The organism is Chelativorans composti, from assembly GCF_039541695.1.
Classification (GTDB): domain Bacteria; phylum Pseudomonadota; class Alphaproteobacteria; order Rhizobiales; family Rhizobiaceae; genus Chelativorans; species Chelativorans composti.
The window spans coordinates 56191-98222 of record NZ_BAABGS010000071.1 but is presented as its reverse complement, the minus strand read 5'-3'; the positions used below and the strand labels follow the sequence as shown (position 1 = coordinate 98222).

The window sequence follows — 42032 nt, the reverse complement described above, 5'->3', positions numbered from 1 at the left end:
CTCACGCCCGGATGCTACTTTGAAAAGGACGTTGCTGCTCTGCTTGCATTGGCTGCTGCCGGCGCAAGATCAAGGCGTCGGCTTCATAACCGGAAGGGTGAGGAGAAGCACGAATCCATTCGTCTAGGCAAACCGCAGGTGAATGCCGGCAGGCGAACGGGAACGCAACGCCGCGGCAGGTCGGCTAGGGCTGCAGCTGTCATTGTCGCCAGCGGGCAGGTAGGGCGAATCCAGACCAATGACGGTGTTCTTCGCGGGCGCGGCGGGTCTTCTTGGCAGGGCTGACAAGGCTGCATGGGTCGGGGCCCGAGGCTCAGCGCGACCGCGCGTTCAGTTTGTCCACGGGCAGGCGGGTGCGGCCAGGATGAGCAAGCATTATAAACAGGGAGCTCATGGGTAGTCGCATGCTAGCAAAGTTCTTGAAGAGTACCGCACTCGCTGTGACTTTCCTTGCCGCGGGCGCATCCGCAGCGTTTTCAGCGTCGTTACAGTGCGACACGGCAATTGCCGAAACGCCGACCGCAGCCGTAGGCACCCAGACGGTGACAGCGCTGAAAAAGGCAACGATGGACTCAAGTTGGATTGGGACGGGTGGTGGATGCGAGATCTTCGACGTGGGCGATTCGACCGGTACGCTTGGGGATCGCCAGACAGCGGCCATTACGGTCTCAAGACCGCAGAACAATCGTACGAGATGGGTGTGCGAGGCAAAGTCTGATCCAGGTCGGGTCGAGCCCTACAAGCTTCGGGCGATCGCCATCTTCTGCCGCGTGAACGATTAGCAACGCGCAGGATAAGCGTTGTCCGGCTCCGGTTTTCCGCTGAACCCGCGGCCGCCGAAATCGGTCAGGTGGTTCAGAGCCCGGTAGGTTCTGGCCACCATCGAGAAGGATGGTAGCAACCCGGTATCCCGCTTCCGCGGATTTGGGGAGCGGCCTCCCCCGAGTGTTCGGCTTGCGAGAGGTTAACTTGCTCCGGCGCCGGAAACGGTGGCCCCGGTAATTGGCTTCTTCACCATGTCCATGTGCATGCCTGCAGAAGGATTCTGCAGGGACCGAACGCCTCAAGGGACGGTCTGGTGGGCATTGGCGGGAGCTCGCACTGGAAGCGGCGGCTTGTGATGTTCCGATGCCCGCGTTTGCCTACAGCTGCGATTCGATCGGCAGCAGCGTGATTGCGAAGGCAAGAAATCGGCGCGTCCAGCTCGCTTCCGGTTCGCGATCACGGATGGCGATGGCTGGTCCGGTGGGATCGTCGATCCATGAGATGCGATTACCGTCGAGGACGAGGCGGAAACTTTCGTCCGGACTCGTCTGGCGGGCAAAGACCACTTCCATCTCGTGGGCAAGGGGCGGGCTCTTGAACAGCACACCCATTTCGGTGTTGAGCGAGATGGACCGCGGATCGAAATTGAAGGAGCCGATGAAGCCATAGGTTTCGTCGACGATGAAGGCTTTGGTGTGCAGGCTCGCCGCCCTGCTGGAGCCGAACAGCGAGGGCCTTTCCCTGCGGTGGATCTGGGGGCGGAGCTCGTAGAGTCCCACGCCTCCCGCGAGCAGTCGCGCCCGGTAGCGAGCATAGGCTCCATGGACCGCCACCACGTCGGTCGCCGCGAGGGAATTGGTGGAAACCTGGACATCCACGCCGGCTTCCCTGAGACGCAGCAACTGCTCCACGCCTTCATTCCCCGGAATGAAATAGGGTGAGATGATGTGCAGGCTGCGCGTGGCGCAGAACATCACGGGAAAGATGGTCTGCTTGAGCCATGCGGCGGTGTGCCCGCCGGCAACCTTGCCGGGCGGATCGGAAACCACCATCACGTCATCACTCCAGTGAAACGTGAGCCTGCCGGGTAGAAGTTCGGCGCTGGCGCCGATCTTCCTGATCGCCTCGAGATAGGTGAGATGGTCGTGATGGGCGAGGTATTTCGCAATCTTCCGCCGCTCGCGCGCCAGCCGATGGCGGCGCGGCAGCAGGCTGTGGATCGGCAGGGCCGCATCGCTGTTCCAGAAGCTGTCGAAGATGGCCTCGGTCTGCCGGACGGCCGGTCCCACCAGCAGCAGGTCCATGTCCCGGAAGTTGGCCTCCGGCGAGGCGTCGAAATAGGCATCGCCGATGTTGCGCCCGCCAACGATGGCAAGCCGCCCATCGGCAATCCATGCCTTGTTGTGCATGCGGCGGTTCGCCGAGACGGCGCGCAGCATGAGTTCGAGGGCGCGGCTCACGGCATTCGTGCGCGAGCGTGCCGGATTGAAGAGCCGGAGGGCGATGTTGGGATGTTGGCTCAGCGCGCGATAGATCGGTTCCCGGCCCAGCGTGTTCATGTCATCGAGCAGGATGCGGACCCGCACGCCCCGGTCGGCCGCCGCCAGCACTTCCTGAAAAAGCAGTTTGCCGGTGAGATCGTCCTTCCAGTAATAATACATGAGGTCAAGGCTGCGCCCTGCGTTTCGGGCAGAAAGGGCGCGGCAGGCGAAGGCGTCGACATTGTCCGAGATGAGCGCCATGCCCGTCAGGCCGGGCTGCCGGGATGTGATGGCCGCGATGGAGCGGTCGAGAGCCGTTTCGCCGTCCTTGACCGGGATTGCCATTGAGACCGGGCCGCGGGCATTTTCGACGAAACGCCGATAGGAGCGCAGGACGAGGGCAACAGCGATCATCAGGGGAAGTAGGGGAGCCAGGATGATGACCGCGATATGCATGACTGGATCTGCCATCCGCCTGAGATCGTTGAAACCGATTGCAGCAAAACCGCCACGTGTGTGCTAATATTGGTATGGAACGCCAAATTGGCTACATGTATTAAGGCGTGACCGGCGAGAATTCTTGCGGGACATGCTTCGAGAGAAGGTCGCTCCATTGCAACTGAACGTGAAGCCACGCAAGAAACTGGTTCCCCTCGTCCGCTCCACGTTGCGGCAGGAGCGCAAGGCGTTTGTCGACGAGAACCATCATAACGAGCCCGGCGATCTGGTGGTCGCTTCCTACAACGTGCACAAGTGCGTGGGCGTTGACCGGCGATTTGACCCCGCCCGAACGGCCGAAGTCATCGCCGAGCTGCAGGCGGACGTCATTGCTCTCCAGGAGGTCGACCAGCGCTTCGGCCAGCGTTCGGGTCTCCTGGATCTGAATTGGATCGAGAAGAACACGGGGCTCGCGCCGGTTGGCGTGGTCGGCATCCGCGACAGCCACGGCTGGCACGGAAACATCGTTCTGGCCCGCAATGCGAAGGTGGAACTCCTGGCCCAGTTCGACCTGCCGGGTGCGGAGCCGCGGGGCGCCCTGTTGGTCGACCTGTCGCTTCCCGTCGGCGCCATCCGCATCATCGCGGCCCATCTAGGTTTGCTCCGGCGTTCCAGGCAGAAGCAGGTGCGCACGCTTTTGTCCGCGGCCGAAGCGAAGGATGGCCGGCCGTCGCTGCTGGTTGGGGATCTCAACGAGTGGCGTCTCGGCGGCCGCTCGTCCCTGCGGGCTCTTGCGCCCAAGTTCGGTCCCCTGGAAGCGGACCTGGCCAGTTTTCCGGCCCGTTTCCCGATCTGGCCGCTCGACCGCATTCTGGCGAGCCCCTCGAACATCGTCTCCCGGATTGAGGTACACGACAGTCCGCTGGCGCGTATCGCATCCGACCATCTGCCTATCAAAGCGCATGTGCGCGTGAGGCGTCGGAACAGCGAGCCCGAGGAGGCCTCGCCCGACCAGGTCGAGTCCGGTGAGTAAGCGGTTGTATCGCAGCCTACCCTGAACCAGACCACTGCAGTCTGCCTGCGGCGGGGTTTATACCCCTGCCCTTTCGGGCGCGGCAAACAATGGCGGGTGTCGTGTCTGCACCCGGAGATCTGTCACGAAGGGATAACGTCGAGTTTAGCTGTCAGGCAGGAACCGTTTATCTGCTCCGAACTTCCTTCCCCGGTGGGCTAAACCGCTTCACTCAAGGGAGAATTCGGATGCGTACGTTAATTGCAGCAACGCTCCTCGTTGTCGCAGCTCCTGTCGCTTTCGCGCAGACGATGCACGGCGGAGTCGTCATGGTTTCGGCGACCGAGAAGGGCAAGATCCTGACCGACAGCCATGGCATGACGCTTTACACCTATGATCACGACAGCAGGGCATGTCCGACTGCTACAATGAGTGTGCTGTCAGCTGGCCACCCCTGAAGGCGGAAACGAGCGCCATGCCGAAGGGCAAATTTAGCGTCATCAAGCGCAAGGACGGTACATCGCAGTGGGCCTACAACGGAAAGCCGCTTTACCTCTGGGCCGGCGACAAGAAGCCGGGTGAAACCAGCGGCGATGGTGTCGGCGGCGTGTGGCACATCGCGGTTGAGTGAAAATCGGGCCATCAGCCCGGTTGGCCCCGGAACACGGAGTACCCTCCCTCCAGCGGGTCGTTGCCCGCAACACGTGTTCCGGGGTTCCCGATGCAAAGCAGCCTAGTCAGCATTAGCGCCCGGAATGGGGGCCCGGAAGTGGGCTCCGGGATACGTCTGGAGCGGGCACAGTGGATGGTTCCGGCAGAAAAGTGGATTGGGACGGAGCGATTTGACGATTGCGGCGTTGGAAGTTCCGGCGGGGCGAATGTCCTTGTGGAAGGAGGAGGTGCAGCATGCGTATTGCAATCGCCGCTATTGTCATGGCCATGACCGTTCCATTTGCCCAGGCGCAGGACCACGCCGGTGGGGCGATCAAGGTTTCCGCGACGGACAAGGGCAATGTGCTCACCGACGCCAATGGCATGACTCTCTACACTTTCGACCGGGATGAGCCAGGAAAGTCGAACTGCTATGACACCTGCGCGACCAACTGGCCGCCTCTCAAGGCCGATGCCGGCGCACAGCCGGACGGCGACTTCACCGTGGTCGAGCGTACTGACGGTTCCGCCCAGTGGGCCTACAAGGGCATGCCGCTCTATCTCTGGGTAAAGGATGCAAACCCCGGCGACATGACCGGCGACGGCGTCAATGACGTCTGGCATGTCGCGGTGGAGTGACGCCTGAACGTCCGGTGGTCCTGGACGGCGCACAGGTTATACCCGGCACGCTGCCTGAAGCATCACGGTTCGGTGCCGGGTAGGTCTGCCTGCGGTTTCGCCCGCGTTGCCTTAAGTCCTGTCGGGCAGGCGTGCCGCGTGTGCGGGTGGCAGAACTGCGCAAAAGATGGGGAAAATTTCTTTCCTGCCGCACGGATAACACTTTTGTAACGGTCAGTGCCTCCGTGGCACTAGCCACGAACCGAATTTTGCCGCTAGTACCTCGGGATTTTTCCAACCCGAGGGGCTTCACATGGGATACTTCCCGAACTGGCGTCTGACCGACAACGAGATGGTCCTGCCGGATGAACGACTGCCCATGAAGGCAGCCGTTCCCATGGGCATCCAGCACCTGTTGGCCATGTCCGGCTCAACGATCGTCGCGCCGCTGATCATGGGCTTCGACCCGAACGTGGCGGTCTTCTTTTCCGGCATTGCAACGCTGCTCTTCTTCGTCATCACGGCCGGCCGCGTTCCGAGCTATCTGGGTTCGTCCTTCGCCTTCATCGCTGCGGTCATCGCAGTGACCGGCTATGCAGGCACTGGACCAAATCCCAACATCGCGCTCGCGCTGGGCGGAATTGTCGCCGCTGGTGCGGTTTATGCCCTGATCGGCATCGTCGTCATGATGATTGGCACCGGCTGGGTGGAACGTCTCATGCCGCCGGCGGTGACCGGCGCGATCGGCGTTTCCATCGGCCTCAACCTCGCCCCCGTGGCGGTCAATGGCCTCAAGGGAACGGCCTCGCACGTCACCATCGCGCTGCTGACGGTGCTGTTCATGGCGGTGATCTCGGCCTATGGTCCGCGCGCGACGCGCCGCGTGGCGGTGCTGCTGGCCATCCTCATTGGCTATGCGCTGGTCCTGGTGCTGGGTAACGGCATGGGTCTTGTTCCGGCCATCGACTTCTCCTCTGTGGCGGCGGCTCCGTGGTTCGGCCTGCCCAATTTCGTCGCGCCCGAGTTCAGCTGGCCGGCCATCACCATGATCGCGCCGATCGCCATCGTGCTCGTGGCGGAGAACCTGGGACACATCAAGGCCCTCGGCGCCATTACCGGCCAGAGCTTCGACCGCTATATCGGTCGCGGCTTCCTGGGCGACGGACTTGCCACCATGCTGGCGGGCGCTGGCGGCGGCACGGGTGTGACCACCTATGCCGAGAACATCGGCGTCATGGCCATGACCAAGGTCTACTCGACGCTGGTCTTCGTCATCGCCGCGGTGATCGCCGTCCTGCTCGGCCTCTCGCCCAAGTTCGGTGCGCTGCTGCAGACCATTCCGCCGTCGGTACTGGCCGGCCTGTCGCTCGCAGTGTTCGGCCTCATCGCCTCGGCCATGGCGCGCATCTGGGTCGTCAACAATGTTGACTTCTCCGACCCGCGCAACCTTTTCACGGTGGGCGTGGCGCTGATCTTCGGCGCTGGCGACTTCACGATCAACATCGGCAACTTCGCCCTTGGCGGCATCGCCACCTCGACCTTCGCCGCGCTGATCCTCTACCAGCTGCTCGGCATCGGCCGCGGTAAGGAGAAGGCTGCCTGAGTCTGCAGGCCCCCTCCCCTCATAGTGAAACTGTCGAGCCATGAGGGTTGATCAGAATGAGCGAAACGGCCCGGTGCCCGAGGGGGAGCCGGGCCGTTTGCGTGTTCGGTAGGCCGCTGGCGCCCCCCGTGTCTCCAATTCTTCTTGGCAACCGGAGGGAATGCGGGCGCTCTGGCAAGCAAATCTGCGCTTTGCGCTTCGCTTACCCTGGTCAGACCGGTTCCTGGCTCACATTCACCCGCAAGCCGCAATAGGCTGCCATGGACTGCAACGCCCCGCTCAACACTTCTCAGGGAACAGGTCATTGTATCCCGGATTCTGCTGGATCGCGCGGGCCCTCTTCTCGATCTCGTCGTAATGATTTCGGATGTAGCGGATGTACGGCCCGAGCTTGCCTTCCAGGACCGCTTCATCCCAGGCGTAGAGCGTGATCAGGAGCATGATGTCGTAAAGGCACATGTTGTGCACATTGTGCTGAAGCCAGCGGGCGGCGTACTGCGGATCCGTCAGAGGGTTGCGAAGCGTGGTTGAAATGTTCCATTCCTCGACGATGGAAACGGGCCGACGCTTGACCTCAAGGTCACGCGCGACGAGGACAGCCTGAAAAAGTTCCTGCTGAAGCACGGTGCGGGCAAGGATCCGCTCGGTCTCTGACTTCGCATCGGGGAAACCATTGATGGCCGAAAAGATTCGGGGGGGCTTGCCCGGCACCCCCAGTGTTACGACAAACCCTGGCAAGTGAGCCGGGATATAGCGGAGGTGATCCGCTGGAAGCGCCATGTCGTGCCTGGCCGTGATGAACATCAGGTCATCCAGTGTCGCGCGGGCCGAACCACCCTCTCCGTTGTGGTGAAAAATATAGAAGAACGTGGTCTCCGGGCATTCGGACACCTTCGCCCGGAACGACAGGTTCGGTTGCATCCATGTCTCGTTCCGGACCAGCTCGAAAAAGCGCGCAACGCGGCGTTCTGTTAGGGGATCGCTGGCGCCATAGGCGCACACGTCATATCTTCTGGCGAAGCGGGCAACGGGAAAACTGTCGTCAGTGGACCCCCGTGCCAGGGCATCGCGGAAAAGCGCCTGGAATTCAAGTGCAGGATCCCGTTGGCTTATCGTGAGAAGAAGTGCGACCGCGAGAGCGGCCGCGCCCAGCATGACGATCATGCCGATTGCAAGGCAAGCTTGCCTGCCGCGGGTGAGCGGGATGCTCATTGGAGCGCCCTCGGCTCTAGACCAGAAATTGCGAGCCGGTGTCGTCAAGAAAATTTGACCTGCCCGCATACGGGTCGTGGCAGGAGCCGCAGTTGAAACCAACGCCGGTCAGGCTGACTTCCGTCACATGGGATCCGATGTGCTTGGCAGCGTTTGTGATGCGGTCGAAGAGATCCATGTTGGCGGGATCCTTCGTTCCGTCGCGATTGACCTTCTCTGCCGTGTTTACACCGTACGAATTGCTCAGGTCAAAACTACTGCTGGTTTCATCCATGATCATTTGTCCCTAAAAGAAAATCTCGCAATTGAACGACAGTTTTCAACATGCGGCGGAGACAATATTACTGTTGATAAATCTTTCTAAATGGTAGAATAGAAATAATAGCCGGTTGGTGTTGAATATTCCGGAAACAGGTATGTTTTATTAATTTGACGGATTGACGTTTCGCCAATTCATTCAACGCGAGCCTCTTGCACGGTAGGCCTACAGTCGTCTTTGGCAAATGGGGCGATACAGGCCTGGCGCCCCTCCCCTACGGCAGCCCGAGCTCGGCCACTTCCTGAGCACTCAGTTCCGCTTTCGTGTTCGTGTGGTAGCGAATGAAGTTGGGCCTGTCCTTGGTGTTTTCCCTGATGTTCTCGAACAGCAAGTGGAGGGCATTTGGTCTTGTCATAAGTTCCTGAATTTCCTCAACGGAAAAGCTGATGAATTCAGCGTCGTCAAAAATGTTTACGTTTCGGTGACACTGTACTTCAATGTATTGTGAGTTATCTTCGCCGTAGAAGGAGATAGCGCGTTCGGCAGAAATCTTCTGCTCGGGGGTGAGCTTGATGTCCGTGGCGCGCTCGACGATGGGATCGAGGCGGCAGAACGGGTCTGGTTTCGGCGTGACGTCGGGCAGGACATCCTGGTCGAGCAGCTGCACGATGAGCCGGTCGAGGAACGGGAACATCGACACGTCATAATAGCAGGCAGCGAACGGTTCGTCGGCCACGAAAAGGCCCGTCGCTTCAGCGATTGACCGGAAGAAGGGATGCGCCTCCGTTTCTCGCAATGCCTCCATTCGCGTGTGCTGCACGATAAATGTATCGAATGGCGTAACGGTGCAGAAGGGTTTCAGATCATTTTTCAGCACCACATAACTGCTGCCAAAATCCTGGCGTGCTCCTCCATTGGGGTGCTGCATCCAGTCCAGGGCAAAGTACGTGGGGTTTGTCCATCGAGCGGGGTGGATCCCCGCCAGATCCGGAAACAGGTCGGGAGAGTGGAAATGATCGGTTTCGACGATCACGCGCGTGCGGAGGTAAATCTGACAATCCAACTCTTCCTCGGGGCTGCCGGCATCATCGATCTCCGCATCATATCTGTCATGGGCGGTAAGAATTCGTCCGCGTGACTGGACGAATTGATAGACGTCCAGCCGGTCGAGGGAGAAGTTCCAGGTCACGCGACTTTCCCGCAAGAAGGCAATTATTGCCTCGCGCGCCCGATTTGCATCGTCGCGGCTCAGGCCATATCGGCGGGTCAGCTTGTTGAGGGCAAGCCGGCGGTCGCCGGGGAGCTCCTCGATGAGGTGACGCCGTATCGCTTTTAAAGGGGTATCAACTTCTTGGTGGGGCAATGCCGCGATCGCGTCGAGTTCTTCCTGGGTGGCGTACTCCAGGGTCGGTTCCGGGCAATCTGCCTGTTCCGGTTGAACGCCGAGGCGCTCTGCCATCTCGTTCATGCCCAGCCGGCGAAGCAACCGGTATTCCTCCAGCAGGTAGTATTGTGTTGCCTCATAGGGAAACGTTCCGCCGCAAACGGCGGTTGAGGTGGACGCATCGTTGGTGAACGAGGTGAGGACATCCGTTTCGCGCGAGTTCCACGTCAGCAAATCCGACTCCGACACGTCGAAGGTGGAAGTGGATGCGGGTGTAGGCGGAGGCGGTGGCGGTGGGATAACCTCAGAACTGTCACTCGCTTCGCCTGGCGAGGAGGCTTCAGCGCTGTTGGGGGAAGTCTGATCCGAGAGAACTTGGCTAGGGTCGTAGAAAATGGAACGTATCGGTGATAGGCACATCGCAGCTTTGGCTCGGCGTGGAACAGGATCGCGTCGGTATCTGCCTCCAATCTACTGACTGAGGATGTTCAATTGCAGTGCGGGCGAAAACAATGATGGATAGCGTTGAACAACGGGGGAGAGCCTGCCTGCGCAACAGTCGCCGTTAGCCGGGCACAGCCAGATGGTTTGTCGGCACCGCCGCCTTTGGGCCGTGCGGCAATGGCACAAATACTCCCGCTCGCGCTTTCGTGAACGGCAAACCGAAACAGATTTGCGCGATAATAATTAGCCGGCGACGTCGATTCGCCGAAAGGCCGGCGTCGTGCAATGGATGTTTAACGTTCCGGAGTTTTTTGATGAAGTTGTTCTATTCTCCTGGTGCCTGCTCTCTCGGCATTCACCTGCTGCTCGAGGAGATTGGCAAGCCCTATTCGCTGTCTCTCGTTGATCTGAAGTCGGGCGCGCAATATGCGCCGGACTATGTCAAGCTGAACCCGAAGTCCAAGGTCCCTGCCCTGCTGCGGGATGATGACACCCTGCTGACGGAATATCCGGCCATCGCCATGTGGCTGGCCAAGTCCAATCCCGACAAGAAGCTGCTGCCGGCGGACCTCGAGGGCGAGGTGCGCACGCTTGAGCTGGTCGATTATGTGGTCGCCACGCTCCACATGCAGGGCTTTTCGCGGCTGTTCCGGCCGGACAAGTTTTCGTCCATCGAGTCGGAGCAGGAAGCCGTTCGCGCCGCGGGGCGCGAGATCATCGCCAAGGGCCTGGAGCATGTCTCCAAGCAGATCGGCGACCGGTCCTACGCCATTGGTGATCACTTCACCATCGCTGACAGCGCCCTCTTCTACCTCCTGTTCTGGGTGATTGACCTGTTCAAGATCGAGGTGCCCGCAAATATCAAGACCTATTTCGAGGGCCTGAAAGCGCGTCCGGCCGCGCGCAAGGTTCTGGCGGACGAAGGCTTCGGCGGCTGAGGCCAGACAATCGCAAGTTTACTGGAAGGGCGCCGAAGGCGCCCTTTCGTTTGTGCTGTGTTGTTGCTGCGCAGTCCGGCGCATGTCGAATGCGAGTTGACGGATTTTGCTCCCGCAGCTTCTTCCCCTGCCCTGCCCTGCCCTGCCGTACTCTGAGGCTGCCCACAATCACCCCAATGGGGTGGATAAGGCGCAGCGGAAAAACGGCTCCGTTGGTTGGCTAGCGTGGCGTGTTGCGCGGGCTTGAGCGGCCGGTGCTTCGTTGATCAGGGATCGCAAAAACCTGGGTTGGTCGTCATTCTCATCGCACAGGCCGGGTTGGCGTTGACAGCTGTCAACGGGCCTGGACTTGCACGACATGGCCGAAATGAGAGCCTCGTTTTTGTGGGCCAGTGGCGCGACGGGTTTGCAGCGGCGCAGAATTGCGCGGGAACTCAAGGCGTTGAGTTGCATAAAGGTAAATTTGCGTTAACCCTAAATTCCTTGACAGGAATCAGCGTTACTCACAGTCTATCTACGGTTTTTGTGAGTAAGCAGCACCGATTGCCGTAACTCGCGGTCGGGGCTGTAAGTTCAGGGAAGTTCGCGTAAACTTGAATCAATGGCACTGAGTCGCGTCGGGTGTCCGAAGGCGGCTCTACGCGTGCAAGGGAAACATGGCATTGGCGATCGACAGCACAACAAGAGAACCTGCGGATCGGCAGATTGCCGCTGACGCGGAACTTTTGTCTGCGCAGCTTGCGGCGTTGCGGGATCGGCTTTTCCCGCCGACCGCGCAGAAGACGCTGCGCCCTTTCACGAGTGGCGAAGCGGCGCGGTTGATCGGCGTCAGCGACGGCTATCTGCGCCAGCTGTCGATCTCCGGCGACGGCCCGATGCCAGAGATTGGCGCGGGCGGGCGTAGGCTTTATACCCTCGCCGACATCAATGCGCTTCGGCGCTACCTGGCTTCGCAGGGTGGGGCGAAGGCCCGGCAGTATCTCAAGTGGCGTCAGCCCGGCGAGCATCTGCAGGTGGTCGCCATCACCAACTTCAAGGGTGGTTCGGGCAAGACCACCACCTCCACCCACCTCGCGCAGTATCTTGCGCTTCAGGGCTACCGCACGCTCGCGATTGACCTCGATCCGCAGGCCTCGATGTCCGCGCTGTTCGGCTATCAGCCGGAGCTCGATCTGACCGGTAACGATACGCTTTATGGCGCCATCCGCTATGACGAGGAGCGGGTGCCGTTGGCGCAGATCATCCGCAAGACCTATTTCGACGGCCTGGACCTGGTTCCGGGCAATCTGGAACTGCAGGAGTTCGAACACACGACGCCGCAGCATCTCGCCCGCCGTCCGGACGGTTCCACCGACGATCTGTTCTTCACCCGGGTGCAGCAGGCGATTGCTTCGGTGGAAGAGAACTATGACGTGGTGGTCATCGACTGCCCGCCGCAGCTCGGCTACCTGACGCTGAGCGCTCTATGCGCGGCAACAGCGGTCATCGTCACCGTCCATCCGCAGATGCTGGACGTGGCGTCCATGAGCCAGTTCCTGTTCATGACCTCCGATCTCCTGGCGGTCGTGCGTGAGGCCGGCGGGACGCTCAATTTCGATTTCTTGCGCTATCTCATCACGCGCTATGAGCCCAACGATGGTCCGCAGGCGCAGATTGCCGGGTTCCTTCGCACGCAGTTCGGCGATCGAGTGCTGATTTCTCCGATGCTGAAGTCGACGGCGATTTCCGATGCGGGTCTTTCCAAGCAGACCCTCTATGAGGTTGGGCGGGAGAACTTCAACCGCGCGACCTACGATCGCGCCTTTGAGTCTCTGAACGCGGTGAACGGCGAAATCGAGGCGCTGTTGCTGCAATCATGGGGGAGGACGCCATGAACGCAACTGCGTTGACAGCTGTCAACCGAAGGACTGGCACCCCGCCGGTCAGCCACGCCAATGGTTCGGCTGTGGTGTCGTGCAGAATTATTTATCCCCGGGTCTCGGGTTCGGGACATGATGCGCGCGGGGGGACAGAGTGATGAACACGCGCAGAGACAGACTTCGCTCGATCTTTGCAGGCGCCGAGCCCGCGCCGAAGGGGGAGGGGACACCGGCAGATGCGCCGGTCACGCCCACGACGCCCGCGTCTTCAGCGGCTCCGCAGATTCCGCCGCGCCGTACCACCTCCGGGGCGGTGAAGGCCATGGGGCTGTCGCTCGGCTCCCTGTCGGAGCAGGTGCAGGAGGCAAAGAAGCTTCGCGAGACGCTTGCATCCGGCGAGAAGGTGGTCGAGATCGACACGGCTCATCTGGAGCGGTCGCCCTATCATGACCGATTGACTGACGGCGCCCGGGACGACGAGGACTTCGCTGCCCTCGTCCACAGCATGAAGGAGCACGGACAGCAGGTGCCGGTGCTGGTTCGTCCGCATCCGGATCCGGACAAGGCAGCCAGGGGGATCTATCAGATCGCCTATGGCCATCGCCGCGTTCTGGCCGCGCGGGAGCTCGGCATTCCGGTGCGCGCAATCGTCCGCCAGTTGAGCGATGCCGATCTCGTCGTTGCCCAGGGCAAGGAAAATGCCGAGCGTCGGGCGCTGAGCTTCATCGAGCGCGCCGTTTTCGCCAAGGCGCTGATTGACCACGGCTTCGACCGCGCCACGGCGCAGGCCGCACTTTCCGTCCACAAATCCGAGATGACCCGCCTGCTGCAGGTTGCGGAGATGGTGCCGCTCGAGGTGGTGCGTGCCGTGGGACCCGCGCCGAAGGCCGGCCGGCCGCGCTGGATGGCGCTCGGGGAACTCCTGCAGAAGGACAGCCTGGGGCTGGCCGGAAAAACCATCCGCTCTCCGGATTTCCTCTCGGCTGACAGCGATACCCGCTTCCAGAGGCTGTTCAATACGCTGGAAGCCGCCGCGCGGAGCAGGTCGAGGGCAGGGCAGGATGGGCAGACCATTTCCTCGGTTGATGGCAAGGCAACCATCGCCGAGCTGACAAGATCCGGAAAGGCCGTGAGGTTCACCATTCCGGAGAGTGCGGGCAGGGGCTTCGCCGATTATCTGGCGCGCCGTCTGCCGGAAATTCATGCGGAGTTTGCACGCGAAGAGGAGGGAAAGGCAGAGCAGTAACGAATCAAACCGTGACTGAACTGGCAGAGTGAAACGAGGAACAGGAACGGAAACGAGGAAAAGGCAAAGAAAAAGGCCCCCAGAACGATCATCCCGGAAGCCCCTTTCGATGTAGCGATCTGAGAGAATCACTTCCGAGTCTTGAAGTCAAGACGTGGATGCGTTCCGGGCAAGAATTTCTATGCCTCCAAGTGAGGTGAGAAACCATGACGGAACGTTTTGCAACGACGCCTTTCGGCGGCGGCAGGATAAGTGCGTCCAGTTTTCTGCGACGTGAAGAAATCGACCGGGCGCGTGAACAGCTCCGGAAGGAAGGCAAGGGCGGCAACGACACCGGCACCGCGGAGAAGTGGCAGCTTCTGCGCGCCCTGACCGAAGCGCGTACCGCGTTCGGCCTGTCCGACCGCACGTTGTGCGTGCTCGAAGCCCTGCTGAGCTTCCATCCCGAGCGGGAACTGGACGGATCGCAGCCCATAATCGTCTTTCCATCGAATGCGGAGCTGTCGCTGCGTTCGCGCGGCATGGCGGACGCCACGCTGAGGCGGCACCTGGCTGCCCTGGTGGAGGCCGGTCTGATCCTGCGGCGCGATAGCCCCAACGGCAAGCGCTACGTGCGCCGTGACGCCCGCGGGGAGGTGGAGACGGCCTTCGGCTTTGATCTGTCGCCTTTGGCTCTTGCCGCAAGCCGCATTCATGCAGCGGCCGAGGAAGCGCGCGAACATGCCCGGCGCTGTCAGGCGCTTCGCGTGGAAATTTCCATCCATCTGCGGGACACGGGCAAGATCATCGAAGCGGCTCTCCACGAGAAGCGCCCAGGTGACTGGGAAGCGTTCTCCCTGCGGCTGATGCCGCTTGCCCGCCGCGTCTCGCGCCAAGCGTCGCTCGAGCAGCTTCAACAGCGTTGTGACGACCTCGTCCGTCTGCGTGCCGAGGTGGAGAATGCCTATCTGGATGCTCTTTCAGAACAGGAAATGAGCGGCAATGACGCCGATTTTGAGCGCCAGTTTCAGAATTCAAACACAGACTCTCATTCTGAATATAGCTCCGAAAAGGAGCTGGAGCGCCAGGCCGAGCCGCAACTGGATGAGAGAGGGGTGCAAGCGTCTGACGATTTGAGCGAAAAGGAGGGTACTGACCACAGGGGATCTCGGCAAACCGCGGGATTGCCGCCCCTGGATCGCATTAGGCGTGCGGAGCCGGTTCCGCTCGGTTATCTCATGTCGGTCTGTCCTACGCTGAGCACCTACGCGCGCGACGGTATTTCCGGTTGGCCGGACGTGTTCAGGACGGCTGATCTGGTGCGCAGCATGCTTGGAATTTCGCCCGATGCCTGGCGCAAGGCGCGCGAAGCCATGGGCGATTTCACCGCGTCGGCGGTCATAGCGGCCATTCTGGAGCGCGCCGAACTCATCCGGTCACCGGGCGGCTATCTGCGGGCGCTCACGCAGCGGGCCGAGCAGGGACGGTTCTCGGTCTTGCCTATGCTTGCCGCGCTCGAAAGCTGCCGCGGAAAAGACGCTGCCGGCGGACCGGGGTGAGGGAGCTTTGCGAGCGATCCAGGAAAGGCCGAAATGGGTTTCCCGCTCGGAAGCGCGAAAGGACAATGGGGGTTCGGATTGGCCGTGAAAAGTTGAAACGGCTCTAGCGGTAGCGGCGCTTGCGCTTGATCGAGGCCAGTTGACGGAAGGCTTTCTCGGCATCCAAGCGGCTCGCATGCAGGTCGATCCGTAAGCGGCCGCGGCATCCGATACGCCCCCAGCGTCGCACGAGGGCATGATCGCCAAACAAAGTTGGCTCGATGCTGAGCGTGTAGAACCGGGCGATGTTTTTCTCGGGCTCGACGCGTGTCAGGGTCAGGATCTGGTCCGAAGAGGATGGGGTGGGCTCGTGTGCGTTAACCATGGACGGGAGAGTTCCATGACGGCGCAGTGCGATCAAACGCATTTGTTGAATCAATCGAAGGGGATCGATTCAAGGCGTTGATCGAATGCCGTGGGATCGAGGCGCGCGATGTCGTGCCATGGAGTGATTTCGCGCCGACGCAAGCCGGGACCGATCGTGGAGTTTTCACGATTGAGGCTTGGAAACCAAGCTCGTTCGGATCTGATCCTGTCAGATGCTGATGGCGAACGGCTGATGAGGGGTGAAGGCTCAATATCGTTCTCCGCGACCGTACAGGTTGTGCTGACATTCGCTGTCGTCGGCGGCGTATCATTGCAGGATGGAAGTGCCGAAGGACGCGACCTGTCCCTTTCCTTTGGGCACGGCAAGAAAAGCGGGAGCGGAAGAAGAGGGGCGGCGAGGATATCTTGCACCATCACAGCCGTCACTGTCGATAAGGGGAACTTATCGATAATGAAAGGCGAAATCTCAGAGAACGGATGTGACTCAAGTGATAGGACACTAAACTGTTGTAAAGCAGAAAAAGCGGCGCGAAATCCGCGAAATAGGCTGCCATTCCGCAGGCTGCGCGGTGTTTCAATGGGTGTTGGATCAAGTCTGCTGCCTGCCAAGCGGCAGCAAGGCGTGACGTTTCGATTGGCTGGGGGCCGAATCCGCCTGCGCTTTCACGCAAACTTTGTACGGCTCGAATGGATGGATGATTTTAGGCCTCGGCCGAAGAAACGGTGTACCAACTTTCCGGAGCTTTTCGAGTGGATCACGGTAACGATGATCCATGTCCGCATGCCTGCCGCACCCGAGCACGATGCGGTCTGACTGATGCACGGCCGCGGAAAAGACTGCGCTAGCCGCAGTCTCCCATTCGCAGAAGGCCCGGTTGCGGGCCAGGCCGGTCGTGCGCTGGACATTGCCTTAGGTAGAGCGCGCCAGCCTGCACCCGCCTTGTCGAATCGGGTGATCTCCGCCCGTGGGCGGGGTCAGGTGGCGCGCTGGGTCCGGTCCGCGCCCGGACCGGATGTCCCTTTTTCCGGGATCAGGCGCTGTTGCGGGCCGGAGCGGTCGCCATCCGGTCGAACGTATCCGGGGTGACGCCTTCCGAACGCAGGATGTGCTTCTGCACCTTGCCGGAGGCCGTCTTCGGCAGTTCGTTGAGGACGCGGATGTAGCGCGGCACCATGAAGTGCGGCAACCTCTTTTCCAGGTCGGCCGTCACCGCAACGGGGTCGATGGTGGCGCCATCCACCGGAGCGACCACGATCAGCACTTCGTCTTCGCTGAATTCCGATGGCACCGCGACGGCCGCGCATTCGCGGATTTCCGGAATGTGCAGGACCTCGCTCTCGAGGGCGAATGACGAGATGTTCTCGCCGCGCCGGCGGATCACGTCCTTGATGCGATCGACGAAGTAGTAGGTGCCATCCTTGTCGCGGCGGAAGCCGTCACCCGTGTGGAACCAGCCGTTGCGCATGGCTTCCACCGTTGCCTTGGGATTGTTGTAGTAACCGCGCATCAGCGCCCAGGGCCGGTGCGTGCGCACGATCAGCTCGCCCACCTGACCGTCGGGAACCTCGATGTCGTTTTCATCGACGATGCGCAGTTCGTACCATGGGCGCGGCTTGCCGGTGATGCCCTTGGCCGTGATGCCGGGACCCGCGACCATCGGTGACGAAATTTCCGTCATGTTGTAGATGGTCCAGGCCTCGACGCCGAAACGCTCGGCAAACAGGGGGCCGTCCTCGCCGAACGGCGTGATGAAGACGCGGCGCAGCGGGTGATTCTTGTCGTCCGGGGACGGCGGCTGCTTGAGCAGGAAGCTCGCCATGACGCCGAGGAGCAGACAGTAGGTGGAACCGGTGTCGCGCACCGCCTGCCAGAAGCTGCCGGTCTTGAACTCGCGCATCATGCCGATCGAGAGGCCGCGCGCGAGCATCGCATATACATAAAGCGTCGAGCCGCAGTGGAAGATCGGCCCGCAGATCATGCAGCGGTCGTCGTCCTCGACGCAGTCGAACGCATCCGGGCCCATCGTGTGGAGCTGAGTGTAGGTGCTCATCACGCCCTTGGCGTTTCCGGTCGTGCCGGAGGTGTACATGATGGCGTAGAGGTCCCACGGCTCGATCGGGCTCGAGAGCTCAAGCAGCGAAGCGTCTTCGGTCTCGGGATCCTCCAGCTCGCGCACGTCAAGGCCGGAAACCGGCTCTGCCTCGCCTTCCACGACGAGCACAGTCTTGACCTTGCCGGGAGACACTTCCTTCAGGCGGTCAACCAGCGGTGCGGCGGCGACGAGAAGCGGTGCGTCGGCATCCTCCAGAATGTGCTCGAGAATGCGTCCGCGCGCGGCTGTGTTGATCGGCACATAGACGGCGCCGAGATAGTTGATGGCAAACCAGGTGCAGAGGAGATCCGGGCCGTTCCCCATCATGCAAAGGACGTGATCGCCACGCTTCACGCCGGCGCGGGCCAACGTCGTGGCGCGGATGCGCACGCGCCGCAGCGTCTCGCCGTAGCTCCATTCATCGCCCGGCCAGAAGTGAACGAACGGCGCCTCGGGCCGTTCGGCCGCATAGGACTCCAGGATGTAACGGAGCACCGCGCGGTTACGGTCAAGTGCCGGATCCGATGCGCAGACTGTCCCGGTCGTCATGTCCTCTCCTCTCCTTCCGAAGGCCTCAGGCATCACCAAAGCTCTGGGCTCCTCCCCATTCGCTATGGGCCCGACGAAATATCCCTTGCAATCCTGAAGCCAGATATGCAACATACTCGGTAGTATGTCAAAGCTGTTTGTGGGGATTTGGTCAGGGGAGGGCAATGACGGCAGTCGCGACGTCCATTGACGGCAAGGTTGCAACCGTCCGCTTCGATCGTGGCGGCAAGGCCAACGCTCTGAATGCCGAACTCATCCGTGAATTGGAAGCGGCAGCGATTCAGGTTGGCCGGCGCGCGGACGTGGCGTCTGTCGTGCTCACTGGCGCGGCAACCATCTTCGCCGCGGGCGTCGATCTCAAGGATGAGCAGTTGTGGAAGACGGGCGCCGGCGATGTCGAGCGCGCGCAGGCCATGAACGCCGGCGCACGCATGACCGCTGCCTGGCGGCAGGTGCCGCAGCCGGTGATCGCGGCCATCGAGGGGCCGGCGATCGGCGGCGGCGCGATTCTCGCGCTGACGGCGGATTTCCGCGTCATGGCCGCTTCTTCCTATTTTCGCTTCCCCGAAGTGCGCCTGGGCATGACGCTCGGCTGGGGCGGCTTGCCGCTCCTGGTTGAGCGTGTCGGGTCGGCGCGGGCCAAGCGTATTCTCTTCTGTGACGAGAAGATCGGTGCCGAGGAGGCTTTGTCGCTGGGGCTTTGCGACCGCATCGTCGATGACGGCACCGCCGTCGCCGCTGCCTGCGCGTGGGCCGGGGAGCTTGCAGAAATTCCAGCGCTCGCCCTGCGGATGACCAAGTCCGCCATCGACGGGCATGCCCGCCAGAACTGGGCGGGTTGGAGCGAGGCCGATCAGTTTTATCTGTCGCGGCGGATTCTCGAAGAAGCCAGCCGCTAATCAACACCGGGTGGGGCGGGAGCGCGGCATCCGGACATCAGGCACAGCTGTGCCTTCAGGAGCAGCATCAGGAGGAGTACAGGAATGAAGAATCTGAAGACCATCATTCTGTCGACGGTATTCACGCTGTCGGCAGCGTCCGCCTTCGCGGAACCGTACCGCATTGGCGTGCTGACGGACATGTCGGGCATGAACTTCGACCTGTCCGGCCAGGGCTCGGTCGTGGCGGCGCAGATGGCCGTCGAGGACTTCGGCGGCAAGCTTCTGGGCGAGGACATCGAGGTCATCGTCGGTGACCACCAGAACAAGCCGGACGTCGGCTCGACGCTGGCCCGCACCTGGATCGACGAGCAGAACGTCGTCGCCGTGGTTGACGTTCCGACCTCCTCGGTCGCCATGGCCGTGCAGGAGATCACCCGCCAGAAGGACACGGCTTTCCTCATCTCGACCGCCGGTTCCTCGGCCCTGACGGGCGAGGCCTGCTCGCCGTCCTCCGCCCAGTGGACCTGGGACACCTACGCGCTCGCCAACGGCACCGGCCGCGCGATGACGCTCGAGGGCGCGAAAAAGTGGTTCTTCATCACCGTCGACTACACGTTCGGCCATGCGCTCGAGGCTGACACCACCCAGGCTGTCCAGGCTGCCGGCGGCGAGGTCATTGGCTCCGTGCGCCATCCCCGCGAGACCACCGACTTCTCGTCCTACATCCTGCAGGCTCAGGCTTCCGGCGCTGACGTGATCGCGCTCGCCAACTCCTCGGGCGATACGATGACGGCGCTCAAGCAGATGCACGAGTTCGGCGTCACCGAGGGCGGCCAGAAGGTCGCGGGCATGCTGCTGTTCCTCACCGACGTTCTGGGTGTGGGCCTCGACATCGCGCAGGACCTGACGCTGACGACCGCCTTCTACTGGGACATGGACGATGCGACCCGCGAATGGTCCGCCCGCTACAGCGAGCGCATGGGCGGCAAGAAGCCGACCATGGTTCACGCGGGTGTCTATTCGGCCGTCATGAACTTCCTGAAGGCTGCGGAAGCTTCCGGCCAGGCGAAGAGCGGCTCGAAGGTGATGGAGACCATGCGCGGCATGGACATCAACGACTTCTTCAACCGCAACGCCTACCTGCGTGAGGACGGTCGCGTCATCCACGACATGTACCTCGTCCGCGTGAAGAAGCCGGCCGAGTCCAAATACGACGGCGACCTTTACGAGGTTCTGGCCACGATCCCGGGCAATGAAGCGTTTGCGCCGCTGGAAACCAGCACCTGCCCGCTCGTGAAGAAGTGATCGCCGCGACCATGATCACGCATCCCACCGCGGCTCCTGCCGATGCTGGTGCAACCCGTGCCGTTCTCTCGGCACGGGGGCTGGCCAAGCGTTTTGGATCCTTCCTTGCCGTCAACAATGTTGACATCGATGTGCACCACGGCCGGATCCATGCGCTGATCGGCCCCAATGGTGCCGGCAAGAGCACCGTGTTCAACCTGTTGACCAAGTTCCTCAAGCCCACTGCGGGCCGCATCGTGCTCGACGGAACCGACATCACGGCGATGGATCCGGCCTGCGTGGCGCGGATGGGCATGGTCAGGTCGTTCCAGATCTCCGCCACCTTTGGCGACATGACGCTGCTGGACAACGTTCGCGTTGCCCTGCAGCGGCCCAACAGCCTTTACCATCAGTTCTGGCGGTCGTTGACCTCGCTCGACCGGCTCAACCGGCAGGCGATGGAACTGCTGGACCGTGTCGGCCTGGCCGACATGGCGCACCTTCGTGCCAACAACCTTTCCTACGGGCGCAAGCGCGCGCTCGAAATCGCGACGACGCTGGCCCTCGAGCCACGCGTCCTGCTGCTCGACGAACCGCTGGCCGGCATGGGCCAGGAGGATGTCGAGCACATGGCAAGTCTCATCAAGTCCGTCTCGCGGGACTGCGCGCTGCTGATGGTCGAACACAACCTCAAGGTCGTGGGCGACATCAGCGACGAAATCACCGTGCTGCAGCGGGGCGAGATCCTGGCGCGCGGCGACTACGCGACCGTCAGCGCCGATCCGCGCGTGCGCGAAGCTTACATGGGTTCGGAAGATGACGGCCACTGATACGCTGACTGCATCTGCAAAGACTGCGCGGGGTGGCGGCGCGGCGCCTCAGCTCAAGGTGCGCAACCTCGAGGCCTGGTATGGCGAGAGCCATGCGCTGCATGGCGTCGATCTCGATATCTACCCCGGTGAGACGGTCACGCTGCTTGGCCGCAACGGTGTCGGCAAGACCACCACCCTGCGCGCCATCATGGGCATCATACGCAAGCGCAAGGGCGAGGTGGAATTCGAGCAGAAGTCGATCATGCGCCTGCCGCTGCACCGCATCGCCCGGGCCGGCATCGGCTTCGTTCCCGAGGAGCGCGGCATCTTCGCCAGCCTCACCGTCGAGGAAAATCTCACCCTGCCGCCGGTCGTGGCGGGCGACGGTATGAGCCTCGAGCAGATCTACGAGCTCTTCCCGAACCTGCTCGAGCGCCGTTCGAGCCCGGGCACGAAGCTTTCGGGTGGCGAACAGCAGATGCTGGCGATCGCTCGCATCCTGCGCACCGGCGTGCGCCTCATCCTGCTGGACGAGCCGACCGAAGGCCTTGCCCCGGTCATCGTGCAGCGCATCGGCGAGGTCCTCAAGGTGCTCAAGACGCATGGCGTCAGCGTGCTGCTGGTCGAGCAGAACTTCCGCTTTGCCTCGCGCATCGCCGACCATTTCTACGTGATGGACCATGGCCAGGTGATCGACAGTTTCCCGGTTTCGGAGCTGCCGTCCCGCACCGAAGCCCTCAATACGGCCCTGGGAGTGTGAGACCATGACCACAATATTCGGAGTGGCGCTGCCCGTCCTGATGGGCCAGCTCCTGATCGGCCTCATCAACGGTTCGTTCTATGCGCTGCTGTCGCTCGGCCTCGCCGTGATCTTCGGCCTGCTGCGCATCGTCAACTTCGCCCATGGCGCGTTCTACATGGTGGGCGCGTTCGTGGCCTGGATGCTTCTCAGCTACGCCGGTGTCGGCTACTGGGGCGCGCTGTTCCTCGCGCCGCTGGCAGTCGGGGTCCTTGGCATGGTGATCGAGCGCACGATGCTGCGCGCGCTCTATGGCCTCGACCATCTTTACGGACTTCTGTTCACCTTCGGCCTCGCGTTGCTGCTGGAGGGTGGCTTCCGCCATTTCTACGGCACGTCGGGCCTGCCCTATGCGGCGCCGGAAGCGCTGCGCGGCGCCACCAATCTCGGCTTCATGGTGTTGCCGAACTACCGCGGCTGGGTCGTTGTCGCCTCGCTAGTCCTGTGCTTCGGCACCTGGGCGATCATCGAGAAGACCAAGGTGGGCGCATATCTGCGTGCGGCGACGGAAAACTCGACGCTCGTGCAGGCGTTCGGTGTCAACGTACCATTGCTGCTGACGCTGACCTACGGTTTCGGCTGCGCGCTGGCCGGCATCGCCGGCGTGCTTGCGGCTCCCCTTTTCCAGGTCAGCCCGCTGATGGGGTCTAACATCATCATCGTCGTTTTCGCGGTGGTGGTGATCGGCGGCATGGGCTCGATCCTCGGCGCCATCGTCACGGGCTACATGCTCGGCATCGTCGAGGGCCTGTGCAAGGTCTTCTATCCTGAGGCCGCCAACATCGTCGTTTTCGTCATCATGGCCATCGTGCTACTTCTGCGCCCGGCCGGTCTTTTCGGAAAGGACAGCTGAGATGTCCGCGACACACGCCGACACCATCATCATGCCCACCCGCAAGAGCCCGGTTCCCGTGATCGCCTTCGCGGGCCTGGTTCTGGCCCTCGTGATCCTGCCGACCTTCGTGTATCCGGTCTTTCTGATGAAGCTGCTGTGCTTCGTGCTCTTCGCGGCGGCGTTCAACCTGCTGCTCGGCTACACGGGCCTCCTTTCCTTCGGCCACGCGGCCTTCTTCGGCGGCGCTGCCTACGTGACCGCCCACGCCCTGAAGGTCTGGCAGATCACACCCGAACTCGCGATCCTCGCCGGCGTCGTCACAGCCATTGTGCTCGGCGTGATCATCGGCGTTCTCGCCATTCGCAGGCAGGGCATCTACTTCGCGATGATCACCCTCGCGATGGCGCAGATGTTCTACTTCTTCTGCCTGCAGGCCCCGTTCACCAACGGCGAGGACGGCATCCAGGGCTTCTCGCGGGGCAATCTGTTCGGGATCATCGATCTCAACGAGACGATGAACCTTTACTACTTCATCGCCGCCCTCGTGGTGCTGTCGCTCATCCTGATCTGGCGCATCGTCTACTCGCCGTTCGGGCAGATCCTGCGGGCGATCCGCGAGAACGAGCCGCGCACCATTTCGCTCGGCTATTCGGTTCAGCGCTTCAAGCTCGCGGCCTTCGTCATGTCGGCGGGACTCTCCGGCCTTGCCGGCGCGCTCAAGGCGCTCCTGTTCCAGTTCGCAACGCTTGCTGACGTGGCTTGGCAGATGTCGGGCGAGGTCATCCTGATGACGCTGATCGGCGGCATCGGCACCATGGCGGGTCCGATCGTCGGCGCGGGCGTCCTCGTCGGTATGCAGAACTTCCTTGCGACGTCCGGCCTTCCGGTAACGATGGTGCTGGGCGGCACGTTCATGATCTGCGTGCTTCTCTTCCGCCGCGGCATCGTGGGCGAGATCCTGCACCTGCTGGAGCGGCGCAAGGGATGACCGACCGGCGAACGATAGCGGTCTTCTCCCGCGACGATGTGGTCCGCCCGGAATGGGTGGACTACAACGGCCACATGGGCGACTTCGCCTATGCGATTGTCTTTTCGCAGACGGTCACCGACTTCATGGAGGAGATTGGCCTCGACGGAGCCTACCGCGATGCCACCTCCGCAACGCTTTACACGCTCGACCTGCGCATCGGCTACCAGCGCGAATGCCATGAGGGCGCAAGGCTGGTGCTGACGCTGCATGTGCTCGAAGCGGATGCCAAACGCATGCACCTCTATCTGGAGATGCACGACGAAGACGGAAACCTTCTTGCGTGGAACGAGCAGGTGCTGCTGCATGTGTCGCGGGCATCGGGGCAGCCGAAGGCCGCGCGGTTCCCCGACCGCATTGCCGAACGCATCATGACGGCTGCCAAGAGGGGCGCGACCATCCTGCCGCTCCCGCACGTAGAGCGGCGCCTGGGCCTTCGGAAATAGGTCCGGAAGCAAGGATCAGGACTTGAAACTGAAAGGGCCGGCGGAGCGATCCGCCGGCCCTCTTCCTTTCCGTAAAGGGCTTCCTTCGCGCGTTGTGTCAGAGAACCTCGAACAGCCCTGCTGCGCCCATGCCGCCGCCCACGCACATGGTCACAACCACGTAGCGGGCGCCGCGGCGCTTGCCCTCGATGAGTGCGTGGCCGACCATGCGCGCGCCCGACATGCCGTAGGGATGCCCGATGGAAATGGCGCCGCCGTTGACGTTGAGCCGGTCGTTCGGGATGCCGAGCTGGTCGCGGCAGGGAATGACCTGGGCGGCGAAGGCCTCGTTCAGCTCCCACAGGTCGATGTCGTCGATCTTCAGGTTATGCTGGGCCAGCAACTTGCGCACGGCCGGAACCGGGCCGATGCCCATCTCGTCCGGGCCGACGCCGGCGACCGCAATGCCGCGATAGAGGCCGAGCGGAGTGAGGCCACGCTTCTCCGCCTCCCGGCGTTCCATCAGCACGGAGGCCGACGCGCCGTCGGACAGCTGCGAGGCATTGCCCGCGGTGATGAACCGGCCCTCGGCGACGCGCTGGCCGTTGCGGAAAACCGGCTTGAGGCTCGCCAAGCCCTCGAGCGTCGTCTCCGGACGATTGCCTTCGTCCTTGGCGAGGGTGATTTCCTTCTCCGAGACTTCGCCGGTCGCCTTGTCCGTGACCTTCATGACCGTCGTCAGCGGCACGATCTCGTCGTCGAAGCGTCCCGCGGCCTGGGCTGCCGCCGTGCGCTGCTGCGACTGCAGGGCGTATTCGTCCTGCGCCTCGCGGCTGACGCCGTAGCGTTCGGCGACAATCTCGGCCGTCTCGATCATCGTCATGTAGGTCTGCGGCAGATGAGCGTCGATCCAAGGGTCTCGCCAGTGGTTGACGTTCATCTGCTCGTTCTGGACAAGCGAAATCTGCTCCACGCCGCCGCCGATGGTGATCTGCATGCCGTCGGAAATGATCTCCTTGGCGGCGATCGCGATTGCCATCAGGCCCGAGGCGCACTGCCGGTCGACGCTCTGACCGGGCACCGTCACCGGCAGGCCGGCGCGCAGAAGGCCGGTACGGGCGATGTTCATGTGTGTCGTGCCCTGCTGCAGGGCTGCGCCCACGACGACGTCCTCTACCTCCGCCGGATCGATGCCAGCGCGCTGAACGGCGTGTTCGATCGCGTGTCCGATCAGGCGCGGGGCCGTCGTGGCGTTGAACGCACCGCGGTAGGCCTTGCCGATCGGCGTGCGGGCGGTGGAGACGATAACTGCTTCTCTCATCTGCTTCTCCCAGGATCAGTTGTGGTCAGGCGCCGCCAGCGCCTTGGCGCAGGCAAGAAGCTTGTCGGTCAGTTCGATCGGCCGGCGGGTCTGCCGGTCGACGTAGACATGCACGTAGGTACCGCGTGCCGAGCAAAGCTCCGCGTCACCCGAAAACAGGCCGAAGCCCCAGGTGAGACTGGTCCGTCCCACCTTCTCGACCCGCGCCCCGATCCAGAGCCGGTTCGGGAAGTTGACCTCGCTGAAGAACTCGGCACCGTTCTTGACGACAAGCCCGATCGGGTCTGTCGCATCCGGCGACAGGTCGAGCGCGCCGTGGTCGATCAGCGCCATGTTCAGCGCGGTGTCGAAGTACTTCAGGTAGGCCACGTTGTTGAGATGACCATAGATGTCGCAGTCTGCCCACTGCAACACCATCTCCTGATGCCAGGGATAGGCGCTGCGGGGGAGGGGATGGAGACGTTCGCTCATGACTCAGACCTGGCCGAGGGCTTTCCGTGCATTCTCGATGATGCGGTCGACGTGGCGCAGCCCCTCGGGGGTCTCTATCGGCGAGGAGATGTCGGCGATGCGGTCGAAGTTCGCGGCAATGTCGTCCGGCGTGAGCGACTTGCCGGCAAAGCAGACGCCTTCGCTCTCCACGATGGCGAGACGCGCGACGGTTCCGGCGCCCGCAAGCAGGGCGGTGCGCGACGGCGCTTCGCGGCTCACGAGCCACACGGCAGCCGGGGAAACCAGGTCGGGAGAAAGCATCTGCAGCATCTCCTCGCTCATCATGTCGCCGGTCATGCGCGTGGCCGCCGTCGGCAGGATGGCGTTCACGTGGATGCCGTACTTCGCGCCTTCGAGGTGCAGGGTGTTCATCAGGCCGAGCACTGCCATCTTGGCCGCGCCATAGTTGGACTGGCCAAAGTTTCCGTAGGTGCCGGACGTCGAAGATGTCACCAGAATGCGCCCGTACTTCTGCTCGCGCATCACGCCCCAGACCGCCTTGGTGGCGATCACCGTGCCCATCAGGTGCACGTCCACGACGGCCCGGAAATCCTCCATCGTCACCTTGGCGAAGGTCTTGTCGCGCAGGATGCCGGCATTGTTGATGAGAATGTCGACGCGGCCGAATTCCTTCAGCGCACGCTCCACCATCGCCTGCATGTCGGCCTCGGACGTGACGCTGCCGCCATCGGCGATCGCGCGGCCGCCGGCCTTCCTGATCTCGTCCGCAACCGCCTCGGCCGCAGCGCTGGAACCTCCGGTGCCGTCACGCGCACCACCAAAGTCGTTGACGACGACAGCCGCCCCGTACTTGGCGAGCATCAGCGCATGCGAGCGTCCAAGCCCTCCGCCTGCTCCGGTAACGATTGCGACCTGATCCTTGAAGCTGACAGCCATCAATTTCCTCCTTCCAAAACCAGCACCAGCCATTCTGCAGCGACGGCCGGCTTCTGAACTCCCTCGATCTCGACTTCAACGGCAAAGCGCCGCAGCTTGCCGCCGCCCTTAGGCTCTTCCGAGACCAGCGTAAACTTGCCGCGCAGGCGCGATCCAACCGGAACCGGCGTCAGAAAGCGGATCTTGTCAAACCCGTAGTTGACTTCGACGACGCCGGGCGGCGGCAGGGGCATCGCGCTTCGCGTGAAATGCGTCAACAGCGACAGCGACAGGAACCCGTGCGCGATCGTACCACCATAGGGCCCTTCCGCTTTCGCCCGCTCGGGGTCCACATGAATGAACTGGTGATCGAGAATCGCATCGGCGAAGCGATTCACGAAGGGCTGGTCAATCGTGATCCACTCCGAGATCAACGGCTCGTTCCCTGTTGGCAGTTCATTCATGTCGTGTTCCTCTCCCTCTCAGCTTTACCGAACAATTGGCAATTGCAACATACTCAGTAGTATGTTTAATCTCAGTCGTCCAGCGTTTCGCATGGAAAGTGTTCGGCGCTGGTCCAATTGCGTCAGTTGTCCAAATCCGTTGAAATGCGAGACGGGAGAGAGAGTTTGGAGGGATTGATGGCCAACGCGCGGTCCGAAGTCGGAGAGGGGCGCGAACTGAGCGAGACTGAAGCTCTGGTGGAAGCCGGCCGTCCGCGGCGCCCGACCCGTGCGCGACGCAAGAAAGGCGACGGTGAACCCGTCGACAACACTGTCGACATTCTTGACGTTGCGGCCCAGTGCTTCATGGAAATGGGCTTTCAGGGCACCAGCATTGACGACGTCGCCCGGCGACTCGGCGCCACCAAAGGCCGGATCTACCACTACTACCGCTCCAAGACGGATTTGTTTTTCGACGTTCACCGCGAGGGTATGCGCCGCCTGAACGAGGCGGTTCAGGCGGCGATGAATACCGGAAGCTGCGGCCGCGAAACGCTGCATGCCATGCTCGAGGCGCATGCTCTGACCATGCTGCAGAACATCGCCTATCTGGCGGTCGTGGTGCAGGGCGTGCACATGCACCGGCTCGGCGCCACGACGCTCGCGCAACGCCGGGTTCTCGACGAGATCATGGCGATCCGCCGCGAGTTCGAGCGCCTGTTCGTCGATGTGTTCCGCCGCGGCCAGCAGGATGGCAGCATCCGCGCTGAAAACGCGTCCATCGCGGTAAAGGGCATGCTGGGTGCCATCAACTGGACCGCCATCTGGTACCGCCCGCGTCCGGGCGAAACGCTCGAACACAAGCAAAAGATCGCCCGCGAACTGGCGACCCGCCAGATCGAGGGTATCGTCTGACCCGCCATTAGACCCCTTCAGGAATTCAGTCCGGCCCGGGCCGGCAAAATCCAGGAAGTGCAGCCATGACTTTCAATCCGTTTTCCTTCACCACGGTGGGGCATATCCACGTCGAATGGGGTGCCGCCGCACGGCTCGGCGAACTCCTCGGCGGCTGGTTCGCCGCCCGCAACCTGCTGGTCGTGACCGATGCCGGCCTGCACAAGGCAGGCGTTCTCGAGCCCGCCAAGGCTTCGCTCGCCAAGGCGGGCTTCAACGTGACGGTGTTTGATGCGGTCGTCGCCGATCCGCCCGAGCAGGTGCTGTTCGACTGTGTCGCCCAGGGGCGAGCCGCAAGTGCGGACATTGTCATCGGCATCGGCGGCGGCTCGTCCATGGACGTCGCCAAGCTTGCCGCGGTGATGCTGGTCAGCGAACAGCCGCTTTCCGAGCTTTACGGCATCGGGAAGGTCCAGGGTTCGCGCCTGCCGCTGGTGCAGGTGCCGACGACGGCCGGAACGGGTTCGGAAGTCACCAACATCACGATTCTGACCCGGCCGGACCATTCCAAGATGGGCGTGGTCGCCGATCAGCTCTATGCCGATCGCGTGCTGCTCGATGCGGAGCTGACCGTTGGCCTGCCTGCGCTGCACACGGCCGCGACCGGCATCGACGCCATGGTGCATGCGATCGAGGCTTACACCAGCAAGCACAAGAAGAATCCGCTGTCGGACGCGGCGGCGCGGGAGGCCCTGCGGCTTCTGTCCGGCAACCTCGTCACGGCGTGCCGGAATGGTTCGGACCGCGCCGCGCGGGAAGCCATGCTGCTTGGCGCACTGCTGGCCGGCCAGGCCTTCGCCAACGCGCCCGTGGCGGCGGTTCATGCGCTCGCCTATCCGCTGGGCGGCCGCTACCACATTCCGCACGGCCTTTCCAACGCGCTGATGCTGCAGCCGGTGATCGAGTTCAACATGAAGGCGGCGGCTCCGCTCTATGCCGAGCTTGCCGGCCCGGTCGGGGCGGACGTCCCGCAGGATGCCAGCGTCGAGGCAAAGGCCCAGGCCTTCCTGAAGCGGCTGATCGAACTGATGGATGCCTCCGGCGCGCCGCGCCGCCTGCGCGATGCGGGTGTCGCCGAAGAGATGCTGCCGCAGCTTGCCGCGGATGCGATGCTGCAGACGCGTCTTCTTGGCAACAACCCGGTGGAAGTGACCGAGCCCGACGCCCTGGCCCTCTATCGGGCAGCATTCTGACAGCAGGAAAGGTCTCGGCCCTGCAGCCGCGACCACCACAGTCCGGCGACCGTGATCCGGTAGGGGGGCCGGTCAGTCGTCGCAGAGCGCCGGCGGGCTTGTCCGCCGGCGTTTTTCACTGCCTTGCCGGGATTTGGCCCGTCCTCAGTCCTTGGCGGCGGTTTCGCTTCCCGGACGCGGCAGGCTGTCCGGCTTGCCGGAATGCGAGCCTACCGAAATGCTCTTGCGGATGTGCCGGATCACCTGCCAGACGGTCACCAGCACGATCGGGATGGCGAACAACAGCAATTCCTTGGCGAGATGCGTGTCGAGGCCCAGTCCCGTCAGGGCCTCAATGCAGGTCTTGGCGAGACTGATCGCGTAATAGGTGATGGCGATGACCGAAAAGCCTTCCACGGCCTGCTGGATGTGCACCTGCGCGCGCGTGCGCTCCTCCATCGAGGCGAGCAGGATGGCGTTCTGCTCTTCAAGCTGCACCTGAACCGAGGTTCGCAACAGGTCGCCGGCCAGGCTCACCCGCTCGCCGAGTTCGTCGAGGCGGCGCTCCACCGCCTCCACCGTCCGGATGGCGGGCCGGAACCGGCGCTCGATGAAGGTTCCAAGCCGCTGACGTTGGGGAACGCTCTGCTCCCTGAGTTCCGCCATTCGGCTCGAGACCAGCTCCGCATAGGCCTTGGCGGCGCCGAAGCGATGGCGCGCCGGCGAGGATAGCCGCAGCACTTCCGACGACAGCCGCGTCATTTCGCCTAGCAGCGTCTTGTCGACCCTGGAATGCGTCTGCATGTGGTCGACGATGCGGTTGAGGCGGGTATCGAAACCGGCGAGTCTTTCCTGCACGTCGCGCGCCACCGGCAGGGCCAGCAGCGCCATCATGCGGTAGGTCTCGATCTCAAGCAGCCGCCGGACCATTCGCCCGGTGCGGAACGCATTGAGGCTGCCGGGGAACAGCAGCAGTTCGACGAAGCCCGCATCGTCCAGCTTGAAGTTTGAATAGACTTCGGCGTCGGTTCCGCCGACCCTGGAGGCTACATAGTCGCCGTCCAGCTTCTCAAGCTCGTCTTCCGGACGCTTCTCGCGGACGAGCACGCGGATGGCCGCGATCGTCTCGCCGGAAATCTGGCGGCGCAGGTCCATGAATGTCTGCGGCGGGCGCCGATCCTGCGAAGCGGCACAGACATAGGTGATGGTGAGAAACTCGGTGTGGAGTTCCCACTTGAGGCGGCAGTCGCCGAGTTCGGCGATCCCGTGTTTGCCGTCCAGGGACCGCGACGAGGTCGGCAGCGCCAGGATGCTGTCGGGAAGGCGCGTGTCGAGGATGGCCATGTGCCACACATCGGAATCGCCCTCGAAATAGACGGATGGCCTGGCATGGAGCTCGTCGTGCAGCTCCCTGCGCATGGGATGGTCAAGCTCCGTCACATCCACCCCCGGTTCCGCCATCGTGATTTCCGCTCCCCACTGGTGACGCATCGCGGCCGCAAGCCTCGTCAGGCTGAAAACGCCGCGGCGCCCGTCTTGCCGCCTCTATGGATTCTTCATTTATGAGATACTTGATAACTTCTTCAATCCGCGCGCCGTGACTTGGCCGTGGCTTAGTAGCGCACCGCCGGACCGACGGACCGAAGTTGCGGGCAAGAGGCATGTTGCTTTCGCGGCGCCCGGGCACGGCAGAACGTTGGTTACAGGGCGTCCGGTGCCGCCGCCCCTCCCGCAAACGACAGCGCCCGCGGGGATACCGCGGGCGCTGCGTTGTGGAAAAGTCCGTGGCTGTTCGCGGGCCTTACCAGGCGGGGATCACGGCGCCCTGGAATTCGTCGTTGATGAAGGCCTTGATGCTGTCGTCGTGGTAGGCCTCGACCAGAGTCTTGACCCAGTCGGCGTCCTTGTCCTCGCTGCGCACGACGATCAGGTTGGCATAGGGCGACTCGGCGCCCTCGATGGCGATCGCGTCCACGGTGGGACGAAGACCGGCCTCGAGCGCGTAATTGGTGTTGATCACCGCAGCATCGACGTCATCCAGAGAGCGGGGAAGCTGCGCCGCGTCCAGCTCGACGAACTGCAGGTTCTTCGGGTTCTCGGTGACGTCGGCAGGACCGGCCTTCAGGCCGGCCTCGGGGTTCACCTTGATCACGCCTTCCTTCTGCAGCACGAGCAGCGCGCGGCCGCCGTTGGTCGGGTCGTTCGGAATGGCGACCGTGGCGCCATCGGCGAGTTCGTCCGGGCTCTTCACCCTGTTGGAGTAGACGCCCATCGGCGTGGTGATCGTCTTGCCGACGCTCACCAGGTCATAGCCGCGATCGGCGATCTGGTTGTCCAGATAGGGCTGATGCTGGAAAGAATTGGCGTCGAGGTCGCCGTCGGCCAGCGCCTGGTTCGGCACGACATAGTCGGAGAACTCGATGACCTCGAGGTTCAGGCCCTTCGCGGCGGCGACGTCCTTGACCTTCTCCATGATCTGCGCGTGCTCGCCGGGCGTGACGCCGATCTTGATGTCCTTTGCAAGTGCTGCACCGCTGATGAGCGCGGCCACCGCCGCCGTAACCAGGAACTTCATCATGTTCTTCTTGTCTCCTTGTGCTGAACCGGGCCTCACGTGCCAAAGCCAGGTTCGACGAATGCTTGCTGGGGACGCTTTTCGCGCAGCGCCGTTCAAAACGACAGGAATAATGTTTCTGTAATTAAACTATTCAGGAAAAATTCAATCCCCGCTTCCTAGCGCCGGATCCGGTGCCGCCGCTGCCGGTGCAAAAAAGATGATCCGCACGGCGTTTCCACCGTGCGGATCAGACCTGTCGAGATGCCGGTTCGTGTGCCGGGAATCAGGCGTCGATAGGCTCCGGCACGATGAGGTCCGCGACCTCGCCGTCGATGTGGAGCGGCGCGCCGGTAATGGCCTGGAGTTCCTCGAGCGTGATGCTGGGCAGCTTTTCGCGAAGCACGAACCGCTTGTCGACGATGTCGATCACTGCGTGGCTGGTGTAGACGCGCGTCACGCATTCGACGCCGGTCAGCGGGAAGGTGCAGGTGTCGACCAGTTTGGGCTCCCCGGTCTTGGTCACGTGCTCCGTGATCACGAACACCTGCTTGGCGCCGTGGACGAGGTCCATTGCACCGCCGACGGCGGGCACGCCCTTGCTGCCGATCCGCCAGTTGGCGAGGTCACCCCGCTGCGACACCTGGAAGGCGCCTAGCACGGCGATGTCGAGGTGGCCGCCGCGCACCATGGCGAAGCTGTCCGCATGGTGGAAGAAGGAGGCGCCCGGCTTGAGCGTCACGGCCTTCTTGCCGGCGTTGATGAGATCCCAGTCCTCCTCGCCCGGAGCGGGGGAGGGGCCGAAGTTCAGGATGCCGTTTTCGGTGTGGTAGATGACCTCACGGCCGGCAGGCTGATACTTCGCGACCATCTCCGGAAAGCCGATGCCAAGGTTCACGTAGGCTCCGTCCGGAATATCCTGCGCAACGCGCCAGGCGATCTGGGCGTTCGTGAGCTTCTGCTGTTCGGTATTGGCGGTCATAGGTGGGACACCCCTGCGCGGATGAGTTCTTCTTCCTGTTGCGGATTGCTGATCTCGACGATCTTGTCGACGAAGATGCCCGGGGTCACTACGTGCTCGGGATCGATCTCGCCCGGCTCGACGATCTTCGACGCCTGAACGATGGTGGTCTTGGCAGCCATGCACATCAGGGGGTTAAAGTTGCGGGCCGCCTTGTTGTAGGTCAGGTTGCCGAAACGGTCGGCGATGTGCGCCTTGATGAGCGCGAAATCCGCCTTGAGCCATCGTTCCTGCACATAGGTGCGGCCTTCGAATTCGGCGGTGGGCTTGCCTTCAGCCAGCTCCGTGCCGACGCTGGTCGGGGTGTAGAACGCGGGAATGCCAGCGCCGCCGGCGCGGATGCGCTCGGCCAGCGTGCCCTGCGGCACCAGTTCCAGCTCGATCTCGCCGGCGAGATACTTCTCCGTGAACGCCCGCGGATCGGACGAACGCGGGAAGGAGCAGATCATCTTCTTCACCATGCCGGCGTCGATCATGGCAGCAATGCCGACGCGGCCGTTGCCGGCGTTGTTGTTGATGACGGTGAGATTCTTGGGCCCATGGTCGATAAGAGCGTGAATGAGCTCGATCGGCGCACCGGCACCGCCGAAGCCGCCAATCATCACCGTGGCGCCATCGTGAATGCAGGAGACGGCGGCTGCCGCACTCTCAACTGTTTTGTCCATTAGAGAAACCCCGTGAACGCTAGCCTCCGTTCGTTGGAGATAGATCGCGAATGCGATTGCGGCAACCCAAATTGTGCGTTATTTGATTTTTGTTCATATATCGCACAATAAGGGAGTTTGGCGTTGGCGCATGCGGAACACAAGGGAGGCGATTTCGTCAGCGGGTTCGCAAAGGGCCTGAGCGTCATCGGGGCCTTTGGCGAAGATGCGCCGCGCCTGTCGATCACCGATGTGGCGCGCCGGACGGGCCTTGACAGGGCTTCGGCCCGCCGGCTGCTTCTCACGCTGGTCCAGCTTGGTTATGCGACGCACGACGGGAAATATTTCGAACTCACCCATCGCATCCTGCGGCTGGGGCAGTCGTACCTATCCACCACGCCGCTCTCGGCCATCCTTCAGCCCTATCTCGAACGGCTTTGTGAGACAGGCGGCCAGAGCTGCTCGGCGGCGGTGCTGGATGAGGCTGAAATCGTCTACATCGCCCGCGCCTCCCGGCGGCGGGTCATGTCGATCAATCTCGGCCCGGGCAGCCGCCTGCCCGCCTATTGCTCCTCGATGGGAAGGGTGCTGCTGGCGTCCCTGCCGGAAGAGGAGGTCCGCGAGCTTCTGAAAGGCAGGCCGCTCCGCGCCAATACGGAGCGCACCATTACGGATCTGGAAAGGCTGATGGAGGAGCTACTGCGCGTTCGCAGCCAGGGATATGCCCTCGTCGATCAGGAACTGGAAATGGGGCTCTGCTCGATTGCCGTTCCCCTCCGCAACCGGACGGACCGGATCGTCGCGGCCCTCAATATCGGCGCGCCGGCCGCTTCCGTCACCCCGGCGCAACTGGTCGAACAGTATCTGCCAATGCTGAAGGACGTTGCCGAGCGGGCGCGGCTCGACCTGCGTTAATGCGCGGTGGCTCAACAGTCGGTTTCGCGCCGGATTGGTGCGTGCCGCGAGGCGAAAGATCCCTTTTGCGCTTCCCGATAAGCAAAGGCCATTCCGGCGTGCTGCGAACGCCGGAATGGCCCCTATCCGGACTTATGGTCCGGACTTGCCCGCGATGGGCAGTTCTTACCAGGCCGGGATGACGGCGCCGTCGAAGGTGTTCAGCACGAACTCCTTCACCTCAGGGGTGTAGTAGGCGTTGATGAGCTTCTTGACCCAGTCGGCATCCTTGTCCGCGGTGCGCACCGCGATCAGGTTGATGTACGGAGCCTTTTCGCCCTCGAGCAGAATGGCGTCGCGGCTCGGGTTCAGGCTGGCCTCCAGCGCATAGTTGCTGTTGATGGCCGAGGCGTCGGTGTCGTCGAGCGAGCGCGGCAGCTGCGCGGCATCGAGCTCGATGAAGTTGAAGTTCTTGGGATTCTCCGTGATGTCGGCGACCGTAACCCTCAGCCCTTTGTCGGGATCGACCTTGATCGCGCCCTGGTCGGCCAGGATCAGCAGGGCGCGGCCGCCGTTGGTCGGATCGTTCGGGATGCCGATGGTCGCACCATCCGGCAGCTCGTCGAAGCTTTTGTATTTCTTCGAGTAGATGCCCATCGGGAAATTCACCGTATAGGCCACGTCGATGATGTCGAAGCCGCGGTCGGCGATCTGGTTGTCGAGGTATGGCTTGTGCTGGAAGGAGTTGGCATCCAGCTCGCCGTCATTGAGCGCCTGGTTCGGAACGACGTAGTCCGAGAACTCGAGGATCTCGATCTCCAGCTCGTCCTTGGCGGCGATCTCCTTTACCTTCTCCATGATCTGCGCGTGCGGTCCGGGGGTGACGCCGACCTTGATCGACTCGGCCGCGGCGGAGCCGCCGAGCAACGCGAGTGCCAGGCCCGCGGCAATCGAAAGCTTCTTCAACATTCCATTCTCCCTGTGAACAAGATGACTTGATTGGTCGGATCAGCGCGGGTGCGTGCGCTTGTCGAAGCGTCTTGCCAGCCAGTCGCCCGTGGACTGCACGGCCTGGACCAGCACGATCAGAACCACCACGACGGCCAGCATTACGTCGGGCATGAAGCGCTGGTAGCCATAGCGGATGCCGAGGTCGCCGAGTCCGCCGCCGCCAACCGCGCCCACCATCGCCGAATAGCCGATGAGGCTCACCACGGTGAGCGTGAGCGCCAGCGTGATGCCGGGGCGCGCCTCGGCAAGCAGCACCTTTCGCACGATCTGCAACGGTGTGGCGCCCATCGCGCGCGCCGTTTCAATCAGGCCGGGGTCAACCTCGCGAATGGCCGCTTCCACGAGCCGCGCCACGAACGGAATCGTGGCGATGGTGAGCGGCACGATCGCCGCCCGCGTGCCGATCGAGGTGCCCGCCACCAGCCGCGTGAAGGGGATGATCGCGACGACCAGGATAATGAAGGGTGTCGAGCGCGTGGCGTTCACGATCGCGCCCAGGATCCGGTTTGCGATTGGCGCGGCGAAGAGCTCGCCCTTGCCGCTGGTGGCAAGGAATACGCCGAGCGGAACGCCCAGCAGCGAACCGACCACGGCAGACACCGCCACCATGTAGAGGGTCTGGCCGGTGGCCGTGAGGAGCAGCGAGATGAGCTGTTCAGGCGACATAGCCGAGAATCTCCGTGATAAGGCCCCGGTCGGCGAGAAACTGGCGGATGGTCGTGAGCCTTTGCTCGTCGGCGGGGAAGGATACGATGAGCGTGCCAAAGGGGCGGCCCGCGATTTCGTCCACCGCGCCGCCCATGATGTTCGGCCGGACGCCGAACTCGGTGGCGAGACTGGCGAGGATCGGCTCGGTCGCATGCGGGCCGGCAAAGAGGATCCGCATGACCGTCTTGCTCGTGGCGGCGGGCTTGTCGGTGAGGTGCGCCTGGACGTAGCCCGGCAGCTGCATGCCGGGAATGCCGGACAACAGCTTCCGGGTGGTGGGATGCTTCGGCGCGCTGAAGACCTCGAAGGTTCCGCCCTGCTCCACGATCCTGCCCGCGTCGATCACCGCCACATAATCGGCGATGCGCTTTACCACCTCCATCTCGTGAGTGATGAGCAGTATTGTCAGCCCCAGCTCGCGGTTGATGCGCGACAGAAGTTCGAGAACCGACTGCGTCGTTTCGGGGTCGAGGGCTGACGTTGCCTCGTCGGAGAGCAGCAGCATGGGCTGCGTGGCGAGCGCCCGCGCGATGCCCACGCGCTGCTTCTGCCCGCCCGACAGCTCGGCCGGATAGCGGTCATGCTTGTCGGCGAGGCCGACCAGTTCAAGCAGCGGCAGAATGCGCTGCGCAATCTCCTGCTTCTTCAGGCCCGCGATCTCCAGCGGAAGGGCGACATTGTCGAAGACCGTGCGGGAGGACAGCAGGTTGAAGTGCTGGAAGATCATGCCGATCGAGCGGCGGACATTGCGCAGGTCGACCTCGGACAGCTTCATCACGTCGGTGCCGTTCACCACGACGCGGCCGGAGGTGGCCTTCTCCAGCCCGTTCACGAGCCGGATCAGCGTGGATTTACCGGCGCCTGACCGGCCGATGATGGCGGTGATGGAGCCACGACGCACCGCGAGATTGATGTTCTCCAGCGCCGTAACCGCGGGCCGTGACCGGCTCGCCGGAAACACCTTCGAGACGTTTTCGATGAGGACAAGGTTGTCTTGTTCAGGCGTTGCACCGGCAGAGACGGAAGCCTGGCTGGCGGCGGCAGAGTTTCCGCCTGACTGCCCGCTCACCGTCGCCAGGTGCACGTTTTGATCGAGGACCGACGAAGTCATTGCAAGTTCCCATGTTCGCGCGCCGACCGCGCTGAAGTCGTTGTTGCCAAGGCCGTGAACCCTTCGCGATCTATCAGGACGGATATCGGACCAGCGCCATCAATCGAAGGCAGGCGCTATCTGGCGGATGCCATTCTGGGAGACCTAGAACACATCCCGACAGGTGGCGGCAAGCCAGGAATGAGGGCGGATACACGAACACACATGGGAACCGATCTGAGAAGGTATTATTTTCCAACCTATCGAAGCGTATGGCACCGAGCGAGCAAAAATATTCTAACCGAAGCGGCGCGTGAAAAACGGGTCTTTCCCGCTTCAGGCCGGCAGTGAATAATCATGTCCCGGGGTCGACAATAGTGTCCCCGGGCCGTGATCCTGCGGAGGCAAACAGCTGCCGGGAAGAAAAACCGCGGTTGCCGATGGAAGCCTCTTGCGGGAGGCGCAGCCAGGTGCTTTCTACCCCCTCGCACTGAAACCGACGCCTGCAGCGCCTTGTACAATACGTGGCGATGTATGGCGGCTCGCCTTCCGGACCGGTCCCGACGCGCCTGGCCGCATTTGCTGCCGGACGGGACGGACCGCCGCCAACCCCGTCAGGAACACAACAGGAAATGGATCCCCAGTTCTACGCCGCCGCCATTCCCGCCGTCATCATACTCGGCCTGTCGAAGGGCGGGTTTGTCGGCCTCGGAAATCTGGCCATTCCACTGATGGCGCTGGTCATGTCTCCGGTCCAGGCCGCGGCGGTGCTGCTGCCGATCCTGCTCGTCCAGGATGCGGTTGGCGTGCTCTCGTTCCGGCGGAGCTGGGACGGCTTCAACCTCGCCGTGCTGCTTCCCAGCGCATTCGTTGGCATCTTCCTTGGCTATCTTCTTGCAGCCCATGTTTCGGACGCGGGGATCGCTTTCAGCGTCGGCGTTATTTCGATCATTTTCGGGCTTCGCCGCCTGATCGTGGAACGCCGGGCATCGGGCGCGACGGCTTTGAGGCCGGGCATTCCCTTCGGTCTCCTGTGCGGTGTGGGTGCGGGCTTCACCAGCATGATCGCTCATGCGGGCGGACCGCCGTTCCAGATCTATGTCATGCCCCAGCGCCTGCCGCGGGACGTGCTGGTCGGAACCTCGATCATCTTCTTCGCAGCCGTCAATCTGGTGAAGGTTGCGCCCTACTTCGCGCTCGGTCAGTTCACCAGAGAAAACCTGATCCTGTCGGCGACGCTGGTTCCGCTCGCCATAGTGTCCACCTGGGCCGGCGTCTGGCTCGTCCGCCGTATCTCCGGCGAGCGCTTCTACACGCTCGTTTATGTCCTGATGGTCCTGGTGGGGCTGAGACTGATCTGGCAGAGCGGCCCCGCACTCTTCGGAGCCTGATTTCGCGTCAGAGCAGTCCAGCGAGGCCGGCAGCCGTCGGGACCGCTGCCTGCCTGTCCTCTCACTTCTCGAACGGGGAGGGGTTGGGAAAGAACGTGTTCAGGAAACCACGCACCGCTGTGTCCCAGGCCCGATCATTATCGCTGTTCTTGCCGTCGTTGAGGCAAAGGGATAGCGGCAGTCTCCGTCCCCCATTCTTCCTCTCAAGAAGCTTCCTGAGCCGCCTTTGATAACGGTGGTTGGCTTGGACCAGCCATACCGGCGTGTCATCAGCAATGCCTTTACCCGACAGGACGCAGTAGTGGGAATGCAGGTATGACGTAACGGAAATGTCGTTGGGCGATCGGAACCGGTTGTGGATCGTTCTGTAGAACGCTTCATCGAACTTGGCCTCCATCTCCCGAAGGATGTCGACCCGCAGGGCGTGGAAAGTGTGCGATGTGAGCTGGGTCGTCGAACGGCCAAATTCCCTTTCCAGCAGGGCTTTGCCGTTTCGCGCGCCATTCAGGTAGGCCGGGTGATCGGGGTGCGGTTCGCCGTTGACCTGGCCGTAGGGCTCCAGCCGGACCTTCACCAGTCCGCTCGGCAGGAAAAAGTCCGATGGAAATGCTTTTCTGGCAAGGAAAACGTCGTCGTTGCTGTAGATGAAGTGGTTCGCCAGCCCTGGAATCTTGTGCAGGCAGGCTTCTATAGCGTGGGAATTGAACGTCGGGAGCGCATCCGCCGGCAGGATCTGCTCGTGCGGGATCCATGCGATCTGTTCGCTTTCCAGGTTGAGCCATTCGGGCGGGCGGCAGTTCGAGACGATGAAGATCTTGCGGATGAACGTTCCGTTCTCCGCCCAGGAGCGCAGCGCATATTTCAGTTCGTCGCGGCTGTAATATCAGGATCGCGCGGTGGCGTCGTTGGTCGGCGCAACCGTCACCGGTTCAGGCGCATATTGCGAGAACATGCGTTGCCAGTCCGGATCATCGGCATTGACCTGGGTGAAGACCAGGTCGATGGGAAACGCTGGTTCCAGCGCGTGCGGACAGGGCAGGATCGCCGCATAGTCCTTTATTCCCGCTCCTGTGAATAGGCCATGGGCCTCGGCGGTCGTTTTCCAGAGCCTTCTGGAGATGTGATTGGGGGACGCCGACTCGAAATACTCGCCCTCGTCCTTCCAGCCCTCCAGTTCAAACGAAGCTTTTTCTCCGCCGCTCAGTTCGACCTTGTAACGCCGGTGTCCCACCATCTGCGTCAGCGCCACGGGAAGGACACGCAGCACTTTCTTCGCCCTTATCGGGCGAATACGCAGGTCGAAGCCTTCATCACGCGCGAAACGGCGTATCAGGGAGAAAGCTCTCGCGAGATCTTTCCTCAGGACAGCGATCTTCGCATCGCCGGTGGGGGAGGTGATCAGGATCCCACCCAGCCCCTGCTCTTTCAGGAAAGTCAGCAGGTTCCGCATGGCCGGTGATGAGTACCGCCTGGTGTCTGTCGAGCCCATGTTAATTCCTGAATTGTGCTGGCTTGTCGGGGGTGGATCGAGCGAAAACCGGTCGGGGACGTTTGTCGCTGCCCGAAATCACGGCGTCAGCGTAAACGGGAACAGGTATCGCAAGCCGCCATTGCATGTGCTCAAGGTTTGCCCCGTGGTTCAGTGGAGGTGTGGCGGAAATTCCGGACCACCTCGAAAATTCATTTCCCATTACAATGTTATCTGTTTCCAAACAATGCCATGAACATCGCAACGGTGCAGGGAGGGCGGTCCGGCGTGCCTGCCGGCCGTAACGGAGTCAAGGATCGGTTCGTTTGTGTATTTTTGGCAGAATTGCGCTGACCAATTGCCGTGAAATGAGAAACGGACAAGTTCTGAGGAGAACAGGCCCCAGAAAATGCTGATCGTTTTCCGATATGTCGTCGGAATACGTCGCCGTCTCTTTCAAGGCAGTCGTCCGGGATAGCGCGCGGTGTGCTTTTTCAAATTGACTGAACTTCAGTTTGATTGATCGGCGTCAACGCGGGCTCTGCCGGGCGGCGTCAAGCTTTCCATGTAGCCAACAAGCATGGAGGGCTATCGGTGTCATGAGAAATCAACTGAAAGAGCGGGTGGCCATTGCGGGCGTTGGATGCTCGCGGTTTGGCGACCTGCTGCGTACACCTGAACTGAAGGGTCTCACCATCCAGGAGCTGACCGCCCACGCGGTGAGGGAGGCCCTTGATGATGCGGGTCTGACCGGTCAGGACGTTGACGCTGTCTTCGCGGGCAATGCCATGGTCCATAGTTCGCAGGTTCCCGCGACCTATTCGCAGCTGTCCAAATGGACCGGCACGCAGTTCAAGGCTGGCGTACACTTTGAAGCCCAGTGCTCGACCACCAATGTCGGAGCGATCATGGCGGCGATGGCGATTGCCGCGGGCGTGTACGACACGGTCCTCGTCTACGGTCTGGAAACGACCCGGACCAAGGTGAAAGGCTACAGCCCCTACGAGCGCGAGCCGATTTCCCACCAGCAGACCTGGCTCTGGACCGACATGGCAGTGAACCAGGCCTATGCCGTGCCGCAGGGCTACGACATCTTCTCCACCTACAATGGCCTGGTGGCGCAGGGGTATTGCCGCAAGTACGGCATCTCGATCGAGGACTTCGACCGCGGCATGTACGAGCTCTGTCGCGCGCGGCGTCTGCACGGCTCGATGAACCCCAAGGCCAACACGCAGGAGACACTGGAGGACCGCGCCAAGCGTAAGGGTTATACCGATCCCTATGAATACTGGCAGTCCGATGACAATCCGTTCGTGGCCTGGCCGTCGCGGCTGTTGAGCCTGGTGACGACCGCCGACGGCGCTTCGGCCATGGTGCTGACGCGCGCGGACCTGGCGAAGGGAGCCAAGTCGCAGCCTGTCGAGATCAAGGGCTTCGGCGTGAGCTACAGCGATCTGCCGTGGTACGGCGAGGA

At 62.4% G+C, this 42032-nt stretch carries 41 protein-coding genes and 1 pseudogene (1 of these 42 running past the window's edge); 22 read left to right on the top strand and 20 right to left on the bottom strand.

Annotated features, from left to right (window positions below; genetic code table 11):
* Positions 1-1142: 1142 nt before the first annotated feature.
* The gene (locus tag ABD906_RS13125) at positions 1143-2717 is read right to left on the bottom strand and encodes a phospholipase D family protein (RefSeq protein ID WP_345099870.1); all 1575 of its coding nucleotides are present in this window, start codon (positions 2715-2717) and stop codon (positions 1143-1145) included.
* A 118-nt stretch (positions 2718-2835) separates the two neighbouring features.
* On the opposite strand from ABD906_RS13125, the gene ABD906_RS13120 reads away from it, so the two are divergent.
* From ABD906_RS13120 to ABD906_RS13100, 5 genes are all read left to right on the top strand, one after another.
* Positions 2836-3717: an endonuclease/exonuclease/phosphatase family protein gene (locus ABD906_RS13120; RefSeq protein ID WP_378188941.1), complete on the top strand. Its 882-nt coding sequence runs from the start codon at positions 2836-2838 to the stop codon at positions 3715-3717.
* Positions 3718-3944: 227 nt separating this feature from the next.
* Positions 3945-4154: a COG4315 family predicted lipoprotein gene (locus ABD906_RS13115; RefSeq protein ID WP_345099868.1), complete on the top strand. Its 210-nt coding sequence runs from the start codon at positions 3945-3947 to the stop codon at positions 4152-4154.
* 17 nt (positions 4155-4171) lie between these two features.
* A complete protein-coding gene (locus tag ABD906_RS13110) occupies positions 4172-4327 on the top strand; it encodes a COG4315 family predicted lipoprotein (RefSeq protein ID WP_345099867.1) in 156 nt (51 codons plus the stop codon).
* Between the two features lie 275 nt (positions 4328-4602).
* Positions 4603-4986, top strand: coding sequence for a COG4315 family predicted lipoprotein (locus tag ABD906_RS13105; RefSeq protein WP_345099866.1), 384 nt, complete (start codon positions 4603-4605; stop codon positions 4984-4986).
* A 292-nt stretch (positions 4987-5278) separates the two neighbouring features.
* Positions 5279-6568: a solute carrier family 23 protein gene (locus ABD906_RS13100; protein ID WP_345099865.1), complete on the top strand. Its 1290-nt coding sequence runs from the start codon at positions 5279-5281 to the stop codon at positions 6566-6568.
* Between the two features lie 279 nt (positions 6569-6847).
* Here the strand turns inward: ABD906_RS13100 and ABD906_RS13095 are convergent, their stop codons facing one another.
* The 3 genes from ABD906_RS13095 to ABD906_RS13085 all read right to left on the bottom strand — a co-directional run bounded on the left by ABD906_RS13095 (position 6848) and on the right by ABD906_RS13085 (position 9657).
* Entirely contained in the window at positions 6848-7780 is a 933-nt protein-coding gene (locus tag ABD906_RS13095) for a hypothetical protein (RefSeq protein WP_345099864.1), read from the bottom strand.
* A gap of 16 nt (positions 7781-7796) precedes the next feature.
* A complete protein-coding gene (locus ABD906_RS13090) occupies positions 7797-8054 on the bottom strand; it encodes a hypothetical protein (RefSeq protein ID WP_345099863.1) in 258 nt (85 codons plus the stop codon).
* A 259-nt stretch (positions 8055-8313) separates the two neighbouring features.
* Positions 8314-9657: a hypothetical protein gene (locus ABD906_RS13085; protein WP_345099862.1), complete on the bottom strand. Its 1344-nt coding sequence runs from the start codon at positions 9655-9657 to the stop codon at positions 8314-8316.
* 524 nt (positions 9658-10181) lie between these two features.
* On the opposite strand from ABD906_RS13085, the gene ABD906_RS13080 reads away from it, so the two are divergent.
* The 4 genes from ABD906_RS13080 (at position 10182) to repC (ending at position 15448) form a co-directional block, all read left to right on the top strand.
* Positions 10182-10805, top strand: coding sequence for a glutathione S-transferase C-terminal domain-containing protein (locus tag ABD906_RS13080; RefSeq protein ID WP_345099861.1), 624 nt, complete (start codon positions 10182-10184; stop codon positions 10803-10805).
* Between the two features lie 656 nt (positions 10806-11461).
* Positions 11462-12679 (top strand): plasmid partitioning protein RepA, encoded by a 1218-nt coding sequence (gene repA / locus ABD906_RS13075; RefSeq protein WP_345099860.1) that lies wholly within the window; start codon positions 11462-11464, stop codon positions 12677-12679.
* 142 nt (positions 12680-12821) lie between these two features.
* Entirely contained in the window at positions 12822-13910 is a 1089-nt protein-coding gene (repB, locus tag ABD906_RS13070; RefSeq protein WP_345099859.1) for a plasmid partitioning protein RepB, read from the top strand.
* A 206-nt stretch (positions 13911-14116) separates the two neighbouring features.
* Positions 14117-15448, top strand: a complete 1332-nt coding sequence (repC, locus tag ABD906_RS13065) for a plasmid replication protein RepC (protein ID WP_345099858.1) — start codon at positions 14117-14119, stop codon at positions 15446-15448.
* A gap of 103 nt (positions 15449-15551) precedes the next feature.
* On the opposite strand, the gene ABD906_RS13060 is transcribed toward repC, so the two are convergent.
* The gene (locus tag ABD906_RS13060) at positions 15552-15812 is read right to left on the bottom strand and encodes a WGR domain-containing protein (protein ID WP_345099857.1); all 261 of its coding nucleotides are present in this window, start codon (positions 15810-15812) and stop codon (positions 15552-15554) included.
* 171 nt (positions 15813-15983) lie between these two features.
* On the opposite strand from ABD906_RS13060, the gene ABD906_RS13055 reads away from it, so the two are divergent.
* The gene (locus tag ABD906_RS13055; RefSeq protein WP_345099856.1) at positions 15984-16628 is read left to right on the top strand and encodes a hypothetical protein; all 645 of its coding nucleotides are present in this window, start codon (positions 15984-15986) and stop codon (positions 16626-16628) included.
* A gap of 217 nt (positions 16629-16845) precedes the next feature.
* Here the strand turns inward: ABD906_RS13055 and ABD906_RS13050 are convergent, their stop codons facing one another.
* Positions 16846-18456 carry an AMP-binding protein gene (locus ABD906_RS13050; protein WP_345099855.1) on the bottom strand — a complete coding sequence of 537 codons (1611 nt, stop codon included), beginning with the start codon at positions 18454-18456 and terminating at the stop codon, positions 16846-16848.
* Positions 18457-18620: 164 nt separating this feature from the next.
* Here ABD906_RS13050 and ABD906_RS13045 point away from each other — a divergent pair, with 164 nt between their 5' ends.
* The 7 genes from ABD906_RS13045 to ABD906_RS13015 all read left to right on the top strand — a co-directional run bounded on the left by ABD906_RS13045 (position 18621) and on the right by ABD906_RS13015 (position 24540).
* Entirely contained in the window at positions 18621-19355 is a 735-nt protein-coding gene (locus ABD906_RS13045) for an enoyl-CoA hydratase/isomerase family protein (RefSeq protein WP_345099854.1), read from the top strand.
* A gap of 84 nt (positions 19356-19439) precedes the next feature.
* A complete protein-coding gene (locus ABD906_RS13040) occupies positions 19440-20642 on the top strand; it encodes an ABC transporter substrate-binding protein (protein ID WP_345099853.1) in 1203 nt (400 codons plus the stop codon).
* A gap of 11 nt (positions 20643-20653) precedes the next feature.
* On the top strand, positions 20654-21451 hold the full coding sequence (locus ABD906_RS13035; RefSeq protein WP_345099852.1) for an ABC transporter ATP-binding protein: 798 nt from the start codon (positions 20654-20656) through the stop codon (positions 21449-21451).
* Complete coding sequence (locus tag ABD906_RS13030) at positions 21438-22193, top strand: ABC transporter ATP-binding protein (protein ID WP_345099851.1); 756 nt, start codon at positions 21438-21440, stop codon at positions 22191-22193. Before ABD906_RS13035 ends, ABD906_RS13030 begins: the two co-directional genes overlap by 14 nt.
* A 4-nt stretch (positions 22194-22197) precedes the next feature.
* Positions 22198-23085: a branched-chain amino acid ABC transporter permease gene (locus ABD906_RS13025; RefSeq protein ID WP_345099850.1), complete on the top strand. Its 888-nt coding sequence runs from the start codon at positions 22198-22200 to the stop codon at positions 23083-23085.
* Between the two features lie 31 nt (positions 23086-23116).
* The gene (locus ABD906_RS13020; protein ID WP_345099871.1) at positions 23117-24055 is read left to right on the top strand and encodes a branched-chain amino acid ABC transporter permease; all 939 of its coding nucleotides are present in this window, start codon (positions 23117-23119) and stop codon (positions 24053-24055) included.
* Positions 24052-24540, top strand: coding sequence for a thioesterase family protein (locus ABD906_RS13015; RefSeq protein WP_345099849.1), 489 nt, complete (start codon positions 24052-24054; stop codon positions 24538-24540). Before ABD906_RS13020 ends, ABD906_RS13015 begins: the two co-directional genes overlap by 4 nt.
* A 97-nt stretch (positions 24541-24637) precedes the next feature.
* On the opposite strand, the gene ABD906_RS13010 is transcribed toward ABD906_RS13015, so the two are convergent.
* From ABD906_RS13010 to ABD906_RS12995, 4 genes are read right to left on the bottom strand one after another with little or no spacing between them, the layout of a single operon-like run.
* A complete protein-coding gene (locus ABD906_RS13010; RefSeq protein WP_345099848.1) occupies positions 24638-25840 on the bottom strand; it encodes an acetyl-CoA C-acyltransferase in 1203 nt (400 codons plus the stop codon).
* 15 nt (positions 25841-25855) lie between these two features.
* Positions 25856-26311 (bottom strand): acyl-CoA thioesterase, encoded by a 456-nt coding sequence (locus tag ABD906_RS13005; RefSeq protein ID WP_345099847.1) that lies wholly within the window; start codon positions 26309-26311, stop codon positions 25856-25858.
* 3 nt (positions 26312-26314) lie between these two features.
* Positions 26315-27229 carry an SDR family NAD(P)-dependent oxidoreductase gene (locus tag ABD906_RS13000; protein ID WP_345099846.1) on the bottom strand — a complete coding sequence of 305 codons (915 nt, stop codon included), beginning with the start codon at positions 27227-27229 and terminating at the stop codon, positions 26315-26317.
* Entirely contained in the window at positions 27229-27672 is a 444-nt protein-coding gene (locus tag ABD906_RS12995) for a MaoC family dehydratase (RefSeq protein ID WP_345099845.1), read from the bottom strand. The genes ABD906_RS13000 and ABD906_RS12995 overlap by 1 nt, the downstream gene beginning before the upstream one ends.
* 177 nt (positions 27673-27849) lie before the next feature.
* On the opposite strand from ABD906_RS12995, the gene ABD906_RS12990 reads away from it, so the two are divergent.
* Both ABD906_RS12990 and ABD906_RS12985 read left to right on the top strand, forming a co-directional pair.
* Positions 27850-28566 (top strand): TetR/AcrR family transcriptional regulator, encoded by a 717-nt coding sequence (locus ABD906_RS12990; RefSeq protein WP_345099844.1) that lies wholly within the window; start codon positions 27850-27852, stop codon positions 28564-28566.
* A gap of 65 nt (positions 28567-28631) precedes the next feature.
* Positions 28632-29798: an iron-containing alcohol dehydrogenase gene (locus tag ABD906_RS12985; RefSeq protein ID WP_345099843.1), complete on the top strand. Its 1167-nt coding sequence runs from the start codon at positions 28632-28634 to the stop codon at positions 29796-29798.
* A gap of 144 nt (positions 29799-29942) precedes the next feature.
* Here ABD906_RS12985 and ABD906_RS12980 read toward each other — a convergent pair whose 3' ends face one another.
* From ABD906_RS12980 to ABD906_RS12965, 4 genes are all read right to left on the bottom strand, one after another.
* A complete protein-coding gene (locus ABD906_RS12980) occupies positions 29943-31238 on the bottom strand; it encodes a DUF3422 domain-containing protein (protein ID WP_345099842.1) in 1296 nt (431 codons plus the stop codon).
* A gap of 340 nt (positions 31239-31578) precedes the next feature.
* Positions 31579-32355, bottom strand: coding sequence for a MetQ/NlpA family ABC transporter substrate-binding protein (locus ABD906_RS12975; RefSeq protein WP_345099841.1), 777 nt, complete (start codon positions 32353-32355; stop codon positions 31579-31581).
* Positions 32356-32617: 262 nt separating this feature from the next.
* Positions 32618-33313, bottom strand: a complete 696-nt coding sequence (locus ABD906_RS12970) for a CoA transferase subunit B (protein ID WP_345099840.1) — start codon at positions 33311-33313, stop codon at positions 32618-32620.
* Positions 33310-34017, bottom strand: coding sequence for a 3-oxoacid CoA-transferase subunit A (locus tag ABD906_RS12965; protein ID WP_345099839.1), 708 nt, complete (start codon positions 34015-34017; stop codon positions 33310-33312). Before ABD906_RS12965 ends, ABD906_RS12970 begins: the two co-directional genes overlap by 4 nt.
* A gap of 123 nt (positions 34018-34140) precedes the next feature.
* Here ABD906_RS12965 and ABD906_RS12960 point away from each other — a divergent pair, with 123 nt between their 5' ends.
* Positions 34141-34911: an IclR family transcriptional regulator gene (locus tag ABD906_RS12960; protein WP_345099838.1), complete on the top strand. Its 771-nt coding sequence runs from the start codon at positions 34141-34143 to the stop codon at positions 34909-34911.
* Between the two features lie 165 nt (positions 34912-35076).
* On the opposite strand, the gene ABD906_RS12955 is transcribed toward ABD906_RS12960, so the two are convergent.
* The 3 genes from ABD906_RS12955 to ABD906_RS12945 are packed head-to-tail and all read right to left on the bottom strand — an operon-like array spanning position 35077 to position 37720.
* Entirely contained in the window at positions 35077-35856 is a 780-nt protein-coding gene (locus ABD906_RS12955) for a MetQ/NlpA family ABC transporter substrate-binding protein (RefSeq protein WP_378188975.1), read from the bottom strand.
* 42 nt (positions 35857-35898) lie between these two features.
* The gene (locus ABD906_RS12950) at positions 35899-36567 is read right to left on the bottom strand and encodes a methionine ABC transporter permease (protein WP_345099836.1); all 669 of its coding nucleotides are present in this window, start codon (positions 36565-36567) and stop codon (positions 35899-35901) included.
* Positions 36557-37720 carry a methionine ABC transporter ATP-binding protein gene (locus tag ABD906_RS12945; RefSeq protein WP_345099835.1) on the bottom strand — a complete coding sequence of 388 codons (1164 nt, stop codon included), beginning with the start codon at positions 37718-37720 and terminating at the stop codon, positions 36557-36559. The genes ABD906_RS12950 and ABD906_RS12945 overlap by 11 nt, the downstream gene beginning before the upstream one ends.
* 611 nt (positions 37721-38331) lie before the next feature.
* Here ABD906_RS12945 and ABD906_RS12940 point away from each other — a divergent pair.
* Positions 38332-39090 carry a sulfite exporter TauE/SafE family protein gene (locus ABD906_RS12940; RefSeq protein ID WP_345099834.1) on the top strand — a complete coding sequence of 253 codons (759 nt, stop codon included), beginning with the start codon at positions 38332-38334 and terminating at the stop codon, positions 39088-39090.
* A 61-nt stretch (positions 39091-39151) separates the two neighbouring features.
* On the opposite strand, the gene ABD906_RS12935 is transcribed toward ABD906_RS12940, so the two are convergent.
* The 3 genes and pseudogenes from ABD906_RS12935 to ABD906_RS12930 form a co-directional block, all read right to left on the bottom strand.
* On the bottom strand, positions 39152-39664 hold the full coding sequence (locus tag ABD906_RS12935) for a stealth conserved region 3 domain-containing protein (protein WP_345099833.1): 513 nt from the start codon (positions 39662-39664) through the stop codon (positions 39152-39154).
* Between the two features lie 12 nt (positions 39665-39676).
* A pseudogene (locus ABD906_RS16125) lies at positions 39677-39958 on the bottom strand (capsule biosynthesis protein CapK); the annotation flags it as partial.
* Between the two features lie 15 nt (positions 39959-39973).
* Entirely contained in the window at positions 39974-40579 is a 606-nt protein-coding gene (locus ABD906_RS12930) for a hypothetical protein (RefSeq protein ID WP_345099832.1), read from the bottom strand.
* A gap of 578 nt (positions 40580-41157) precedes the next feature.
* Here ABD906_RS12930 and ABD906_RS12925 point away from each other — a divergent pair.
* A protein-coding gene (locus ABD906_RS12925; RefSeq protein WP_345099831.1) for a thiolase family protein crosses the window boundary here: on the top strand, positions 41158-42032 show its 5' portion. 403 nt of this gene lie beyond the right edge of the window; 875 of the gene's 1278 nt are visible here — the first part of the coding sequence; its start codon is at positions 41158-41160; its stop codon lies beyond the right edge, outside the window.

Excerpts from the sequence above, each read along its gene's own strand:
- ABD906_RS13030 (WP_345099851.1), top strand. The coding sequence starts at position 21,438 with ATGACGGCCACTGATACGCTGACTGCATCTGCAAAGACTGCGCGGGGT.
- ABD906_RS13120 (WP_378188941.1), top strand. The coding sequence starts at position 2,836 with ATGCTTCGAGAGAAGGTCGCTCCATTGCAACTGAACGTGAAGCCACGC.
- ABD906_RS12970 (WP_345099840.1), bottom strand. The coding sequence starts at position 33,313 with ATGACCGCCAATACCGAACAGCAGAAGCTCACGAACGCCCAGATCGCC.
- ABD906_RS12980 (WP_345099842.1), bottom strand. The coding sequence starts at position 31,238 with ATGGCGGAACCGGGGGTGGATGTGACGGAGCTTGACCATCCCATGCGC.
- repC (WP_345099858.1), top strand. The coding sequence starts at position 14,117 with ATGACGGAACGTTTTGCAACGACGCCTTTCGGCGGCGGCAGGATAAGT.
- ABD906_RS12940 (WP_345099834.1), top strand. The coding sequence starts at position 38,332 with ATGGATCCCCAGTTCTACGCCGCCGCCATTCCCGCCGTCATCATACTC.
- ABD906_RS13005 (WP_345099847.1), bottom strand. The coding sequence starts at position 26,311 with ATGAGCGAACGTCTCCATCCCCTCCCCCGCAGCGCCTATCCCTGGCAT.
- ABD906_RS13095 (WP_345099864.1), bottom strand. The coding sequence starts at position 7,780 with ATGAGCATCCCGCTCACCCGCGGCAGGCAAGCTTGCCTTGCAATCGGC.
- ABD906_RS12950 (WP_345099836.1), bottom strand. The coding sequence starts at position 36,567 with ATGTCGCCTGAACAGCTCATCTCGCTGCTCCTCACGGCCACCGGCCAG.
- ABD906_RS13060 (WP_345099857.1), bottom strand. The coding sequence starts at position 15,812 with ATGGTTAACGCACACGAGCCCACCCCATCCTCTTCGGACCAGATCCTG.
- ABD906_RS12930 (WP_345099832.1), bottom strand. The coding sequence starts at position 40,579 with ATGGGCTCGACAGACACCAGGCGGTACTCATCACCGGCCATGCGGAAC.
- ABD906_RS13010 (WP_345099848.1), bottom strand. The coding sequence starts at position 25,840 with ATGAGAGAAGCAGTTATCGTCTCCACCGCCCGCACGCCGATCGGCAAG.
- ABD906_RS13040 (WP_345099853.1), top strand. The coding sequence starts at position 19,440 with ATGAAGAATCTGAAGACCATCATTCTGTCGACGGTATTCACGCTGTCG.
- ABD906_RS12995 (WP_345099845.1), bottom strand. The coding sequence starts at position 27,672 with ATGAATGAACTGCCAACAGGGAACGAGCCGTTGATCTCGGAGTGGATC.
- repB (WP_345099859.1), top strand. The coding sequence starts at position 12,822 with ATGAACACGCGCAGAGACAGACTTCGCTCGATCTTTGCAGGCGCCGAG.
- ABD906_RS13100 (WP_345099865.1), top strand. The coding sequence starts at position 5,279 with ATGGGATACTTCCCGAACTGGCGTCTGACCGACAACGAGATGGTCCTG.
- ABD906_RS12985 (WP_345099843.1), top strand. The coding sequence starts at position 28,632 with ATGACTTTCAATCCGTTTTCCTTCACCACGGTGGGGCATATCCACGTC.
- ABD906_RS13110 (WP_345099867.1), top strand. The coding sequence starts at position 4,172 with ATGCCGAAGGGCAAATTTAGCGTCATCAAGCGCAAGGACGGTACATCG.
- ABD906_RS13125 (WP_345099870.1), bottom strand. The coding sequence starts at position 2,717 with ATGGCAGATCCAGTCATGCATATCGCGGTCATCATCCTGGCTCCCCTA.
- ABD906_RS13050 (WP_345099855.1), bottom strand. The coding sequence starts at position 18,456 with ATGACGACCGGGACAGTCTGCGCATCGGATCCGGCACTTGACCGTAAC.
- repA (WP_345099860.1), top strand. The coding sequence starts at position 11,462 with ATGGCATTGGCGATCGACAGCACAACAAGAGAACCTGCGGATCGGCAG.
- ABD906_RS13045 (WP_345099854.1), top strand. The coding sequence starts at position 18,621 with ATGACGGCAGTCGCGACGTCCATTGACGGCAAGGTTGCAACCGTCCGC.
- ABD906_RS12990 (WP_345099844.1), top strand. The coding sequence starts at position 27,850 with ATGGCCAACGCGCGGTCCGAAGTCGGAGAGGGGCGCGAACTGAGCGAG.
- ABD906_RS13000 (WP_345099846.1), bottom strand. The coding sequence starts at position 27,229 with ATGGCTGTCAGCTTCAAGGATCAGGTCGCAATCGTTACCGGAGCAGGC.
- ABD906_RS13020 (WP_345099871.1), top strand. The coding sequence starts at position 23,117 with ATGCCCACCCGCAAGAGCCCGGTTCCCGTGATCGCCTTCGCGGGCCTG.
- ABD906_RS12975 (WP_345099841.1), bottom strand. The coding sequence starts at position 32,355 with ATGATGAAGTTCCTGGTTACGGCGGCGGTGGCCGCGCTCATCAGCGGT.
- ABD906_RS13015 (WP_345099849.1), top strand. The coding sequence starts at position 24,052 with ATGACCGACCGGCGAACGATAGCGGTCTTCTCCCGCGACGATGTGGTC.
- ABD906_RS13105 (WP_345099866.1), top strand. The coding sequence starts at position 4,603 with ATGCGTATTGCAATCGCCGCTATTGTCATGGCCATGACCGTTCCATTT.
- ABD906_RS12945 (WP_345099835.1), bottom strand. The coding sequence starts at position 37,720 with ATGACTTCGTCGGTCCTCGATCAAAACGTGCACCTGGCGACGGTGAGC.
- ABD906_RS13090 (WP_345099863.1), bottom strand. The coding sequence starts at position 8,054 with ATGGATGAAACCAGCAGTAGTTTTGACCTGAGCAATTCGTACGGTGTA.
- ABD906_RS13080 (WP_345099861.1), top strand. The coding sequence starts at position 10,182 with ATGAAGTTGTTCTATTCTCCTGGTGCCTGCTCTCTCGGCATTCACCTG.
- ABD906_RS13115 (WP_345099868.1), top strand. The coding sequence starts at position 3,945 with ATGCGTACGTTAATTGCAGCAACGCTCCTCGTTGTCGCAGCTCCTGTC.
- ABD906_RS12965 (WP_345099839.1), bottom strand. The coding sequence starts at position 34,017 with ATGGACAAAACAGTTGAGAGTGCGGCAGCCGCCGTCTCCTGCATTCAC.
- ABD906_RS13035 (WP_345099852.1), top strand. The coding sequence starts at position 20,654 with ATGATCACGCATCCCACCGCGGCTCCTGCCGATGCTGGTGCAACCCGT.
- ABD906_RS13025 (WP_345099850.1), top strand. The coding sequence starts at position 22,198 with ATGACCACAATATTCGGAGTGGCGCTGCCCGTCCTGATGGGCCAGCTC.